Raw genomic sequence first — 56178 nt, forward strand, 5'->3', positions numbered from 1 at the left:
CGTTCGGCCGCTACATCCGGCCAACTACCTACTTGCCGGCGAGTGGTCTCCCGCCGACTCGGAAGGAGTGCGGATAGATTTCCCGTTCCCGATCGTCATCGGTTGGCGGGAACTCGAGTACTGATGACCGAGGGCCGAATTGCGTCTTACGCATAACTCGGGTCGTTGTCCTCACGGAATCCTTGAACGGTCGCGTCGATGAGGCGTTGGAGGTGGTTCTGGATGATGGATGTGTCGGCGGGGTCCGCGCGGAGGTCGTGTTTGGTGTGGCGGACGAGGTAGCGACCGTCCGAGTAGTCCATGATGTGGAAGTCGCGGGCGGGGGTGGGGCGGCGGTCCCAGGCGGGGCCGGGGCAAACGGCCACGTGGAGGACGGTGCTGCGGGGGCGTTCGAAGAAGCGGGCGGCTTCGTCGCGTGGTGAGCGGGGGGCGTCGTCGTGGAATGCGATGTAGGGGCGGTCGTCGTCGGTGAGGTCGGCGCGGTTGACCTGTAGGGCAGGGCGGGTGCCTCGGGGATGGCCGGGGATGGCGGCGAGCAGGTGGCGGGTGAGGTTTTCGGCGCGCAGGAGCGACATCCGCACGGTCCCACCGGATTCCGGGTCGGACGAGGGTTGCTGGATGACCAGGACCGCCTGCCGGTAGTGCACGGCCGCGTGGATGCGGACGCGCTGACGCGGATCGCCCATCTGCTCGAGATCGCCCGAACCGTTCGACGCGGCGGCGAATCCGGCGATCTCGATCCGCGATTCCGGGCCGTGGAGAATGCGCACCGCGGCTTCGGCGTTGTCGTCGATACGGCCGGCGAGGTCGGCGGCTTCGGATTTCCACTGGGCTTCCAGCTCGTCCGAGGTCTCGGCGGTGGAGCGGAACTGCAAGGGATACGGCAGGACGTCGTGTCCGGCGGCACGCCACAGGACGGTGAAGCCGAGCGCGCTGAAAGTCCAACCTGCCATGGGCTATTCACCCAAGACCGGCGGGACGGTCTTCTGTCGCTGCTCCTCGGAGAGGCCGGTCAGTTCGTCACCGTTGTCCCGCGACACCAGCTCCTCGCTGATCTTGGACTTGTGGGTCTTCTCGTCCTCTTTCTTCGACTTGGCGCCGGGTGGCATCATGCCGGGCATACCGTTCATCCCGGCGGCGCCCTTGCCCACACCGGCAGCCAACCCGCGAGCTGTCCCCTGCCCCGGGGCACCCGAACCGGGCACCGACGACCCGCGACCGGCCGAATTGCCCGACCCGCCGTAGGTTCCGGTGACGCCGGGTCCACCCGATCCGTACGGGAGCCCGGTGCGCGGATCGATTCCGCCAGGTGTCACCGAAGAAGGGGTGGTCTGCGCCCCCGCCGCCGACGGATCCCATCCAGCCGGGGTAGCGCTCGCCGAGGTGGTATACGCGGGATTCTGGGTCGAGTTACTCAGTGTCGACGAGTCGACAGGGCTCGGCGTGGTGCCATCGCCGGGACCTTGATCAGGACTCGGCGGTTTGGGTTGATTGGTATCGCCGGGTCCGTGGCCATCGTCGGGGCCTTTCGAGGGTGGGCCCACCGCCGGAACTCCCGGCGGCTTCCATTCCGTGTTGTCGTCCGGCGTATTCACGGGATTGTACGGTCGAGGCGCCAAGGGCACCTGTGTGTCACTCTCGCGCACGGCCGGGTAGAACACATTGTTGATCAAATGTTCGTTCGCCGCGTTGGCCTGAGTTTTGCGGTGGTCGTTGAGCTTCCACGTCGGCCCCGGCACCCAGCCGGCGAGATCGCTGGTCCAACTCGTGTGCGGGGTCGGCTGCGCGGCAGGTTTGGTGATCTCGACCGCCGAGCGCACCAACTTCACCTTCTCGCTGACCAACTGGGCGGAGCTCACCAGATCTTTCTCTTTGTCGGTGAAGCTCTTGATGCCCTCGGCGGTCTTCTGAGCCGCGGCCCCCTGCCACTTCTCCTGAATGGCCTTCTGGATCTGCGGCCCGAAAGTGTTGTGCCCGTTCTCGATTTTGTTCCGCAGCCCCTCCCAGAAGTTGTGCAACGTCACGACGGTGCTCGGCTGCATCTTCTGAATGCGGTCGTACAGATTGTCGATATTTTGCGGATTCTTGTACGCGTCCTGCGCGACCTGCGGGTTCTGGTATTGCCCTCCGAATCCGCCGTTCACGATCTGATTGATCCGGTTGCGCGCGGCGGTCGCATCGGGACTCTGATCGCCCTGCGCATTCGAGAAAGAGTCGGGCGGACCTCCCTTGTGCTGCTCCCAGAGGGCAGCAACCAGCGGGACGAGTGGAAGTACCATGTGCTCCCCCGGGTCAGTGGTTCTCGGAGCCGGCGATGGTGCCGGCGTTCTGCTGGTCGTGGTCGACGAGGCGGTCGACGGAGTGCTTGATGGTGTCGCGGATGAGTTGGAGCACCTCGATGTGGTCGCGGAAGGCCGCGTCGAAGTCGCCCTCACCTCCGATAGCCTTGGCGCCCAACATCTTTGCGAGTTGGTCGGCTGCGGGGAAATCACCCAGGCCGGTAACCGTCTTCATGTCCTGCAACATGCCGCGACACTCGCGATACACATTCAGTTGGTCCTCGCACGCCTTGAGGCAGTCTTGGGCGACCGAGGGGTCCAGGTTCAAACGCCCCGCTTTGGATTCCTCGGCTAAGTGCTGCCACAGGGTCACATCATCACTGTGAGCCATAGTCGTTCCCCTCCCTGCAGATCAACGCGGCAAAGCACCCACGACAGCGGTCGCGGCCGCGGTCGCGCGGTCGCAAGGGGCCTCAGGGCTGCTGGGATCTTGCCGCAGGACGCTCACAATGAATGAGCCGTGATCGCCCGGGAACTGGACGAAACACTGGTCACCCGACGAATCGTCCATCGGTTCGTACTTCACGCCGCTTCGCCCGCCGATGGTCACCGGCCGGAAATCGGCGCCCGCCTCCTTTTTCCGGTAGTCATCGACGGTGTAGACCGTCGACCACACGTTCATCGAATAGGTCCACGGGTTGTCGTGCCATGTGCACTTTTTGAAGCCTTCGACGCTCGACTGCCCGGCGATGTCGGACTTGCGAGTGGATGGGTCGACCTTCATCTGCGCCACTGCGGCTGAGTCCAACGTGCACGGGTCCCACAACGCCGCGGTCGCCCCCTTCGGATCACTCGTCTCCGGCGACGCCGTCCCCGAAGTCGACGAGGAACACCCGGTCCCCACCACCAACACCACCGCAGCCGCCAGCACAGCGGTAGCCGCCTTACGTATCACCGATGCCTCCCGTTGGTCCCCGCGCACACATCCTCCTGGAGTCTAGGACGCACGCGACGGCCACTCGGTTCCCCTTATCGATCATCACAAGAGTCAGGGAAGTCCGGTGCAGGCCCAGCCGGATAGCAGAAGACCGCCCCCGTTGACCCCGATTAGTTTTGATGCAAAACTGATCAGTCATGAGGATCGTGATCGTCGGCGCCGGTATCGGCGGCCTCGCCGCGGCCCTGAGCCTGCATGCGGCCGGGTTCCGGGATATCGCCGTGTACGAGCGCGCCGACGTGTTGCGGCCGCTCGGCGTCGGGATCAATCTGCTTCCGCATGCCGTGCGTGAGCTGACCGAACTCGGGCTCGGCGATCGGGTCGCCGCATTGGGCGTGGCGCCGCGAAATCTGGCCTACTACAACAGGTTCGGCCAGGAGATCTGGCGCGAGCCTCGCGGCCTCGATGCCGGATACCACTGGCCGCAACTGTCGGTGCACCGCGGCAGTTTGCAGATGGAGTTGCTCGACGCCGTGCGCGAAAGGCTGGGCGCGCACACCGTTCGCACCGGACATCGCCTCCTTGCCGCGACCCCCGACGGCCGAGCCCACTTCGCCACGGCGACAGGAGAATTGACCGCAGACGCCGATCTGATCATCGGCGCCGACGGTATCCATTCGGCCCTGCGCCACCAGCACCGGCCGGACGAGGGCCCACCAGTATGGAACGGGCTGACGCTGTGGCGCGGGACGGCCAAGCTGCCCGGCTTCCTCGACGGCCGCACGATGATCATGGCCGGTGACGCCGAGCAGAAGTTCGTCGCATATCCGATCCGCGACGCCATCAATTTCATCGCCGAGCGCCGAACCGTCGGATTCGGTGGGCAAAACGCCGACTGGAACCGCGCGGTCGCACCGGCGCAGATCGTGGAGCTGTTCCGCGAGTGGCGGTTCCCGTGGCTCGATGTTCCCGAATTGCTCGGTGCCGCAGAAGAAATTCTCGAATATCCGATGGTCGACCGCGACCCGCTCGAGCGGTGGACCTACGGACGAACCACCCTGCTCGGCGACGCGGCGCATCCGATGTATCCGAACGGTTCGAACGGGGCCTCGCAAGCCATCCTCGATGCTCGCACCCTCGCGTTCCACCTCGCCACCGCCCGCACCCCGGACGAGGCTCTCGCGGCCTACGAGCAGGATCGACGCCCCGCCACGACAGCCCTGGTGCACAGCAACCGCAAGCAGGGCCCCGAGCAGGTCATGGTTCTGGCCCACGAACGGGCGCCGAACGGATTCACGCACATCCACGACGTGATCTCGTCCGAGGAGCTCGCCGCCATCGCGACCGGGTACAAGAAGGCCGCCGGATTCCATCCCGACACCCTCAACACCCGGCCGTCACTGACCCCACCGTCCAGCGAGGGGAATATCTCGTGACCGATCTCGATCCCGCACGCCTGGCATCGGTCATCTCACCGCTGCGCCGAAGCCTGCTCTCCGCAGCCCGTGCCGCCGAACGTCTTCCGGAGATCCCGGACGCGCAGATCGAAATCGTCCGCGCCCTGCCGCCGGGCACCGTCAGCACCTCGAGCGAAGTGGCCGAACGACTCGGGCTGAGCCGCCCTACGGTCAGCAACCTGCTCACCGTGATGGAGGCGAACGGCTTGATCGAACGCCGCCCCCGGCCCGGCGACCGCCGCCATGTCGAGATCGCGACCACCGCCCGGGCCCACGATCTGTTCGCCCGCTTCGACCAGGCCAGCGGCGCCCTCATCACCGCCGCGGTGGCAACTCTCGCTCCCGAGGACCGGGCCGCGCTGGCCACTGCGCTCCCCGCGCTCGAACGCCTGCGCGAGGCTCTCCACCGACTCCAGACCTCGGAGGAAACCGAATGAGCACGCCCCGCCAGCGCCTTTCGCGGTGGATCCAAGCGCGAATCATCAAGGGACTCGTCCCCGGCCCGCACGACATCGCCATCCGAAAGAACCTGCGCGTCCCGATGGACGACGGTGTCGAGTTGCTCGCCGACCTGATCACACCGATCGGCGACACGGATCCGCGGCTGCCCACGATCGTGATCCGCGGCCCGTACGGACGCAGCGGCCCCGTCGCGGGCCATGCTCGCGCCCTGGCCCGCGAGGGCTTTCCGGTGCTGTTCCAGAGCTGCCGCGGAACCTGGGGATCCCGCGGTGTGTTCACCCCGCAGATCGATGAGCAGCGCGACGGTATCGCCACCCACCGCTGGGTTCGCGAACAAGACTGGTGCACAGGGCAAGTGGTCACTTTCGGCCCCAGCTATATGGGCTTCACACAGTGGGCGGTGGCCGGCAAGCTGCAGAAGGAAGACCCGGGCATCGCGCCCGATGCGTTGTGCCTGATCGTGACGATGCCCGATTTCGGCGCCATCACCTGGGACAACGCGGCGTTCGCGCTGCGCAACGCACTCGGCTGGACGCAGATGATGGACCGGATGATCCACCGGCAGCTGCTCGCCCTGGTGCTCGGCCAGCTGCGTCCGGATCGCAAGCTGCGCAAGGCATTCGACGTACTCCCCCTGTCGGGCGGCGATGTGGCCGCGAACGGTCGCCGGGTGCACTGGTACCAGGACTGGGTCGCTCACGAACGGCTCACCGACGACTATTGGACCCAGCAGTCACATACCGCCTCGGTTGCCGATGTCACCGCGCCGGTGTACATGATCACCGGCTGGTACGACATCTTCCTGCCCTGGCAGCTGCGCAACTACGCGCAGCTCGCCGAAGCCGGACGGCCCCCTCGCCTCACCGTCGGCCCCTGGGGACATCTCACCCGAGATATGGGCGCGCCGACGATTCGCGAGACCGTCGAGTTCCTGAAGGAGTATTTCGCCGATGCTCCGAGCAAGCGGGTCGCACCCGTGCGCGCGTATCTCACCGGCGCCGAACAATGGCACGACCTGCACAGCTGGCCACCGCCCGGCACGACGAGCGAGACGCTGTATCTGCACGCGCCGCGCAAACTCGGCCCGGCTCTCCCGGAGGGCGGCATCACCGGCTACGTCTACGACCCCGCCGATCCCACGCCCGCTGTCGGCGGCCCCAGCCTGGGTCCCACCTCAGCCCCGGTCGACAACGCCGCACACGAGCGCCGCCCCGACGTCACCGTATTCCGTGGCGAGCCACTCACCACCCCGGTCACGGTCGCCGGAGAATCGGTGGCGCACATCAGCTTTCGCTCGTCACAGCCCAGCGCCGACATCTTCGTCCGGATCTGCGATCTCCACCCCGACGGACGATCGATGACGGTCTGTGACGGCATTCGCCGCATCGGCAGTATCGCCACGGCCGACACGGACCCGGCCCCGGACGCCGACGGTTTCCGGGATATCGAGGTGCGGCTGTGGCCTACCTTCCATCGGTTCGCGGCCGGCCACCGCATCAGCGTGCAGATCAGCTCCGGCGCCCACCCGCGGTACGCCCGCAATCCCGGATCCGGCGAGCCGGCCGCCACCGCGGCGACCATTCACGTTGCGAAGCAGGAGATTTCGCACGCCCCGGCGTCTGCGTCGCGGATCGAACTGCCGGTGTGGTCGTCGTGAGCGCCCCGGCGGTTCCCGGACTGGAGGCGGCGTTCCAGGTGGAGGCACGCCTCGGCCCGCCGGAAGACCACGGCACGACCCGCGCCGGACACCGCCGCGTCGTGCCGATCATCGGCGGCCGGGTCAGCGGCCTGTTCGACGCCGACATCCTGCCCGGCGGCGCGGACTGGCAGCTGATCCGCCCCGACGGCGCCATCGAGATCGACACCCGCTACTCGGCGCGCACCGCGCACGGCACGCACATCTACCTCCGGACCTCCGGCATCCGCAGCGGAGCACCGGAGGTCCTGGAGGCCTTGTTGCGGGGAGATCCGGTTGATCCGTCCGAGTACTACTTCCGCCTCGTCGTGCGCCTGGAGACATCCGATCCTCTGCTCACCGAGCTGCAGCAGTCCATCTTCGTGGCGTCGGCGATCCGGGAAGCGAACAAGGTCCGCTACACCGCCTACCGCCTCACCTGATCAGGAAATCAGGTTCAGCCGAGGCGCCGGAGGAAAGACGACCGGCAGCGCTGCCATCGCACGATGGAAAGGTCCGGGGCGCCAACGGATCTCGCTCGGATCGACGGCGAGGCGGATCTCCGGCAGCGCATCGAGCAGCTGGTCGATCGCGTCCTGCACCACCAGATACGCCACCGACCGCGCCGGACACGCGTGCGGGCCAGCACCCCAGGACAGATGCGATCGATTCCCGGTGCGGTCCCCGCCTGCGATGTCCGGATCGTTGTTGCAGGCGGCCAGACTGATCACCACCGGCTGATGAGCCGGCAGCCAGGTGTTGTCGATCAGAATCGGCTGGCGCGGATAGCTCATGCAGAAGTTGGCCAGCGGCGGATCGGTGAACAGCACTTCGTCCAGCGCATCGCGAGTCGACAGGCTGCCGCCGAGGATGTCGCCGCCGAAACGCTCGTCGGTGATCATCAGCAACAGCGTGTTGGAGATCAGATTCTGCTGCGGCTCGATACCCCCGCCGTAGAAGACGATCAGGTTGCGGAGCATCTCCTCGTCGGTGAGCTTGGCCGGATGATGGGCCAGATGCGAGGTGACATCGTCGCCGGGTGCGTTGCGGCGCAGCTGGACCTGTTCCATCAGCGCCTGAGCCATATGGTCCATCCCCCACGCCGCGTTGATCGTGTCGAATATCGCCGCCATCCCGGTGGCCACGCGCCGGCCCAAATCAGCCGAACAGCCCACCATGCGGTTCAGCACCTCGAAAGCCAGCGGGAAGGCGTATTGCGAGACCAGATCCGCCGAACCGGCTTCGCAGAATTCGTTGATCAGCGGGATGGCGATCTTCTCGACGGTGGTGTGCAACTCGTGCAGGTCGACCCTGTCGAACGCGGCCGTGAACGCCTGCCGATACCGCGCATGAGCACTGCCCGCGCTGCGAATCACGTTCGGATACCAGCGCATGATCGGCAGCACCGGGCAATCCTCGGGAATGGTTCTCTCCCACGCCCGCGGGTCCGCCGGGAAATGGTCGGGATCGTTGAGGATCTGCAACGCGGTGTGATAGCCGATGACCAGCGTCGCCGGCACGCCGGGCGCCAGCTCGATCGGCACCATGGAGCCATAGCGACGGCGCATCGCTTCATAGGCGCGATGGGGGTCGGCGACGAATTCCGGTGTGTCCAGCACGATTCGGGGGCCGTCGGTGTCGAACGGGGTGCCGGCCTGATGAACAGGGCAGCCCGGGGCCGCAGGCAGGTCGGAAGGTGGGGTTGACAAAGGGGGTGACTCCAGAGAATGAACCAACAAGCGCGGCAGGGGATTCGCCGTCAGCCGACAGCGTCACCTCGTGCTTGGTGAGAATAGGGGCTGTGGCAGCCCTCCAGCTAGCGTTTTCGCAAAAGGGACAGGCGTCTTGTGAGCAGAAGGCCCGCACCCTGCGGCAGCGCTATTCCATTGGTCTATTGACCACTTCGCGCGTGGCGGCAGCCACCTGGCTACACCCAGCGGGTCGGCCCCGCCGTGCGGCATCCCGCCGCAGCGACGGGTGCACCTACAAGCGAACGCCGTGGTCCGAATTTTTCGTGCAAACTCGGCCCGATGTGCGAGTTTTCCGCATAAGCGGCGGAGGTTTGCACGAATAGTTCGGCCACATCAGTCCACCTCGTCCAGCGCCGACAGTGCTGCGGTCGCCGCGAGCCCGGCCAGGCAGCCGGGGAAGCAATCCCGGTGGATCTCCCACAATCGGCGCGCACAGTCTCGTTCGAGGTGGGTGGGCTCCCAGGTGCAGTCGTTCACCGGTGGCGGCTCTACGACATACGGTTGCGTCATTCCACGCACCCACAACCGAGGTGGTGCGACGGTGGCCAAATCGAAGTCGGCGGTCACGCGTTCGGGCAGATCGTCGATGTGGGCCAGGTCGAACACGAGGATGGCCGCCGCGCCCATCCCCGCCGCGATCGCGAGGATGTCGCCGATCGGGTCGCGCATCCCCTCGGGTGGGCGCAATGTGCACAGCCAGCGAAATCCGAGTCGATGAGCGAAACATTGGATTTCGAGGTCGTGCGCCGCTGCGTCGGGACCCGAGATCTCTGTACGTACCAGCCCGACAGCTTTGCTGCGCGCGACGGACATCACTGCCAGCGCACCGGCGACCTTCCGCAGCGCCGCCAGCGATTCCGCCTCTTCACCGGTTGCGCTCCAGCCCGTCATGTCCCGGTCCTTCGCGATCGACGTTCGAACAGCAGCCCGTCCGACACGGCCGGGAAGGCGCCGGCGAGGACCCTCGTCCGGTGCGGATCTCGCGCCGTGATCAGGCGAGCATGCGGCGACTTCGGATGCAGCGCCTCGCATCGGGTTCGCATCTTTCACCGAAGGTTCTCCCCTCCTGTCACCGGTGCGCAGCCGGCCGAGGCGGCTATGTCTACCCAGTAATCACGCTTGACGTTGTCCCACAATTGATTCCACTTCGGATACAGTTCACGCGCCTGAGCGAGGTCCGTACCGGGCGCGAACGTCGCAACCTGCCGCGGTCGCGCGTCCGCATCGAGCACGGCCGTTATCTCGATGCGGCCGAGAGGATTTCGCGTCGATCGCCATACCGCACGCAATCCGTCGGCCTCGGTGATACGCTCGCCAACTGCCGCGTGATCTCGTCCGTGTGTGCGTGCCAACGAATCCTCCAACTCGGGCCGTTCCACTCGATCTGCTGTCATCACTGCGATGCCTCGGTTCGATGGGAGGGGCCGACGGCTGTGCAGCAGGCTCGGCCCCAAATGCGTTCCCAGCACAGTGAATTGACGGCGAGCCCACAAGCAACGATGGATATTCCGCTCCGATTCATCAGAAGTCCAAGCTCGTCGTCCCAGAACCCCGCGGCGCCCATCCACAACCCCGGATCGCCGCATCCAAAGGAGGCAGCTCGTCATGGTGGATATCAGTTCGACGCTCCCCCGCCGTCAGCTCGGACGGTATCTGCGGGAGCTCCGTCAGGAATCCGGACTGACGATCGCGGAACTCGCGCGCCGCATCGAACGCGGCGCCACGACGGTCCAGCGGCTCGAGACCGGCACCGCCGACCGGATCCGGTTGTGGGACGTCGACGCGATCTGCCAAGTCTGCGGCGCCGACGAGACGACAACCGAGGCGCTCAAAGGGCTTGCCCAGCAGGGGAACAGCAAGAGCTGGTGGCATCAGTACGGAGATCTGATACCGGTCAGCTTCGACGTCTACATGGGCCTGGAAGCAGCTGCCGCGAAGCTGATTTCATTCCAAGAACTCATACCTGGGCTGCTTCAGACACCCGACTACGCGCGAACCGTCACCCGGCAGGCGCATCCGTCGGAATCGGACGGCGAAATCGCCCGTCGGGTCGAGATGCGGGTGCGTCGCCAAGTTTTGCTGACCAAGAAGTCGGATCCCGTACCGGCCGACATCATCCTCGACGAGTCGGCGCTGCACAGGGTCATCGGGAACCGGCGAATCATGGATGCACAACTGCGCTACCTCGCCGATGCCGGAACTCGACCCAATATCCGAATCCGAGTTCTGCCCTTCGCCGCCGGCCTCCCGCTGGGTGACTTGACCGGTCCTTTCACGATCCTGAGCTTCGGAGAGTCCGGTGACGGCCGCCCGGTCGAACCTCCCGTCGTATATGCCGAGGGTTATACGGGAGCGATGTACTTCGACGATACAGATCTCGTGCAGCGGTATCGCACTGCGCACGCGGCCCTTGGACAGGTAGCGTTGAACGAGCAGGACAGCAGAAAATTGCTGCGGGACAAGGCAAGGGAGTTCGCGAAGTGAGCGCTGATCTATCCACGGCTCGCTGGTTCAAGAGCAGCCACAGCGGCGGCAGCCAGGACTGCGTCGAGGTCGCCTTCCTCGCCGACGGCATGATCGGTGTGCGCGACTCCAAGAATCCGACAGGACCCGCACTCGCCTTCGCGCCAGCGGACTGGGATGCCTTCACCGCCGCCGTAGAACACGGCAGGCTCACCGATCCGACTGCCTAGCGGCCCCGCCGCGCATATTCGCAATCCCGTCACCGGCCACCGATTGTCACGCGTCTCGTAGGTCACGACCCCATGAGACGCGTGCCGATCGACACCGGAGATGCGAAACGCTCCCGAATCCGCGCTGCGCGCAAACCAACACCGGGACACCGAGCGTTCTCAGGCGGCTTCTTCGTGAAGCTGTAGCCGGAACAGCCCTCGCGAAATGCTCTCTACGCCCGGGTTCCAACTCGCTTACACGCTCATCCCCGAAGTGAAGCCTCCGGACCCCGGCATCACCGTGCTGCACTGCGCCAACTACGTCCTGGCCGGTGCCTGGTCCCCCACCGACGCCGGTGCGGCGACCGTCAATCACCCGTTCCCGATCAATATCCCCTGGTCCGACCTGGAGTTCTGAGCCGATTGCGGCCGCGGGGACCTGACTACCCCTCGGGATAGAAGAGGAACAGGGTGCACCCCGTCTCGCTCGCCGGAACATGCCAGCTTCCCGCCGGGGCGTGGATGAAGGTGCCTGCCGGATAGTCGCGCGCGCCGTCGTTGAAGGTGCCGGTCAGGACGTAGACCTCCTCGGGTCCGGGTCCGTGCACGTCGCGGCGGGGCCAGGAGGTGCCGGGGTCCATTTCCAGGACGTGGGCGTGGGCGCCGTTGTCGCCTTTCCACAGTTGGCGTTGCCGGATGCCCGGGAAGAGTTCGCGGCTGGGGGCTTCGGCGAGGTTTGACCAGGTGTAGCCGGGTTGGGCCAGGATCTCGGGGTTCATAGCTGCCACGGTGCCGGATGCCGATGGGTCCTCGACAGTGTCTGACATGACGTTGAGGGGTACATTCTTGCCATGCATCGTGTGGTGGCGTTGGTGCGGCCGGTGCAGTCGACGTTCGAACTCGGTTGTGCCGTGGAGGTTTTCGGTACCCCCAGAGAAGGGGTGCCGCAGCACTACGGGTTCGAGGTGTGCACGGAGGCGCCGGGTGCGGTGCCTACGACTGCGGGCTATGCGATATCGGTGACTCGGGGGCTGGCGGCGCTGGACTCGGCGGATACCGTGATCATTCCGGGATGGTTGCCGGTGGAGACGCCCCTGTCGGGTGCGGTGCGGCGGGCGCTGGTTCGCGCGCATGGCCGTGGGGCGCGGCTGGTGACGATCTGTTCCGGGGTGTTCGCGTTGGCGCGGACCGGACTGTTGGACGGGCGTTCGGCGACGACGCACTGGGCGCGGGCCGGGCAATTGGCGCGGGAGTTTCCGCGGGTTCGGGTGGAGCCGGACCGGCTGTATGTGGACCATGGCGATGTGGCCACGAGTGCGGGGGCGGGTGCGGGAATCGACCTGTGCCTGCACCTGGTTCGCACGGATCATGGCGCCGCGCATGCCGCACTGATCGCGCGGCACATGGTCATGCCGCCACATCGCGATGGCGGTCAGGTTCAGTACGCGCCGCCGTCGCCGGTCGAGGACGGATTCGACGGCTTGTTGCAATGGGCGGAGGCGCGGCTCGAGACTTCGCTGTCGGTGGCCGATATGGCCGCGCATATCAACGTGTCCCCGCGGACGCTGGCGCGCCGGTTCGCCGATCAGCTCGGTGCCAGTCCGGGTGGGTGGTTGCTGGAACGCCGGGTGGCGCGGGCGCGAGTTCTGTTGGAGGACACGGACTTACCGGTCGATGCCATCGCCGTCCGGGTAGGGCTGGGCTCGGCGGTCAATCTGCGCCGCCGATTCCGCGACCAGGTCGGCACCACCCCGGGCGCGTATCGGCGCGCGTTCCGCACACCGACCGCCGGCACCGCGTAGATATCGCCTCTCGCACAGGCAGTCTCCGGCGGTACGTCAGCACCCGGCAGGCTTACGCCAGTTCGCGCAGCGTCTGCAGGACTCCGGCCGGCCGGTTTCGACTGCCCGCGGCCATCTTTCGATCGGCTGCGATCAGAATTCGTGCGCCGTCCGGTGAACCGGAATTTCGCGATGCCCATTGGTGACGATGCTCGGAATCGGCCGCAGCTCAGCAGGATCCATCGCGAGTTCCATATCGGGGAACTGCGTGAACAGAGCAGGGAGCGCTATCGTCGCCTCGAGCCGCGCCAGCGGCGCCCCCAGGCAATGATGCACCCCGTACCCGAATGCGAGGTGTTCTTTCGACGGCCGCCCGGCATCGAACGCATCGGCGTTGTCGCCGTGCAGTTTCCGATCACGCCCCGCACCGGCCAGGGACGCGATGATCACATCTCCCCGGTTGATCCGCACGCCGCCGGGATCACCGGCGATGTCGATGTCTTCCACCGCGAATCGCATCGGCATATGCGCCAGCGGCGCATTCCATCGAAGCCCTTCTTCGACCACCTCCGCCCACGGAATCTGTTCGGCGAGAGCGGCCTTCCGCTGTTCCGGATGGGTGAGCAGGCCGATAATGCTGTGGTCCAGTAGATTCGCGGTGGTTTCGTGGCCGGCGGTGATGATCAGCAGCAGCGTGTCACGCAACTCCTGTTCGTCGAGCCGTGATCCGTCCGCGTCGTCGTGGGCGTTCATCAGAACCGTCGTGAGGTCGTCGCCCGGGTTCTCACGCTTGTGCCGCAACAGTTCCTCCATGAGGACGAACAGTGCCCCGAAGTGCGCACCGACCTCGGCGGGGTCGAGGCTGGTATCGAGAATTCCGTCCGCGTGGATGCGCAGTTGATCATCCATCCCGGCCGGAACGCCCATCAGTTCGCCGATGACGCGAATCGGCAACGCGGTGGCGAAACCCGCACGCAGATCAACGATTTCGCCGTCGGTGACAGCGGACAATTCGTCGAGCAGTTCGGTGACGAACGCTTCGATCCGCGGCCTGAGTGCCTGGGTGCGTTTGTTCGTGAACGCCGGTGCCACGAGTTTGCGCAGCCGCTGATGCTGCTCGCCGTAGGTGGTGAGCATATTTCTCGCCGCCACCCACGGAAACATCACCCAGTCCGGGCCGATCTCACCGTCGATGAACCGCGGCCAGTGCTGATGTGCGTCCTTGGAGACACGCGAATCGGTGAGCAGCTGCCTGAGCACGGTGGCGTCGGTGACCGACCAGGCCGGCACGCCGCCGGGCAGCACCACCTGGGCGACCGGGCCGCGAGCGCGAATACGGGCCAGCTCGCCCTGGATGTCGGCGGCGCTGGGATCCAGCACCAGCGGCTGCGTATCTGTCATCGGACCCTCCATCAGGTGAGACGCATCGGCGGGCATGCGGGAAACACCACCGGCAGGGCTGCCAAGGCGCGGTGAAACTGCCCGGTCCTCCAACTTAGTTGCTGCGCAGGAACTTCCGGGCGAATATCCGGAAGCGCATCGAGTAGCAGGTCGACGGCATGCCGCGCGATCGTCTGCGCGAGCTGCTGCGCCGGGCACGAGTGCGGGCCGACTCCCCACGCCAGGTGAGACCGGTTTCCGCGCCGGTCACCGCCGACGATACGCGGATCGGTGTTGCATGCCGCCAAGCTGACGACCACCGGCTGATCGGCGGGCAACCACACGTCGCCGATGAGTTGCGGCTGTCTGGGATACGTCATGCAGAAATTGGCCAGCGGCGGGTCCGCGAACAGCACCTCGTCGATGGCATCGCGGGTGTCCATGGCGCCGCTGAGCACGTTGCCGCCGTACTCTTCGTCGGCCATCAACAGCAGCAGGGTGTTCAGGATCAGATTGCAGGTCGGTTCCGTGCCCGCCGAGAACAACAACGCGGCCTGGTTCACCATCTCCATGGGGTCGAGGCCCTCGGGGTGGGTCAGCAGTCGCGAGGTCAGGTCGTCGCCGGGGCGCTCGCGCTTCTGCTCGACCACCGCGAGCAGCGCCTCGATGAACCGCTGCTGACCTTCTTCGGCGCCGACCCCGTCCAGCATCGCGGCCATCCCCTGGTAGGCCGCCGATGCGGCGTCTTCGGGGAAGCCCATCAGCTCACTGAGAACCCGGAAGGTCAGCGGGAAGGCGTAATCCATCCGCAGATCGGCGGTGCCGCGCTCGCAGAAGGAGTTGACGAGAGCGTCGGCCGCGCGTGCGACCGCGCCGTGCACCTTGTGCAGGTTGACGGTGTCCAGCGCGTCGGTGATCGTGCGCCGGTAGCGGGCATGTTCCGCGCCCGCGGTGCGCAGGGCGTTCTGGCGATAGCCGAGCATCGGGGTCACCGGGCAGTCCGGCGGAGCGTTCTTCTCCCACCGGCGCGGATCGGCGGGAAAGCGAGCCTCGTCGTTCAAAATTTGCAGCGCTGCTTGATATTCGATCACCAGTGTGGCCGGCACACCGGGCGCCAACTCGATCGGCACCAGCGGCCCACGGCTGCGCATGGATTCGTAGGCGCGGTGCGGGTCGGCCGCGAATTCGGTGGTGTCCAACCGGATCTGTGGTTCGGCGGAATGCGCCGGAGAACCGTGATCGGCCGGCCGGGCGCTGCTACGTACCGCGTCTGCGTCGTTCAGCATGCGTCCCCCGCGCGAGATGTTGCGTGTCCTGTCCGATGTCCTGCGAGATTGCCTGCCATTCGTTGTATGGGCACGGCCGACACCCTAGCGGAAACCGTTGTAATTCAATGTTTTTGACAAAACAGACAGCACGGTAGTTTGTTGCGTGCAGGTTGCTGCGGCGAGCTCCCGTCACTTCCCCTCGTCCGGCTCCCGCATCAGCTCGGCGAGCCGATCCCACGCCGGGGACGTCGCGCCCGGCTGCGACCGGACCGCCAGCTGGGCAATGGTCGCATCGTGGTCCGGGACGACGGTCGTCGCATTGTCCCTGCGCACGAACCACTCTCGCGTCCGCGCCGCCAGCTCGGGCAGGCGCGGGTCCGCCGGGGAACAATCGTAGACCGCGTCGTAGTCGAGATAGATGGCGCGGAATTCGGCATCGTCGAGCAGTCTGCGCTTTTCGGCGATCCATGCGGCGGCCGCGGTGGGCGATGCGGTCTGCATGAGGATCCAACCATCGCGTTCGAGTTGGATCTGGCGTTCGCTGACGCCGAGTTCGCGCAATTCATCGAGGTGGTCGGCGACGTCCGCGGACACATAGAGGCGGTCCCCGCCGCGCAGCTGGGTGAGTTGCTCCCGGGTTCGCCGCAGCTGCTCGATGCGTTGTTCGAGGTCGTGGTCGATCTCGGTGAGGGCCGCCGCGAGGGCGCCGGGGTCGGCGTCGAGCAGATCCTTGACGCGGGCCAGCGGCACCCCGGCGTGGGCCAGTGTTCTGATCTTGACCAGGTCGATGGCGTGCTGCGCGGTGTAGCGGCGGTAGCCGGAGGCGTCGCGGTCGGGTTCGGCGAGCAGGCCGCGCTGGTGATAGTGGCGCACGGCCTTGACGGTCACCCCCGCATAGTCCGCGAGCTGTCCGATCGTGAGCATAGGAGACATCCTTCCGCGCGCCGGGACGATCAGGAACGCCGGGTCAGGCGGCCGCCGGCATTGCGGAAGCGGGCGCGACCGTCGCGAATGTCGTGGTAGGAGACGAGCAGCAACCGCAGGTAGCCGTCGAAGATCTCCGGCGGATAGCCCGCGGGGGCGAACAGACCGGGCCGGACCGGGACGTAGCGTTGCGGCGGCGCCGAGGTCGCGCCACCGGCGAACGCGGTGAAGATGCGTTCCTGCGTCGCGTCGTCGGGTTCGTAGGTCACGCGCTCCTCGAGCTGCCCGTCGACGATGTCGACCTCGACGCGGAGCTGACCGGACCGGTAGGTGCCCGCATAGGGGGTGAGGTCGACGTCGGTGTCGAATGCATCGACGAGCGTGGGGATTTCGATGCCGAGATGCTCGGTCAGCAGCCACCGCAGCAGCCGATCGTGCAGCACGATCGCTCCCGAGGTGTTGCCGAAGGCGGTGAAGACCAGGTCGTGTTCGGGGACGACGCACAGGATGGACACCCCGCCCGGCGACGCGCCCGACATCGCCAGCACCGTGGTGGCGCCGAACGGGTATCGCACCCACCCCAGTCCCATCGGCGGGACGTTCGGGGTGTTCATATCGTGGGTCACTCGTTGCATCGTCGCGGTCGACTCCGCGGACAGGATCCGGGCGCCGGTCGGCGCGACGCCACCGGCGAGGTGCGTGCGTCCGAACGCCAGCAGGTCGGCGACCGTGCCGATCGGGGTGCCGCCGGCCGGCCCCCAGGTGTCGGGAAGCATGAACATGCCGGTCGGCTCGACGCCCCCGGTTTCCGGATCGATGAAATGCCCGACCGCCGTGCTGCGCAGAATCGCTTGTCGCGCAGAGGTACTCGAGTTCGTCATGCCGACCGGTCCGAACAGCTCCCGCTGGAGCAGATCCGGATAGGACGTGCCGGTCACCACTTCGAGCAGTCGCCCGGCGACGATCATGCCGCCGTTGGAGTAGCTGAGCTGCTCGCCGGGTTCGAACAGGGTGGCGCACCTCGCGAGGCCCGCGACGTAGTGTTTCAGGGCATCGCGGCCCTCCGCATCGGGGAAGAACAAGTCCGCATCGATGCCGTTGGTATGTGAGATCAAATGCCGGACAAGGATTTTGCCGGCGGCGCAAGGATCACCGAGCGCGAATTCGGGCAGGTAGTCCACGACCGGCGCATCGAGTGTCAGCAGCCCGCGTTCGACCTGCTGCAGCACGAGCGTGGTGGTGAGCACCTTGGTGACGGAACCGAAGAGAAAGCCGGTGTCGTCACGCGTCGGAGCGCCGGTCGCGAGGTTCGCGGTCCCGTGCGAGACGACGACCTGCTCGCCCGCGTGATAGACCCCGGCGACGTAGCCGGGAACCTGGTCCGACTCACAGAAGGCGGCCACCTGCGGACGGATCCGGTCGGCGACGGTGTGCAGTGCGTTGTTGTTCATGCGAACCATCGTCGAACCCTGCCCCAGGGTCAAGGTCAAGCCGAAGACGGAACTTTTCCGTTCAGGGGATGTGGTAGACGCATCCGCCCATGCCGAGATAGTCACGGAACTGGCAGATCAGATTGCTCAGCGCATCGGCCGAACCCGAGGACGAACCCGTGGCGGTCGTCGCCGCGGATGCGGACGGTGCGGTGGCTGCGAGCGGCAGTGCCAGCGCGGCAGCAGTCAGGACGGTGACGGCGAATCGCTTGCTCATGGGACTTCTCCAATTCAATAGGTGTTAGGGCCGACTCCGGCCCTGGTAACACCTCGAAGCGTAGGAAGCCCTCGAACACCGAAACAGCCCCGAGTTTCCAGGTCTCGCGATCAGGGTGATTCGGGTCGCAGCGCGCGCCGGGCGGCCGGGATAGCCTGGCCCGAAGGGAGGGCAGCATGATGATCGAATTCGTTCCGGACAAGAGTCTGTACCCGTTCGAATCGCACTGGTTCGACTCGTCGGCCGGACGCGTGCACTACATCGACGAAGGTTCCGGGCCGGCGATCCTGTTCTGCCACGGGTCTCCGACGTGGAGTTTTCTCTACCGCCACATCGTGACGGGGCTGCGGGATCGGTATCGATGTGTCGCGGTGGACTATCCGGGGTTCGGATTGTCCGAGCGGCCCTCCGGTTTCGGTTATACGGTCGCGGAGCACACCGCCGTGCTCGGCGAGTTGATCGATCATCTGCGGCTCGACGATTTCATCGTTATGGGACAGGATTGGGGCGGGCCCATCGGGTTGGGCGCGGCGGTGGTGCGTACCGATCGGGTACGGGGAATCGTGTTGGGTAACACGGTGCTCTGGCCGATCGAAGCAATGGCGAACAAGGCGTTCAGCGCGATTATGAGCAGCCGTCCGATGCAGCGCCGGATACTCGAGCAGAATTTTCTCATCGAGCGCGTGCTGCTCTCGGAATTGGGCCGCACGCTCAGCGCGGCCGAAGCCGAGCACTATCGCGCGGTGCAGCCCTCCGCCGAGGCGCGGTGCGGGCTCGCGGTGATGCCCGGAGAAATTCGTGCTGCGGCCCCGCTGCTGGCGCAGCTTTCCCGAGATGTTCCCGCGCTCCTCGGAAACAAGCCGGCGCTGGCGGTGTGGGGGATGCGCGACATGGTGTTCCGGCCGAAAGCATGTCTGCCTCGCCTCCGAGCCGCTTTCGGCGATCTGGAAATCGTCGAATTGCCAGATGCTCGGCACTTCATCCAGGAACAGGCGCCGGATGCGATCGCGACGGCCATCGCGAATCGCTTCCCGTGAGGGGGCGCGTCCCAGGAAGACGCTGTTCACCATCGGATTGCCGACGCGCCGTCCGACACACCGCGCGGCGAACCGAACCGCACAAAGACCTGCGTGGCTGTAGGTCGAACGGCTTATTGTGGACGCCGCCCAGCCCGGCGATAATCGGTAGCCGTTCTGCGGCAAGTCGGCTGACCACTCGAACCTGATGAGACCGTGAGGGTTTCGGAAAGCGTGCGATGAACAGGCGTGCACTTCTTTCACCGTTCGTCACGATGTCGATCTGCTTGCTGACGATGGGCGTTGTCGGGTGCGGTGGTTCGGCCGGCGAGACGGTCGGCGACGGCCAGCCAGTATCCGATGGTCGGAGCGTCGGGACGGTTTCGCCCGCAAGCACTTCGGTTGCGTTGTCCAATATGGCCGTGCCCGGCACAGCGGTGGCCGATGCCCGCACGTACTTCGCCAACTCCGGCGGGATCGACGGCTATTACTTCACCACTCCGACCGGGCGGTGGCATTGCGCGATCATCGTCGGCGGTGAACCGCACATGGCCGGGTGTCAGCCCTCGACGAACACCGGAGCGGGGATCGGGGTGAAAGGTGCTCCGACGGTCGAGAGCAACTACTCCCACAAGCAGGTTCCGCCCGACACGATTCTGATCGAGCGGGGCGGCGAACCACGTTTCGCCGTGCTGAGGCAAGCGGTGTTCCGGCTGTCATCCGAGCAGGCAAAAGTCCTGCCCTACAACACATCCCTGTCGGCCGACGGCTTCACCTGTACGGCCCGAGATTCCGGTGTGTCGTGCGCAGACGATGCCTCCCGAAAGGGCTTCACCTTCTCCACCGAAGGTTTTTCGATGAATTGACGCGAACCGGTTCAGTCCTCGGCGACGAAGCCACGCAACGCGACCACCTGCCGGCCGTCGACCTCCAGCTCCGCGATACCCCGTTCGGCCGGGGTGCGCACGCTGACGGTCACGAACCGGCCCGCCGCGATCGTTTTGCCGACCTCGAGCCCGCGTACCCGCTTCACGAATTCGGCGTGCCCCACATCGGAACCGGTCGGCCATTCCACCACCGCGCGCGGGCTGAGTACCGCGCGCACACCGGCGACATCGCCGCGACCGGCCGCTTCCAGCAACCCGGTGGCGGCACGCTTTCCCGCCGCGCCGACGCGGACGAAACCGCGGGTGAAGCCCAATGCACCACCGACGCCTTGGTTTCCGAGCAGCTGCGGGGCGAGTTTCGCGGCCGCGCCGAGCCCGCGACCGCCGGCGGCCAGGAGTTGGCCGACCATGACCGGTAGCTCCCAGTGGGCGTAGAGGCGGCCGATCTTCCATTCGCCGCCGACCTCGGTCAGGTCGTAGCGCAGGTGCATCGGCACGTCCAGCGTCACACCGGTGGACATGGTGGTCGCGAGGGCGAGGTCGCGAAAGACCGTGGTACCGCGCACGACGTCGTGGTCGACGTGGAAGACGATGTCGTTGGGACCGATGAAGGTGTCGTAGAACCGTTCGATCGCCGCGCGGCCGGTGTGCGGGCGCGAGCCGACCGGATCCTCGACCCGGCCGTCGGGTGCGAACAGATCCACCCAGGCCGCGCGATCGTGCACCGCGACCGCCTGCGGGGATCGTTCCACCGTGGCGAGCAGCTCCGCCGCCGACGCATTCGCGGACATCGTTCCTCCAGACTCTCGACTCCCTCCAATCTATAACCTGTTCCAGTTTTGCACGGACTAACCAGCGAACCACCGGCAAGTGCGCGTGACGGATCTCGCGATGATCACGTCCCGGCCCGGGCGTACGGTGACCGGTATGCAGGTCGGGCAACCCAGCACAACCGCGATGGCCACCGCGCAGGCACGGGCCTATCACCAACTCGCCGACGAACCACGGATCTTCACCGATCCACTGGCGGTGCGGCTCGTGGGCGAGGACGCGGCCCGCAACAATCCGTTCGACAAGGGCGTGGATCCCGAACTGGCCCGGCGACGCCGGCTGTTCCTGGCCACGCGCAGTCGCTTCGCCGACGACACCGTCGCGGAGGCCGTCGCCGACGGGACCCGCCAGGTGGTCGTGCTCGGTGCGGGCATGGACACCGCCGCCTACCGCAATCCCCATCCGGATGTGCGCTTCTTCGAAGTCGACCATCCCGACACCCAGGCGTGGAAGCGAAATCGCCTGGCGGAAGCGGGAATCGAGGTGCCGGACTCGATGACGTTCGCCCCGGTGGACTTCCACCGCGACAACCTCGCCGACGCGCTGGCACAGGCCGGACTGGATCGCGCCCGCAGCGCGGTGTACGTCTGGCTCGGCGTGGTGGTCTACCTCGAACACGCTGCCATCGCCGAGACGTTGCGCTATATCGCCGGCCAGGGCGGCGGTGCGGTCGTGGTGTTCGACTACTCCTACCCGCCCGACGAGGGGCAGCAGGCACGCGGGAAACGCGTTGCGGCCGTAGGCGAACCGTGGATCAGCTTCTTCACCGAGGAGCAGATGCGGAGCGAACTGGAGTCGGCCGGATTCACCGACATCGAGGATCACCCGGGGATCGCATTGGTTCGGTCCTACGCCGACCTCCCCGGCACCGGACCGGCACTGCCGGGCCCGCATCTCATTCGCGCGCGGACCTGATCCGAGCTCACGCACCGCCGTCCCCGGAACAATCACCGGCAGACGACGGTTGCCCGAGAGAAACACGACTGCGAACTCGGGAGGTGCGATGCTGGCGATCGGATTCGAGAAGCCGGGTGGTCCGGAGGTACTGCGACCGGTCGAGGTGCCCGAACCGCACGCCGGCGCGGGTGAGGTGCGGATCCGGGTGGCCGCGGCGGCCGTGAACCCCTCCGACACCGTGACCCGGTCCGGCATGGCCCACGATCGCTACCGCGAGGTGACGCCGCCGTACGTTCCGGGATGGGACGCTGCGGGAATCGTCGACGAGGCCGACCCCGAGACCGGCTGGCACAGTGGCGACCGGGTCGTCGCGATCACATTGCCGGTGCTCGCCGGTGGCGGCGCCTATGCCGAAAAGATCGTGGTACCCGCGACGCAGGTGGCGACCCTGCCCGAGGGAAGCGACTTCGTCTCCGCCGCAACGCTTCCGATGAACGGTCTCACCGCCTGGTTCGCCTTGGACGCGCTCGACCCGCGAGCGGGTCGCACGATCGCGGTGACCGGGGCCGCGGGCGCGGTCGGCGGGTACGTGATCCAGCTGGCGAAAACGCGCGGCTACACCGTGATCGCCGATGCGAAACCGGCCGATGAGCAGGTGGTCCGCGACTTCGGCGCCGACGTCGTCCTGCCGCGCGGCGACGACCTCGCCTCGCGCATCCGGGCGCACGCTCCCAACGGGGTCGACGCGCTGATCGACACCGCACTGCAAGGCGATGCGGTACTCCCGGCGGTGCGCGACGGCGGCGCGTTCGTCATCCTGCGGCCCGCGGCGCTGGGCGGCGGGGCCACACCGGAGCGCGGTATCTCGGTCCACCTCGTGATGGTCGGCGATCACCTGGACGAACCCCATGCGCTCAGCGAATTGAGCCGCCTCGCCTCCGAGGGCGCGCTGACCCTGCGGGTGGCCCGAACCTTCCCCGCCGAACAAGCCGAGCACGCTCACGAACTCCTCGAAGCGGGCGGCGTCCGGGGTCGCATCGTCCTCGAATTCTGAAGGGCGCGTTATTCCTTCCGCGGCGGCAGGGGCGGCAGCTCGAGGTTGTCGCGGAAGGTCTCGCCCACGTGGTCCGAGCCGACGATGCCGCGGCGGCGAAGTTCGGGGAGCAGGCCCGCGAGCAGGAAGTCGCGGTTGCGCGGGTCGTCGAGCCCGCCGAGGCCGATCACGTCCAGAACGCCGGCGTCGTAGCGTTCCTGGATCGCGTCGGCGAGTTGACCGGGTGTGCCGGCCGCTGCCCAGTGGCCGGTGTCCTTGGCGGCGATGATCAACTCGCGCAGCGTTTTTCCGGATCGAGCCAGGGCGGTGAAGATCTCCACGCGGCCGCGACGCCGGTTCACCGCGTGCGCATCGGGCAGCAGCGAGTCCGGAATCGGCCGGTCCAGCGGCAGTTCGGACAGGTCGATCGCGCCGCCGAGCATATCGGCCAGCGCATGGCGGCCCGCCTCGAAATCGGTGGCCTCGGCCCGTTCCCGAACCAGCCGCCGCGCTTCCTCCTCGGTGGCGCCGTAGGTGGCGTGCAGAGAGCTGAAAATGTACGGCAGTCCGTCGGCGCGGCCCAATTCCGCTGCGCGCGTGCGAATCTTTTTCGTGTAGGTGAGCGCGTCGTCGAGCGTCGCCAGTGAGGTGAACACCACCTCGGCGAACCGGGCGCCCAGTTCCACGCCGCCCTCGGACTGCCCGGCCTGGAACTGCACCGGTCGCCGTTGCGGCAGCGGCGGAATGTTCAAGGGACCGCGAACGGTGAAATAGCGTCCGGCGTAGTCGATCGGACGTACCCGCGCGGCATCCAGGACCGCGCCGCCGTTCCCGTCCGGCGTCAGCGCGCCCGGCTGCCAGCTGTCGAACAGCGCGTTCGTGACTTCGAGGACTTCGCTTGCGCGGGCGTAACGTTCCTCGGGGCTCGGCAGGTCCGCGGCGCCGTAGTTCTCCTCCCCCAGAGACGAGGTCACCGCATTCCACGCGGCACGCCCGTTGCTGATGTGGTCGAGCGTCCCGAACAGTCGCGCCAGGTTGTAGGGGTGGTGGAACGTCGTGGTGACCGTGGCGATCAGGCCCACACGGCGGGTGACCGCGCTCAGCGCGGAGAGGAAGATCAGCGGTTCCTGCGCCCCGATGGCGCCCTGCGCGCCGAAACTCAGCAGATCCGCGGCGAACAGGGCGTCGAAACGGTGTTCCTCGGCGAGTTTCGCGACACCCAGCGCCTCGTCGAGCGTCGAGCGCCGCGGATCGATCGCGGCATCGTAGATTGTCGGTGAACCACTGACCCCGGTCACGATCTTCAGCGGCCGGCGTCGCGCACTGCTACCCATCCCCCGACGGTATCGATAGCCGTTCTCGTCGCCACCGGTTGCATTCAGCCGGATCATTTCGGACCGACCGGGAATTACGTTGCGAGCCACGTTGTTTCATGAATCCGCGCAAGAGCCGTTCACACCCGGCGAGCGATGTCGGCCGTCGCAGACCGGGTCACGGTGCCGAGGGTCGCGGCGCCGGGCCGGGCGGAAGTTCCGGGCCCACCGCCGTGAGACTGCCCGGCCGGCGCCCCTTCCCCCAGCCGATCTCGCGCCGGTACGCGCCGATGTGCTCCCGCGGCAGCTCGTGTTGCGACGGCAGCGGCGTGGACTGCGGGTCCACGTACAGTGCGTCGGTCGGGCAGTACGCCTCACACATGAAGCACGTCTGGCAGTCCGATTGCCGTGCGATGACGGGGATTCCGTCGCTGCCACGATCGAAGACGTTCGTCGGGCAGACGTCGACGCATTTGTCGCAGGCGATGCAGGCCGGGGCGTGAACCAGTTCGATCATCAGGCCACCGCCGCGACCGCGGAGACGTCGGCCGACCGCAACGCCGCCGCCACCGTCCACACCTCGTCGAGGCCGCCGCTGAGGATGTGGTGGTGCTGCGCGGGATCCAGCGCCGGATGGTCGGCCCACTTGCTCATGCCACGAGATTCCGTGCGTGCCAACGCCGATCGGTACATAAGCCGCCCGACCGCGGTGATCGCGGCGGCCTGGCGCGCCCGCACCCGCTCGGCGCCGGTGGCCCGCAGCCCCGCGGCGGCCTCCGCCCACACGGCGTCCAGGGCGACCAGTGCCGGACGGACCCGATCGCCGTGGCGCAGATAGTTCTTCTCGACCGGCAGCAGTTCGGCGCGTGCCGCGGCGAGCACCTCGTCCGCACCGATGCGTCCGGATCCCGTGGGCCGCAACCCGGTTCGCCCTGCGCGGGTCAGACCGTCCGGACGGCCACCTCGCTGCGCGAAACGCGCCGCACCCCGCCCGGCCCAGCTGCCCGACGACATCGCCCATGCCGCATTGTGACTGCCGCCCCCGGTGAATCCGCCACAGATGCGTTCGCGGGTGGCCGCGTCGCCCGCGGCATACAGCCCGCTCACCGAGGTCGCGCACTCGTCGCCGATCACCTCGATCCCGCCGGTTCCCCGTACCGTTCCCTCGGCCAGCAGATCCACCTCGAAGCGCTGGGTGAACGGGTCGATCCCGTGGCGGTCGAATTGGAGGAAAAAGTTCGGCTGTCCGCGCCGCATCTGCTCCCGCGTGGTTGGGTCCGCTCGATCCAGTTGCGCGAATACCCTCTCCTGCAACAGAGTTCGCGCGATGACCGACCGTCCCTGCACCGATCCGGCGCCCTCCAGAATGCTGCCGTCCTCGTGGAAGAAGGTGGCGTATCGGTAATAGGCGGTCTTGGTGACGGTCGCGCCCTTCGCGGCGATGCCGTAGGCGTTGGAGAACTCCATCCCGGAGAATCGTGCGCCCACCTCCGCGGCCATCAGCGCGCCGTCACCGGTGTCGACGTTGGTGCCCAGCGCGCGCGAGAGGAAGGCGCAGCCGCCGGTGGCCAGGACCACCGCGCCGGCGTGCACGCGGTAGTCCCGATGCTCGCGCAGCAGGTAACCCGCCGCGCCGCGGACCGTGCCTTCCCGGTCGACCAGTAGTTCCAGGGCCGGGGCGTGGTCGACGATCCGCACGCCCAGCCGCCGCACCCAGGCCCGCATGCGGCGCATGTATTCCGGGCCCTGCACGCCGGTGCGAATCGGGTTGCCGGTGTGCGGGTCGACCGGGAACGGGTACCGGCCTTCCTCGCCCAACCGATGCATATTCGCGTAGGTCTGATCGAGCACGCGGTCCATCCAGTGGTGGTCGGCGAGGAAGCCGCCCAATTCCTCGCGACTGGCCTTGGCCGCCGCCCGGGCCGCCGGATCCGGCGCCACGTACCAGACACCGGTCCCCGCGGGTGCGGTCGCGCCGCTGGTGCCGCAGTACCCCTTGTCGACCAGCACCACCTCGGCTCCCGCCTCACGGGCGTGGATCGCGGCCCAGCAGGCGGCCGGTCCGCCGCCGATCACCAGCACATCGGCATCGATCTGCCATGCCTCGCTCATCGTCGTACTCCTTCGAAAACGGGGCCGAAACCGTTGCCGACACATGCCCGACAGAAATCTTCGCCGGTGCCCCGGCCACGGAGAATCCTTACGATCAGCAGGATTCTGTGGAGCGGCCGCGGACGTCGGCCGAGTTCGAATCACGCGTCGCACAAACCGTTTACGCGACCGCAGGCGTTTGGTTGACTGCCGTCGCCCGGTCCGGAGACCGGGATCATCGCGACTATCGGACGGGTGTGCTCGTATGAGTGAACGGCAACTGCATCTGAACGCCTTCATCTATCCCGCGGGCCATCACGAGGCCGCGTGGCGGCATCCCGACAGCCGCCCCGATCGCATCTACGACGTGACCTACTACCAGGAGATCGGCCGCACCGCCGAGGCCGCCACGCTCGATGCGGTGTTCTTCGCCGACGGGCCCGCGCTGCGTACCGACGTGCGCTACAACGCCGCGCCCGGCCTGGAACCGATCACGCTGCTCACCGCGATCGCCTCGGCCACCACCCACCTGGGCCTGATCGCGACCGCGTCGACGACGTATTACGAGCCCTACAATCTGGCGCGGCTGTTCTCCTCGCTGGATCACATCTCGGGCGGGCGCGCCGGATGGAATATCGTCACCACCGGAACCGATCTCGCCGCCGCCAATTTCGGCCTGGACCGCCACCCCGATCACACCGAACGTTACGCGCGGGCACGCGAATTCGTCGACGCGGTCGTCGGATTGTGGAACAGCTGGGACGACGACGCGGTGCTGCTCGACCGGGCCGCCGGCATCTACGCCGATCCCGGCAAGATCCATCGCATCGATTTCCGCGGCGACTATCTGCGCGTACGCGGACCCTTCAACGCCGCGCGCACTCCGCAGGGCCATCCGGTGCTGGTGCAGGCCGGCGCCTCCAACGACGGACGAGCCTTCGCGGCCCGCTACGCCGAGGCCATTTTCACCGCCCACCAGCGACTCGAGGACGCCCAGACGTTCTACGCCGACATCAAACGCCGGGCGCGCGAGTTCGGCCGCGACCCCGAGCATGTGAAGATCCTGCCGGGTATCAGCCCGTTCATCGCCGATACCGAAGCGCAGGCGAAACAGCTGCAACGCGAATTCAACGAGCTGACCGTGCCCGAATACGGCCTCGGGCAGTTGGAAAGCCTGGCCGGGCAATCGCTGCGGAATCTGGCTCTCGACGAACCGGTGCCCGTCGAATTGTTCGCCGGCGCGGGCGATGTCACCGACAACGCGGCCAGCCGCCGGCAGGTGATCGCGGGCATCGTCACCCGCGATCGGCCCACACTGCGCGGACTGTTGCACCGGCTCGCGGGCGCACGCGGGCACCGCGTCTTCGCGGGCACGCCCGAACAGGTCGCCGACACCATCGAGGACTGGTTCCGCCACGGCGCCGCCGACGGATTCAACGTCATGCCGCCCTACTATCCGGGCGGACTCGAGGTGTTCACCGGCACGGTGGTGCCGATTCTGCGCAGCCGCGGGCTGTTTCGCACCGAATACACCGGCACTACGCTGCGCGACCACTTCGGGCTGCCGCGCCCCGGATCGCCCGCGGCGAACTGACGCCGAAACTGTTGCGCTGCTTCGTTTTTCAGCGCGCCGGGCATTCGTTCGGCGCGGGCAGGCCGCGCAGTCGCTGGTCGAGCCAGTCGATCGCGCCCGGGAATCCGGCCATCAGGGTGATGGAATGCTCGCCCAGCACGTTGCGGAATACGGCGGGCACGCCACGAGCGCACTGCGCGCGGAACAGATCGGTCGACTCGACCTCGGGAATCCAGATGTCGAGTATGCCGTGGTAGATGTACAGCGGCGCAGCGGATTTCCGGTCGCGCAGGTCGGTGGCGGCGAACAGGGCGCGGGCCGCGTCGGTGTCGAGCGGATGGGCGGTGTCGGTCGCCAGCTCGATCGGCACACCGGTCACGCCGAGCGGTCCGTTGCTGTCGCCGCAGGTGTCCTTCACCGGGGAGGTGGCCAGCCACTCCCCCAGATGGTTCAGCTGATCCAGCAGTTCCGGATGCTCACGAGCGAAGGCCAGCGCGACGACCATCAGAATGCCCGACGCGATATTGCCGTTGAAGTGACGGGCCACCTCGCTGTAGTCGGTCGCCAGGCCGCCGACCGACACCCCGACGATCGACCCCGCCAACTCGGGCGCGTACTCGCCGAGCAGCATATCCGCCGCATAGGCCGCGATCGCGCCGCCGGAGTAACCGCCGATCGCGAACTTGCTGTCCCCCAGCGTCTTCGGTTCGACCGTCCGCACCGCGCGCATCGCGTCGAGGATCACGTGACCCGCGACATGCGGTTCGGCATAGGCCATCCACGGACCCTCGTGGTCGGGAACGAGCACTCCGTAGCCGTGCGAGAGGGCCCACCACGTGGTCGGCGGGAAGAGATCACCCGCACTGAATTTGGGATGCAATCCGTGCGCCAGGGCATACCCGGGGGTGCAGCGCAGCCCGAGCGAATTGATCGGGATGGCGTTCACCAGCAGCGGTCGCTGTCCGGGACCGGTCCAGTTCGCGGCGGGAATCAGCAGGGTCGCCGTGCCGAACGAGGGCGCACCGGTTGCGCCGGTGGAGCGGAATTTCAGCTGCAGTGCGCGGGCGATCGGCACCACGGCCAGCGGCGCGGCCGTGGCCGTCACATCGCGCACCTCGATCGGATCGCCGGGACGCATGGCGTCGAGCCCGGCCGGCCACTGATCGAACAGCGGATCGCCGGCCGGCGGCGACAACACCGCCCGCCACAGTGCGGCGAGTTCGGGCCGCAGCTGGGCATTGGGCGGCGACGGCGCGGGTGGCAGGTTCGGCGCCGGAATCGAACGATCGATCCACTGCTGCCATTCGGTCGAGTCCGTGGGCGCCGGGCCGTCGTCCGCGCGACTCGCCGGCAGGCGAACCGTCATCGACACCAGCAGGGCACATGCCGCGAGCACGACGAGCAGCAGCGTCCGGGCTCGTTTCACAGCAACCTCCACAACAGATCGACCAGCCCCGTTCCGGGGCGGTAGTGACTGGAGCCGAGATCGGGTTCGAGATACCCGCTGGGCACCACGATATCCCCGGCTGACGGCACCTGCGCGCAACTCACCGACGTGCCGCCGACAGCGTCGGCCACGACGATGCCGGCGCCGAGTACGACCGCCTGGACAATCCGCCGGAAAGGTCTCCGTCTCACGCCGAAAATCACTGTGCCCCTTTATGAACGACCGCCCCGACGCACGCACACCATACGGTCGGCCGCGACGGCGCAGCGCGCCTCCGGACGCGGTCGTTGATAACTCACGAAACCGGGCCGTCGATACCGGTGCCCGGCACAACGATTCGAGAAGCGAAAAGGTCGCGTTTCATCAAATGTGCATGATGCACCTCATATGTATTATGCAAACGTCGGCTCGTGACATTCGAGGAGTAGGGCGTGGAGAAAGCACAAACCGCCGGGCGTTCCGGCGCGATACTGGCGGTGCTGGCATTCGCCGGCATCGTCGTCTCGCTGACGCAGACGGTGGTCGTGCCGTTACTCGGCCAGCTGCCGCAGATCCTGCACACCAGCCCGGCCAATGCGACCTGGGTGGTCACCGTGAGCCTGCTGGCCTCCGCGGTCACCACACCGGTGTCGGGACGGCTGGGCGACCTCTACGGCAAACGCCTGGTGCTGCTCGGCTCCACCGTGCCGCTGCTGATCGGGTCGGTGATCTGCGCGGTGTCCTCCTCGCTGTGGCCGATGATCGTCGGGCGCGGCCTGCAGGGTATGAGCGCCGGCATCGTGCCCGTCGGTATCGCCGCGCTGCGCGATCTGCTGCCGCGCGAGCGCCTCGGATCGGGTATCGCGCTCATCAGCTCCTCACTCGGTATCGGCGGCGCGCTGGGTCTGCCGATGGCGGCCGCGGTCATCCAGTACTCCGACTGGCGAGTGCTGTTCTGGACGATGGCCGCGCTCGCGGCGGTGATCGGCGTCCTGATCTTCACCCTGATCCCCGCCGCCCCACCGAGTTCCGCCACGACCGGACGGTTCGACGTGCTCGGCGCCCTCGGCCTCGGCGTGGGCCTGGTGTGTTTGCTGCTCGCGGTGTCCAAGGGGTCGAGCTGGGGCTGGGGCAGCGGCCTGACCATCGGCTTGTTCGTCGCCGCCGTCGTCGTCCTGCTGCTGTGGGGCTGGTGGGAGCTGGCCGCGCGCAACCCCCTCGTCGACCTCCGGGTCACCGCGCGGCCGCAGGTGCTGCTGACCAATGCGTCCTCGATGGTCGTCGGCATGGCGATGTACGCCCAGTCGCTGGTGGTGCCGCAGCTGCTGCAGCTGCCCAAGGCCACCGGATACGGCCTCGGGCAATCGATGATGGCCATGGGCCTGTGGATGGCACCGGCCGGACTCATGATGATGCTGGTCTCCCCCATCGGCGCCAAACTCTCCGCCCGCAGCGGGCCCAAGATCACCCTGATCGTCGGCTGCGTCATCATCGCCGCCGGATACGGGTCCTCGATGGCGTTGATGGGCAGCGCCTGGGGCCTGCTGATCGTGACGCTGATCATCAACACCGGCGTGGGATTCGCCTACGGCGCCATGCCGGCCCTGGTGATGGCCGCGGTGCCGCAGTCGGAAACGGCCGCCGCCAACAGCTTCAACACGCTGGTGCGCGCGATCGGCACCTCGGTCGCTGCGGCCGTGGTCGGCGCGGTCCTGGCGCAGATGACGATCTCGCTCGGCGGGCATGCCGTGGCCAGCGAAAACGGATTCCGGGTCTCGCTGCTGATCGGATGCGGTGTGGCCGTGGCCGGCGCACTGGTGGCGACGTTCATTCCGGGGCACCGGACGGCCGCGATCGCCGCCACCGCCGCCGTGGATATGGATGCCGAGCACAGCTCGCACCCGGCCGCGCACGTCGACGAGCCCGCGTCCGCGATCGGCGCGAACGCGGTGCAGCGCAACGACATCGGGCAGACCCTGCGCGAACCGGCGGTGTCCGGACCGGTCGCCTACGGTCGCGTCCACGACTCCCGCGGTGTGGCGCTGCCGAATGCGGTCCTGACCCTGATCTCGATGTCCGGCCGCCAGATCGGCCGGTCGCTGACGGATGCCGCGGGCTACTTCGAACTCACCGCCCCCGAACCCGGCTCCTTTGTATTGATCGCCTCGATCGACGGCCGCCGTCCGGACGCCTCCACCGTGCAGCTCGCGCACCATCCGGTGCCGTGCGATGTGGTGCTCACCGCGATGGCCGGACTGACCGGCACCGTCTCGCGCGATGACGACGGCACCGCCATTCCGGGTGCCCGGGTGTCGGCCCTCGACGCGCGCGGTGAGGTACTCGCCTCCGCGGCCACCGCCGACGACGGCGCGTTCGGCCTCGCGGAACTGCCCGAAGGCGATTTCACGATCGCGGTGAGCGCCAACGGCTTTCACCCGGCCGCCCTCCCGGTGCGAGCCGGTGGCAGCGAGACGCCGCGCCTCGACGTGTCGCTGCGCCCCTGCGCCCGCCTGCACGGCGTGGTGCGCGGACGCGACGGCCGCCCCCTGCCCGATGCCCTGGTCACCCTCACCGACTGGGACGGCACCGTGGTCGACACCATGGTCACCGGCCCCGACGGCGCCTACACCTTCGCCGACCTGCACGACGGCACCTACACGGTGGTGGCGAGCGGTTACGCACCCGTGCACACTCCCGTGGTGGTCGGCGCCGACACCGAGGAGCTGAACGTCGAACTGGGGCACGGCAATTCGAGCGAACACGGATCCGCCGACCAGCTGGCAAGCCGGTATTCGGGCAATTAGTTCCCGTCCCCCGTTCTGTCGAACGGCCTCGGGCACGCGTCAGGGAAGAGTCGCGGTTCCACCGGGCACCGACCAGCTGGCCAGCATGCGCAGCGCCTGCTGCGACGGGCTGCCCGGCTCGGTCGTGTACAGGTACAGCGTCTGGTCGGAATCGCCAGGGAGCGTGAGAGTTTCGTACTCCACCGTGAGCTCGCCCGCCACCGGGTGACGCAGCCGCTTGGAGCCGTGCGTCCGCTGCAGCACCCGGTGCTCGGCCCACCATTGCCGAAATTCACCGGCGGCGGCGCTCAGCTCCTCGACCAGGGCGAGCCCGGCGCGATCCTCGGGGTTGTTGCCGACATCGAGGCGCAGGCTCTCGACCGCCGCACGGGCCTGCGTTTCCCAGTCGAGGAACAGCGCGCGCGGCTCGCTGCCCAGAAACATCCAGCGCACGTAGTTGCGCTCCCTGGCGGGCAGGGCGGCGAAGTCGGTGAACAGGGCGTGCGCCATCCAGTTGCTCGCCAGCACGTCGGCCCGGCGGCCGAGGACGAGAGCGGGCACCGCGTCGAGGGAGTCGAGCAGCTGGTACAGGCCGGGGCGAACGCGCTGCACCGGCACGCTGCGCCGGGCGATACCGCTCGGACGGCCGATCAGCTGCCCGAGGTATTCGCGCCCCGCGGCGTCGAGGTCGAGCGCGCGGGCGATGGCGTCCACCACGCCGACCGACGGTGTGATCCGCCGGCCCTGCTCGAGCCGGGTGTAGTAGTCGGCGGACACGCCCGCGAGCCGCGCGACCTCCTCGCGGCGCAAGCCGGGGACCCGGCGCACGCGGTTGTCGGCGGGGAGCCCGGCGCGGGCGGGATCGATCTGGGCGCGGGCGCGGCGCAGGAAGTCGGCCAGCTCCCGATTGGGCTCGCTCATACGTCCAGTGTCGCCGGAACCCGCCCGCGCTGCCTGGGTCGCCGCGTCCTACGTTCCGCCGTCCCAGGCCGAAGCGGGCCGGTTATACCGCCTCGACCAGCGGATACGGCGGCCAGACTGGGATCACCGGACCTCGGAGGGAGGTCCGCGAAACCCGAAGGAACGCAACGATGACCGCACCCGCAACCTGGTTCGTGACCGGCGCCTCCCGCGGCCTGGGCCTGGAACTGGTGAAGCAGTTGCTCGCCCGCGGCGAGAACGTCGCCGCCACCACCCGCTCGGCCGAGCGGCTGCTCGCCGCACTCGACGGCATCGACATCGCCCGACTGCTCCCGCTCACCGTCGACCTCGCCGACGAGAGCCAGGTGAGCGCCGCCGGGCGGCACACGCTGGACCGCTTCGGCAGTGTCGATGTCGTGGTGAACAATGCCGGCTACGGCTACCTCTCCGCAGTCGAGGAAGTGTCCGACGCCGACGCCCGGCGCATGTTCGACATCCAGGTCTTCGGCGTCTGGAACGTGCTGCGGGCACTGCTGCCGCACCTGCGCACCCGCGCTCGGGGACACGTCGTGAACATCTCCTCGGTGCTGGGCATCACCACGGTGCCGGGCTGGGGCCTCTATTCGGCCGGCAAGTTCGCGCTGGAGGGACTGACCGAAGCCCTGGCGGGCGAGGTCGCCGAGCACGGCATCCGGGTCACTCTGGTGGAGCCGGGCTACTTCCGTACCGATTTCCTCACCACCGATTCGCTGGCCCTGCCCGCTGCCACCACCGACGGCTACGAGTCCATCCGGCGGATGACCAGCGAGCACCTCGCGATGCAGGGCACCCAGCTCGGTGATCCGGTGCGCGGCGCAGCCGCGATCCTCGCGCTCGTCGACCGCGGCGACGGACCGCTGCGGCAACTGCTCGGCTCCGATGCCCGCGCCTACGCGACGGCGAAGGTGGAGGCGCTGCGCGCGGATATCGAAGCAGGCGCGGAGCTGGCGCTCAGCACCGATACCCGATAGTCGGACCCCTAGCTGCGCAGCGCGGTGTGCAGCCGGGCCGTGGCGACGGCTCGGCGGCCGTCGCCGGTGGGTAGCAATTCCAGTGCGCGCTCGTGGATTTCGATATCGTCCGGCATGCGTTCGCCCAACGCCAGCGCATGGCCGGCATCGCCACCGGCCAGGACCGCCGTGCGGACAGCGACGTCGAGATGTTCCCGCCATTCCACGATGCCGGGCGTCTCCGAATCCGGAAGCAGCGGACCGCGATACAGCCGCAGCGCCGCATCGGTATCTCCGGCGTCCAGCGCGGTGAGCAGATCGGCCGCGTCGCAGCGAATCGGCGCGGTCAGCCGGTAGACGCGGTTGGCGATGGCCGCGTCGGTGGCGCGGCGCAGATGTGAGACGTCCGCCTCGAGGGTACTCGACACCACTGGGCGGTCGCCGTAGATCGCGTAGTGCAGGCGTTCCGGGGTGAAGCCGCCGGGTTCGAGGGCGAGCAAGGTGAGGATTTCGATCTGCCTGGGGCGCAGGCGAATCGGAGTGCCGTCCCGGGTGGCGCGTGCGGCGCCGAGACAGCTCAGCCGCAGGCCGGTCGCGGGCGGGGCGAGGGTGCGCAGACGATTCTCGATCGCGGTCACCAGCGATTGCACGGTCGCCATCGCCAGCGGATGGGTGCGATCCCAGGTCGAGGACAGATCCAGGGAACCGAGCCGGCGGCCGTCGGCGCCGTGCACGGGCGCGCAGTAGCAGACCCAGCCGTGCAGTGCGGCCACCAGATGTTCGGCGGAGAACACGCGGTGGGGCGCCGGGGCTGGGCCTGTGCATCGCCGAACCGCTGGCCGAGGGCTGGCTGCTGCGTCCCACGACCGGCGACACCAGCATCCGCATGACCCTCGACCTGTCCGGCGCACCGGTGGTCCGCAGCACCGGCGGCGAATCCGATTGGTACACACCCCTTTCCCAGCGGCACGCGGAGATCCTGCTGCTCCTGCACCGGCACGGCCGCCGCGGCATGTCGGTCACCGAACTCAGCACGGCGGTCCACGGCGACCCCGACCACGCGGTGGCGATCCGCGCGGAACTGTCGCGGCTGCGCCGCATTCTCGGTTCGGTGATCGAAAGCCGGCCCTACCGGATCTCGGCGGCGGTGGAATTCACTCTCGAACTGGGCGATTGCGACACGCTCGCCGACTACGCGGTCCTCCGCGAGGAGAGTGCGCCGCCCGAAAATGACGAGTTTCGGAGGCGCCCCCACGGGTAAGGTCCGAGTATGCGCAGGACGCACTCGTCCGCGGCTGCCGATCACCGCGCGGGCCCGGCTGCCGGGGTGAGAGCACTCGAATGCGATTCGCCATGAGTACCGTTCCGCCCATCTGCTGGGAGCCGACGGAAATCGATCGCTGTGTGGTGCTCGACCCCGATATCACGCTCGACGCGGTGACGTACCGCCGATTCACCGACGACCTCGTGAAGTTCGTCGTCGAACAGCCCCGCGCGGTCATCGTCCGCGTCGACCGCATGACCATCGCCACCGAAACCGCCCTCACCGCGTTCACCAGCGCCCGGCTGCGCACCGCGAACTGGCCGGGCGTGCCGATTCTCCTCGTCGCCGAGGACACCGAACTACGCCGCCGGCTCGGACGCAGCGCGATCCGCCGGTTCCTCGCGGTGCAGCCGAGCGTCGCCGCCGCCGTCGCCGCCTCGGGCGAACCGCCGATCCGCCGCCGGGCCGCCATGACCATGACGCTCTCCCCGGTCACCGGGCATCGAGCGCGCCGGCTCATCGACGACATCTGCGCCGAATGGGACATCGCCGAGATCAGCGAGGCCGCGCAGATCATCGCCACCGAATTCATCGACAACGCCGATCTGCACGGCCACTTCACCGGCGTGCCCGATATCGACGTGCGGCTGGAATATCGCGAAGATCTGTTCACCATCGCGGTCGCCGACCCCGACCCCCGCGAAGCGGTGCTCCGCGAACCGGGACCAGGTTCCGTCGGGCGCCGACTGCACGGCCTGCACATCGTGGCGGAGCTGGCCTCGGCCTGGGGATGCGCGCCGCGGTGGCCGACCGGCAAGGTGGTGTGGGCGACGCTGGCGACCGCGCGGAACCGGCAGGTCAGCTGACCGCGGCCCCGAGCCCGGTTGCGGCTCCCTTGGCTCGGAAACGTCTCTCCTGCAAGCGGATTCGAATACGGCCCCGTTCGCCACGCTATCCCTGCACCTGAAGCGGACCGACCTTCCTTTTCAACAGAGAACCGGTCCCGGGTGGTCGTCCGAGCAGCTGAGTGAGGGCCTCGACGACGCCTGTTCACCGCATACCCGGCGAGTGCGAATCGAACCTTTTCCCACCGGCCGCGCCGGAATACCTCGCCGCCCGCGGGGTAGGGCGTCCAGTGACCGGCCCAGCGCCCGCCACGAACACCACATCCGACCCCGCTATCGAGGAGTGAACGTGAAAGCAGTTGTCTGGCACGGTGTCGGCGATATCCGTCTCGACGTCGTCGACGATCCGAAGATCCAAGAGCCCACCGACGCCATCGTGCAGATCACCTCGTCCGCGATCTGCGGTACCGATCTGCATCTGGTGCGCGGCACGATGCCCGGCATGGTGCCCGGCACCGTCCTCGGCCACGAGGCCGTCGGCACGGTCGTCGACACCGGTGCGGCGGTACGCGGATTCGCGCCGGGCGATCGCGTGGTCGTGTGCTCCACGGTGTCGTGCGGGCACTGTGCCTACTGCCGCAGCGGCTATACCGCCCAATGCGATACGGCCAATCCGAACGGCCCCCTGGCCGGCACCAGCTTCTTCGGCGGACCGGAGACCACGGGACCGGTCGACGGCCTGCAGGCCGAGTACGCACGCATCCCGTATGCGAACAACACCCTGGTCAAGGTGCCCGAGGGCGTCTCCGACGACCAGGCGATCATGGTCTCCGACGTGTTGCCGACCGGCTGGTTCGGCGCCCGGCTCGCTCAGGTCAGCGAGGGCGACACCGTTCTGGTCCTCGGCGCGGGTGTCGTCGGGCAGTGCGCGATCGCCTCGGCCTTTCGCCAGGGCGCGGGCCGGGTGCTCGTCGTCGACGGGATCGCCGACCGGCTCGAAACCGCACGCGCCCAGAACGCCGAACCGATCGACTTCCACCGGGAGGATCCGGTCGAGGTGACGCGCGAGCTGACCGGCGGGATCGGCGCCGATCGCGTCATCGACGCGGTCGGAGTAGACGCCCAACGGCCCGAGCAGGGACCGGCGGCAGACCACCTGCCGGTCGAGACCGACGTCTTCGAGGAAGAACGCCGCCTCGCCGCACCCGAAGGCAATATCGATTCCGGTCAGTGGCTGGTCGGCGACGCACCGAGCCTGGCGGGGCGCTGGGCGGTGCAGGCGGTCGCGAAGGCCGGGTCGGTCGGTGTGATCGGCGTGTATCCGCCCACCTTCGACCGGTTCCCCCTCGGGGTCGTCGTGAACCGCAATCTGACCGTGCAGGGCGGAAATTGCAACCACCACCGTTACGTGCCCGGTCTGCTCGACAAGGTGGGACGTGGCGATCTCGATCCCACCCGGTTCATCACCCAGCACGCCGAACCGCAGTCGATGATCGATGCCTACGAGGCCTTCGATCTCCGGCGGACCGGCTGGCTGAAAACCGTGGTGCCGATGTAGGTCTGTCCGCCTGATCATCTCCGGCTGCCCCCGCGCCGGCGCGAAGCGCGGGTGGCTAATGTACGGACAGCTCGTGAGAACCCCCGGTTCACCAACCGAGAGGGCACGGGCGATATCAGGCATCGAGAAAGAAGAATCATGCGTCACGTCATTCGCGCAGCCGCGATCGCGGTTCTCGCCACATCCGCCACGGTCGGCGTCGCCGCTCCGGCCTTCGCTGAGTCTGGGTCGCCCGCGACCGCCACGGTCGCGGGCGACCAGGGCACACCGGCCGATCCCGCCGCCCCCGCCGGAACACCGGTCGATCCGACCACGGAATATCTGAACGCGTTCGACACCATCGCCGGTGCGTGGGCCAACGACTCCACGGTCGGCCAGGTCGTGGGCACGGCGGCGGGCCTGGCGGTCGGCTGCCCGCTCGGCGCGATCACCGGCGGCACGCTGACCATTCCGGTGCCGGTGCTGACTCCGATCGGCATCGTGGGCGGATGCATTCTCGGCGCGGGCACGCTCGGATTCCTCGGTGGCATGGCCGGCGGCATCGCCACCGGCGGCCCGAGCTTGGCGAACGCGGTGGGTGACCAGTACAACTCGCTCCATTCCAAAGGCCTGATCGCACAGTCGATGCCGGCCGAGAGCAACGCGCGGTAATCGACACTCCCCACCGATCAGAGCGGAAGAATTCATGAAGACCACCACCCGGACCATCGCCGTGTCCACCTTGCTCGCCACCGCCGTTGTCGCGGCGGCCGGGGCCGCCCAGGCCGATGTCGTCGCTCCGGCACCCTCCACCCCCGCACCCGTTGCCCCGCAATCGGAGTGGACCAGCACCGACCTGGGCCCCGGCATCCGCTATCAGGACGACACGACCACCGGAACCGCGGCCCTGCAGACTCCGCTCGGCGCGGTGGCGGTGCGCCCCGGACAGTTCGACATTCGCGACGGTGCGGGCAGGACACTGCTCGGAACTCCGATCGAGGTTCCCGCGGCCGCCGATCCCGCTCGCCCGACGGCGCCGTCCCAGCCCGTCGCCGGCGCCGTGGAATCGACTGCGGCACAGCCCGGCTCGGTCGCCGATACCCAAATGTCGGATCTCAACCAGGCCGTCGCCGCGGCGGCACCGCACATGGGTCTGGCGATGGCGGTCGGCGGGATGGCCGGTTCGGTGATCGGCGCGGCCGTCGGCTGCCCCCTGGGGATCGCCACCGGCGGCACCCTCGTCTCCGTCGCCACCGCCGGCACCATGACCGTGCCCGCGATGGCCGCGGCCTGCCTGGTCGGCGTGGTCGCGGTGGGTGGCCTCGGCGCGAGCGTCGGCGGTGTCGCGGTCGCCCTTCCGGTCGGAATCGCCGCGGGCACACAGAAGTACAACCAGCTGCAGGCCGAGCACGCGCAGAACGCGCACTGAGCCACCGCCGTGCCCGGCCCTCCGCGCAGGCGGCCGGGCACGGCGCCGGACGGCAGGCGACGGCGTGTCGGCGTGACCGGGAGTGGTGCGCGGCGGACAGTGTGCACGACGTCGAGCGGCAGCAGATCGAGCGGAAGAAGTAAGCACCGATGAGTTTGTCCACCCTGGCCCTGGTGCTGGCGCTCGGGCTGGCGGGACCGCTGCTGGCGTGGCGCGAAGCCTGGCACATACCGGTGATCGTCGGCGAGCTGCTGGCCGGAATCGTCTGCGGCGTCACCGGATTCGGGGTGCTCGATGCCTCGGATCCGGTATTCGCCTTCCTGGCCGATATGGGTTTCGCGCTGGTGATGTTCGTCGCCGGCACCCATGTCCCGATTCGCGATCCGCGGATCCGCTCGGCACTGGGGATCGGTGCCCTCCGAGCCGTGCTGGTCGGGTCGGCCGCGGCCGTGATCGGCTATCTGCTCGCCGGCTTCTTCGATACCGGGCACGGCGCGATCTATGCGGTGCTGCTCGCCTCCTCCTCGGCCGCGCTGGTGCTGCCGATCATCGATTCCCAAGGGCTGCAGGGCAGATCGGTGCTCGAACTGACGGCACAGGTCGCCATCGCCGACACCGCGTCGATCGTCGCGCTACCGCTGGTGATCGACGCGGGTAACGCCGGACGCGCCGCGCTGGGTGCGCTGGCGGTGATCGGCACCGCGGTGCTGCTGTTCTTGCTGCTGCGGTGGCTGGAACGCTCCGGGCTGCGCCGGCGTGCGCACCGAGTCTCCGAACGCCGCAAATTCGCCCTCGAACTGCGGGTCAGTTTGGCCCTCGTATTCGGGATGGCCGCCATCGCCACCCGCACGCACGTGTCGATCATGCTGGCCGGCTTCACGGCCGGACTGGCCGTCGCGGCAGTCGGCGAACCGCGCCGGGTGGCACGGCAATTGTTCGCCGCGACCGACGGATTCCTCGCTCCCCTGTTCTTCGTCTGGCTGGGCGCTCGGTTGAACCTGCGGGAATTCGCCGATCGCCCGCGGTTGATCCTGCTGGGGCTCGCGCTCGGAGCCGGCGCACTGCTGGTGCATCTGCTCATGCGTCTGCTGGGCCAGCCGGTCACATTCGGCGCGCTGGCCGCCGCTCAGATCGGTGTACCGGTGGCCGCCGTCACCGTCGGCACCCAGCTGCATGTGCTGCACCCGGCCGAGGCGGCGGCGATGATGCTGGGCGCGCTGGTGACGATCGTCGCGGCGGCGGTGGCTGCCGCACTCGCGGCGCGACGGCCGCCGGTGGCGGATCCCGTCGCGCCGTGAACGAGGGTCAGGGTTTGTGCGCCACCACCGCGAACATGGTCACCGAGAAGTGATAGTCGCCGGTCTCGGCACCGCGCCGGATTTCGGTCAGAACGTAGTCGCGCTGGGCAGCGGTGATCAGCCCGTCGGCCACACCCCGGTCGGTGACCGCCGTGAACATCGGGAGGATCGACTCGGGTTCCCAGATCACGGCCTCGGAACCGATGTCGTCGATCAGCAGGCCGGCGTCGACCAGCCGTCCCCGTAAATGCCTGCCGGAGTTGCGATTCGGACTGTTGGTTTCCATCCGCTGCTGCAACGCCGCGACGACCTCGGGATCACCGGGATGGAAGATCGCCGTCGACCAGTCGCTGTCGATCAGCACCACCCGTCCGCCCGGTCGCAGCACCCGCGCGATCTCCGCGGTGGCCTTCGCCGGATCGTCGAGGTGCTGATAGACCCGCTCACAGCGCACCGCGTCGACGGATGCGTCCGGCAGCGGCAGATCGTAGGCCGATCCCTCGATGAATTCGGCCGATACGTCCGCGGCGCGCTCGCGCGCCACCGCGAGCATCGACGGATTCGGATCGATACCGATGGCCCGCCCGGCCGGACCGACCAGAGCGGCCAGCTCCACCACTTCGGTGCCGGTGCCGGAGCCCACATCGAGGGCGGTTTCGCCGGGTCGCAGCGCCAGCGCGGCGCGCGCCCACTCGCGCATCCGCACCACGCCGGGTAAGGCGGCCTGATTGTCGAGTATCCGGACGATCAGCTCCTGCTCCGGGTGGTCGACCTGGTCGATGTGGAAGGAAGGAACGCCTCGTTGATCGCTCACCCCGCCAGTATGCCCGCGCGATCAGTCGAACAGCAGGCGTGCGGCGTGGGCGAGCACATCCGATCTGCTCTCGCCGGGATGCTCGGCCTTGATCAGGCGATTGGCGATGACCATCGAAAAAGACAGCAGCGCAACGGCTTCCACATCCTCGGGTGCGACGCCGGAGTTCCGCAGCAGCGTGCGCAGATAGTCCATTCTGGCGTTGTCCACTTTCCGCAGCCGCGCCTCCACCGCCGGGTCACGCCGAGCCCATGCCCGGATGGCCAGATCCAGCGGCGTCAGATCCTCGGCGAAGGTCAGCGTGCCCGCCCGCCGGATCTTGCGCTTCGGATCGCCGCCCTCGCGCTCGACCTGTTCGCGCACATCGTCGACGGCGCGCCGTTCCCAGTCGTCGAGCATCGCCTCGAGTAGTTCGTCGCGGGAGCGGAACTGCCGGTAGAAGCCGCCGCGGGTCACGCCGAGTTGCGCCGCCAGCGCCTCCACCCGGACCGCATCGGGGCCGTGGTGCTCCAGCACGGAGAGCCCGGCATCGATCCACGCCTGCCGCGGAGTTCGCACCGGTGGCGCCATCACGTCCTCCTTCTCGACCGGCTCGATATGCCCTTGATTAGATCACCCTTCAATAGATACAGTACTGTTCTGTATCTATTGTGCAGTACCGAAACCAGAAGGTTCTCGTCATGTCCGTGCACACCTCCCCCACCGTCCGCCAATGCGGAATCACCGCCGACCTGCTCGCCCTCACCACCCTGGACGACGTCGTCTACATCGACAGCCACGTGCTGGAAACCCCGGCTGCCACCGCCCGGACCGCCGAGCAGTGGGCCCGCGCGATCATGGAGGACGTTCCCGAGGACGTTCGTAGGCGATTGCGGGCGGCGTGGGCCGGTATCGAACTCGGCCTCACCCCCGGCGCGCCGGACACCGTCGCCGGTTGGCGCATCACCTTCTCCGCACCGGAATGCCTTCTGCTGCGGGCCGATTCGAGTCTCGGATTCCACGGCGAACTGGCGCTCGAGATCCGTGACGGCGTCGTCGCGCTGGCCACCTTCGTGGCCATGCGCGGGACACGCGCGCCGGATGTGTGGTTCGGCGTGGTCCCCGGCCATCTGGCGTTCGTGCGCTCACTTCTCGAACGAGCCGGCAGTGCGGAGCCGGCGGCGAGGTGATCGAGCGGTCGGTACCTCGCGACGCGGCTCAGTACCTCCACCTGCAGGCGTCGGCGATCTGCTCGGGCGTGGCATCGGCGAACAGCGCGATCTCACCGCGCCGCACGCTGCCGATGGTGTCGGCGAGGTCGTCGCCGAATGCCGCGCACAGCGCCTCGTCGGCTTCGAAGGCCACCACCGCGTCGGCGAGTGTGGTGGGCAACGGGATGATCCCGCGCGCGGACCGGGTGGCGGAGTCGAGTCGCGCCGGATCGCCGGCGACCGGCTCGGGCAGGGTCGTGCCCGCCTGCAAGCCCGCTCGGCCCGCCGCCAGCAGGCCCGCCAACGCCAGGTGTACCGCGTGTGGCCGCGCTTCGACGAGATGCGCATCGAGCTGGCGGTGGGACAGTTCGGCGATCTGCTCAACGACGTCCGCACGGAACCGGATTTCGGGCAGGTATTGGCGCTGGCACGTGCGAAATCCGGCAACTACACCGTGCGCCGGCCGCTCGAACTCGGCGCGGCGATGGCCGGATGCGACGAGTCGACCCTGTCGGCGCTGAGCCGGTACGGACGCGCATGAACGAGTCGAACTCGGTCCGGTAGAGCTGGGTCAGCCACGCGCGCAGTCGCCGGTATCCGGCCGCCTGCCCGGCTCCGGCGAACTCGGTGATCGCCGCGGCCATGCGTTCGGCGTCGCTGTGAACCTCGAGCTGACGCCCGTCGGCGAAATGGGCCCGGTAGGCCGGATCCACCGGCACCAGCGACAGGCGGTCGTCCATCTGCTCGCCGACCGTCCTGGATCATCGCGAAGGCATGGACAAGTTCCAGCGCGGCGGCGGCTCGCAGTGCGGCGGCGTCGGGGGCCTCGCCGCACAGCCAGCCGATGTACATGAATGTCGATCGCAGGCATTTGCCGCCTGCCACGTATCGGCGAGCGATGTCGTCGACGGCGATTTCCTGGACGGCGCCTATGCGGTTCTCGCGCAGGAACGCGTCCAGTTCGGTCAGGACTCGATCCCGTACCGCGGTACGCCACCGCACGACACCGTCCACGGTATTCACCGGGTGATCGGCCAGAATTGTTGCAGGGGAACACAATCGGCGGTCCCGGTCCTTTCGGAATCGGTGCGGAGGGGGAGCACTTCGCCGCGGGAATCCTGGACCGCCTGCCCGCGCTACTGACCGTCGGCTGCCCGGCCGTGGCAAGCTACCTGCGCTTGCAGCCCAGTCACTGGGCGGGTGTCTTCCGATGCTGGGGATTGGAGAACCGGGAGGCCGCCCTGCGCTACATCACCGGAAGCGAAGGTGAGCGCGACCGCGCGGCCAATATCGAGATCAAGACGTTCGACGCCGCCGCCAACCCGTACCGTCGGCGAGGCATTCCAGATGCGCGACGACCTGCTGGGAGTATTCGGAACCCCCGATGCCACAGGCAAACCCGGTGACGGAGATCTGACTCAGCACAAGGCGACCACCGTGGTGATCGCCGCCCGCCAGCTCGCCGACCCCGCCGCCCGCCGCGAACTCGACACGCTGCTGTCCGCACCCGTCGCCGGGCATTCGCCGGTTCCGATGTGCGTCGGCGAAGGCGACATGCCCCGTGGGCGCGCCGCGGCGTAGCTCCGACTCGTCCATCACATCGTCGGGGCGAATTTCGACTCGCCGCTCTCGGCGCTGCGTCCTTCGCTGGCCCGACTGGCGGCGATGGGAGGATTCCGCCGCTGGGACCGTGCGGTCGCACAACACATCGACGATCCGGAACTGCGGCGGCTGTTCACCTTTCAATCCCTGTATGCCGGCGTCGCGCCCAGGAGGGCGATAGCGGCATACGCGGTGATCGCCTATATGGACACGATCGCCGGCGTCTGGTTCCCGCGCGGCGGGATGCGAGCGCTACCCGACGCGCTCGCCGCGGCGGCGCAGGACGCCGGCGTCGAGATCCGCTACGACACCGCCGTGGCGAGCCTGGACCGCACCGGATCCCGGATCCGCACAGTCGTCACCGATACCGGCGAGCGCATCCCGTGCGATGCGGTCGTGCTCACCACCGAGTTGTCCGACACCTACCGGCTGACGGGCCATTCCCCGCGCCGCCCGCTGCGTCCCACGGCGGCACCGTCCGCGGTCGTGCTGCACGTCGGCTGCGAGGCGATGCCCCGAGCGGCGCACCACCATCTGCTCTTCGGCCGCGCCTGGGACGAAGCCTTCGACGACATCATCGCTCGCGGCAGCGTCATGACAGATCCGTCACTGCTGGTCACCAGGCCCACCGCGGGTGACCCGAGCCTGGCCCCACCCGGACGCGACCTGCTCTACATCCTCGCTCCGGTACCGAATCTCGTTCGCGGACCGATCAATTGGGACCGCTTCGGCCCCGCCTACGCCGAGGAGATTCTGACCACCGTCCAGGATCGCTTGCCGATCCCACTGACCGATCCCCGGTTGCTCCACATCACCACTCCTGCCGACTGGGCGCGGCGCGGCATGCTGGCCGGAAGCCCCTTCGCGTTGGCCCACACCGTCACCCAAACCGGCCCCTTCCGCCCGGCCAATATGATCCGCGGACTCGAGAACGTGGTGCTGGCGGGCGGCAGCACCGTCCCCGGTGTCGGCATACCGCCCGTGCTGATTTCCGGCCGGCTCGCCGCGGACCGCGTCACCGGACCGACGCCTTCTGCACTGCCCGCACGCCGACGCGCGTCCGCCCTGTCCACTTCGACCGCCGCCATCATCCGCTGATCGGAAACTCATGTCCCCCATCGCCTTTCTCGACAACGGCCGCGCCGATACCCAACTGCAGCAGTCCTATCGCGCCTGCCGGACGCTCAACGCCCGCCACGGCAAGACCTTCTTCCTCGCCACCCGGTTACTCGCCCCCGACCAGCGTCCGGCGATCCACGCGCTCTACGGCTTCGCCCGCCGCGCCGACGACATCCTCGACGACATCGACCCGAGCCGTCCGGTCACCGAGCGAGCGGCACGACTGGACGCGCTGGCCGCGCAGTTCACCAGCGAGGACGCCGACGCCGACGCCGTCCTCCCGGCCGTACTGCACACGGCGCACTCCTACCGCATCGCTCCGGCGCTGTTCGACTCGTTCCTGGAGTCGATGCGCATGGATCTCACCGTCACCGACTATCCGGATCGGCGTGCGCTGGACCGCTACGTCTACGGTTCCGCCGAAGTCATCGGGTTACAGGTCTTGCCGGTGCTGGGCACGGTGTGCCCGGTGGACGAGGCCGCTCCCTACGCCGCCGCGCTCGGAAAAGCCTTCCAGCTAACCAACTTTCTGCGCGACGTGGACGAGGACCTGGTCCGAGACCGGGTGTATCTGCCGGCAGACGAACTGGCCGCCTACGGCGTCGACCGTGACCTGCTGCTGTGGTGTCAGGCGCACCGCCGCACCGACCCGCGCGTCCGGCGCGCTCTGGTCGCCCAGCATGCGCACACTCGCGACATCTACGACTACGCCCGCGCCGGTATCGCCTTGCTCGCGCCACGGTCGCGGCCGTGCGTCACCACCGCGCTCACCCTCTATTCGGAAATTCTGGATCGCATCGAGAGTCTGGATTTCGACATCTTCGTTCATCGTGCCCGCGTCGGTATCCCACGGCGTGCCGCGGTGGGCAGCCGCGGTCTCGCCCGCGCGCTCCGGTCCAGGCAGGCGCAGCCGGGGCTATGAAACCGGCTGCGCCGCAGCCTCTTCGGCCGCGCCCGTGATGTTGCGGGTCATCCCGCCGAAGATGAGCGCATGGAAGGGAACGATGGCCTTCCAGTACAGATGACCGGCCAGACCGTGCGGGTCGAATACGGCCCGCTGCCGGTAGACCGTGCCGCGCGCGTCCGTGTCCACGCTCAGCTCCAGCCATGCCCGCCCGGGCACCCGCATCTCCGCGCGCAACACCAGAGTGTGCGGTCGCTCGATGCGTTCCACACGCCACCAGTCCAGCGCCTCGCCGGCGTGCAGCCGATGCGGATCCCGCCTGCCCCGCCGCAAACCGACGCCGCCGGCCAGTCGATCGATCCAGCCGCGCAACGACCACGCCAGCGGAAACGAATACCAGCCGTATTCGCCACCGATGGATTCGATCACCGACCACAGCGTCGCCGGATCGGCCCGGGTGTGGCGTTCTCGTACATCGACGTAGAGGGAACCGCCCGACCACGCGGGATCGGTGGGCAGCGGGGACGACGGTTCACTACCGAGCTGATCGGCATCCGACCAGCGGGTGGGGACATCGAGGTCGCGGATACGCGTCAACGCCAATTCGACCGCCGTGCGGTAGTCGATCAATCCCCGCGCCGGATCGGGGATGTGCTCGGCGATCGCGTGATCTTCGCAGACCACGTCGTTGACCAGCGATTCCATCAGCGGTACCGCGATAGCCTTGGGCACCGGGGTCACGAGATTGACCCATTGTGCCGAGAGCCACGGTGTGAGAACCGGGACCGGGACGATCACGCGCCGCGGCAGCCGCGCCACTTCCGCGTAATCGCGCATCATCTGTTCGTAGGTGAGCACATCCGGACCGCCGATGTCGAAAGCACCGCGCACATCCGGCGGCAGTTCGGCCGCCCGCGTCAGGTAGTACAGCACATCGCGCACCGCGATCGGCTGGATGCGGTTGCGGACCCATCGCGGCGTGACCATCACCGGGAGCCGTTCGGTGAGATAGCGCAGCATTTCGAAACTGGCCGAACCGGATCCGATGATCACGGCGGCCTGCATCGCAATCGCCGGAACCGATCCCGCGAGCAGGATGCGACCGACCTCGGCGCGGGAGGACAGATGCCGCGACAGTCGCTGGCCGGGCGGGACGATGCCGCCCAGGTACACGATCCGGCGTACCCCCGCTCGGGCGGCCTGCTCTGCCACCAGTGTCGCCGCGCGGCGGTCGACCTCGTCGAAATCCGTTCGCGTCAGCGAATGCACCAGGTAGTAGAGCACATCCGCGTCGGTGCACACCGCGGCCACGTCCTCGGCGCTGAGCACGTCACCGCGCAGGACTTCCACGCTGTCGCGCCACGCGGCGTCGTCGAGTTTGGCGGGTGTGCGGGCCAGCACCCGCACCTCGTGCCCCGCGGCCAGTAGCTCGGGCACCAGGCGGCCGCCGATGTAGCCGGTCGCACCGAACACCACACATCGCATACCGTCTCCTGATCACCGAATCGACTACATGCCGGGCACTTCCACAATCGGCGCCGGATAGGTCGCGTCATCGACATCCTCGCGCCACGGCCGGTGCACCGCCGCACCGGACAGGTGGGCGAGTTCGGGCAACCAGCGCCGTACGTACGCACCCTCGGGGTCGAAACGGTTCGCTTGCCGCAGCGGATTGAGTGTGCGATTGGGGCGGGTGTCGGTTCCGGTGCCCGCGACCCATTGCCAGTTCATCTGGTTGTTCGCCACATCACCGTCGACCAGCCAGTACCGGAAATGGGCCGCGCCGATCCGCCAATCCAACCGTAGCGTTTTGGCCAGGAACGATGCGGTGATCAGCCGCGCGCGGCCCGGCATCCATCCTTCGTCACGCAGCTGGCGCATCGGCGCGTCGACGATCGGGAAACCGGTACGACCGTGCGTCCACGCCTCGAACGCCTGCTGGTCCTGACGGACCTCGACCGGCCCCGGGCGGTAGTCGGACCACGCCGCCGCGGGCCGGGCCGCCAGTACCTGATGATGAAAATCGCGCCAGGCCAATTGCCGGGCGAAACTGTGCGCACCCGGATCCGACAGGTCCAGGCGCGACACCACCTCCGCGGCGGACAGGCATCCGAAGTGCAGATACGGCGAGAGATGCGAGGTGGCGTCGGCCGCGAGATCGTCGTTGGTATCCGCGTACGCGGTGACCGCATCGGACAGCCAGCGGCGCAACATCTTTCGCCCCGTCGTCTCGCCTCCGACCCGCAGGTTGGGCGAAGCCCGCGCGGCGCGGAGCTTGTCGAGGCCGGGTTGTTTCCCGTCCAACGACGGCACGGTGAGATCTTTCGGCGGTGGCAGCGGACTGCGGTGGCGAGCGGTTTCCCAGCGCCGGAAGTACGGCGTGAACACCGCGAAATGATCGCGTCCGGTGCTCGGCTCGATCGCATCGATGTCCACGCTGGTCACCGTCGCGGGGTGCGTCTGCACGCGGCAACCGTGAGATTCGAGCCTGTCGCGCAGAGCCGATTCGCGGCGCTTGCCGTAGTGGCTGACCTCGGCGGCGAGATGCACCGACTCCGCCTGTGACTGGGCGACGATCCGCTCCACCTCGTCGACGACCTTGCCGCGCCGCAGCACGAGATGCCCGCCGCGCGCTCGTAATTCGCCGTCGAGCTCGTCCAGCGCGGCGGCGAGGAATCGCACCCGGTTGGGCGCGGCCTCCGAGCCGGTGACCAACGATTCGTCGAGGACGAACAGCGGGACAACCGCATCGCCTGCACGCTGCGCCGCGGTCAGCATCGGATTGTCGTGCACCCGCAGGTCACGGGTGAACAAAGCTATCGCCACACCCATCGCCACTCACCTCCACTCACCGGACTCGCCAGGCTGATAGGTCGCATCGAGCCGAGCTCAGATCCGGCACAGCGGGGTGATGTCGTCTCGCCCACCGGTCACCGGCGAGGTCAGGTACAGGCACGGCTGCTCACCGGCGGCGACGATCGCCGCGACGATCTGATTCCACTGGTCCGCGTCCAGTGCGGGCGTGCGAGACAGCACGAATCCGGAGATCCGGAAGGGGTCGGTGACGAGAGCCCAGGAGTAGTCCGGCCCGAGAGCGGTCACGATGTAGTTGGGCGGGCCGTCCAGGCTTTCCTGTGTCGGCACCCCGGGGAACGCGACGCGCAACTGTGCCCCGGTCACCGGATCGACCACGCGCGCCGCACCCTGAATGTCGTTGGGCGCACCCGACCACGTGGTGCACGAATTGTGAACGGACACATCACCGTTCGGAAGGGCGGCGTACTCGGCGCGCGTATCGCGAGCACAGACGAGATTGAAAAACTGCGGAACCGCGGCGAGCTGATACCACGTTCCCAGGTAACGGTTCAGATCGAGCGAGGGAACGGGAGCCGGTCCCGCCGCGGGCGTCGGGCTCGCCCCCGCCGGTGCCGCGACGCCACCGAACACGACCGCCGCCAGGACGGCGACACCGGCCAGCCGCGCCGGGCGCATCGCTGTCGCAGCGAAGAGGACCAGCCGACGGGCACCACCGGCCAGCATTCTCACCACCTTCCCGTCGATACCTCCGGGGCGGTCTACCTGCGAGCGATGTTCGAGCACCTGCGACTCCTCTGTTCGATGAGCATGGGTTCGACAACACTGCCGATCCTACAGCAATCGATGCGGAATCGATGCATAATGGGAGTGTCGTCCCCACGCCGCTCCGTCGTCGCCTACCGCCGTCCCCTACCGCCGCCCACTACCGCGCGGGCACCGCAGCACTGCGACCTCGAGCACTGCGACCTTGCGGCGCCCATGCCCGTGAAAGGCAGAATGATCGTCATGTCCGATGCCTTGCCCCCCGACAACGACGCAGAACCGCGACGCTGCGCAGTTGGAATCAGCGCTACGGCATCGGCCCCTCCCAGCATCGGCGCGGGCGCCACCGCCTGTACTCCGAAGCCGATATCGCCCGGCTCGAGCGCATGGTCGTGCTCGTCCGAGGCGGATCGAGCCCGGCGCGAGCGGCCGAATCCGTGCGCGCGCCACTGCCGGTCGCCGGAGACCACGCATCACTTCTCGATGCCGCCTTCGCCTCCGACCCGACCACACTGCAGGCGTTGCTCTTCGCCCACATTCGCGCGTTCGGCGTGGCCGACACCTGGGACCGGCTGTGCCGCCCGGCCTTCGCCGAGATCGTCCAGCGGCAAGGAGCGGGCATCGGATGCATCGACGTCGAACACCTTCTGTCCTGGTGCATTACGGCCGCACTGCACCGTGCGGTCCCGCCCCCGGCCGACGCGTCCGCGGCCCCCGTACTGCTCGCCTGCACCAGCGGCGAAGCCCACTGCCTGCCACTCGAGGTCCTGCGCGCCGCACTCGCCGAACTCGACGTCCCGGCCAATATGCTGGGCCCCAACGTCCCCACTCCAGCCCTCGGCGATGCCCTCGATCGCAGCGCGTCGAGCTCGGTAGCGGTGCTGTGGTCACAGCAGGAATCGACCGCGCTCCTCTCGGCCGTGCGCACCTGCGCCGACCGCGGCACGCGCGTCCTGCTGGCGGGCCCCGGCTGGCAGCACGTACCCGCCCCGGACACCGCCGATATCGTCGACGACCTCCGGTCCGCGCTGAAAGAGCTGACCGGCGCCCACCCGGCGGAGGTGTAGCCGCAACGAGGCTGATCGGCGGTCACCCGCCGGCCGGCGCGGCAGCAGAACTCCGCGCCCGGACAGCTCGGCAAGAGCCCGAGGGGCCTTGTCCCACCGCACGCGTAATGCTAATTTTCGTAGAAGAGAATAACATTCTCATTCTCGCCGACACCACCGGCAGCTCGAAAGGTCGATCACGTGCGCGTCATTCAATGGACCACCGGGAAGGTCGGAAAGCTCAGTCTGCGCGGGATTCTCGACGATCCGCGGCTCGAGTTGGCCGGTGTCTACGCCTATTCCGACGACAAGGTCGGGGTGGATGCGGGCAGGCTGTGCGGCCGGCCGGATACGGGGGTGCTCGCCACCGCCGATATCGATGCGCTGCTCGCGCTGGAGGCGGATACCGTCCTCTATACGCCGTTCATGGCCGACCTCGACCATGCGACGCGGCTGCTCGAAAGCGGCCTCGACGTCATCAGCACCAACTTGTTTCTCAACGTCGGCGGGATTCGGGGCGAGACGGAGCAGAAGCTTGCCGCCGCCTGCGAACGCGGGAACAGCTCGCTGCACATCACCGGCATCAATCCGGGCTGGATCAACGCCGTGACCACCGCGTTGACCGCGGTGTGCCGTGACGTCCGGTCGATTTCGATCTCCGAATCGGCCGATGTCTCCGTCTACGAATCCGCGGAAACGTGGCAGGCCCTGGGTATTTCACGTCCCGAGGCCACCCCGGAACTGATCGAGATCGCGAAACTGTGGATGAGTACGTTCCGCGATTCCGTCCAGCGCATGGGCGTAGCCCTCGGCTACGAATTCGACGATATGGACTTCGCCATCGAGTACGCGACTGCCGCCGAAACGGTCGATCTGGGATGGATCCGCATCGAGAAGGACACCATCGCCGCGGTGCGTGGCGGATGGGCCGGAAAGGTCGGCGAGAAATCCGTCGTTCGCTCGAACGTCGCGTGGTACCTCACCGACAAGCTCAATGAGAGCTGGGAATTCGACGACGACCACTACCACATCGTCATCGACGGAGAGCCCGAGGTACGGACCCGGATCAGATTCGTCCCGCCGGACAGCTGGGGAAATCACGAGTGGGACACCATGACCGCGATGCCCGCGGTGAATTCCGTTTTCGACGTCGCCCGAGCGCCCGCCGGTATCTCGACGTTGAAAGAGGTGGGATTGCCCTGCGCGCCCGCCGATCTGTGGCTGTCGCGGTGACGCCATGGGATATGCCGACGAACTGTTCGATCTGACCGGCAAGGTGGTTCTGGTCACCGGCGGCAGCCGCGGGCTGGGACGAGAGATGGCCTTCGCCGCCGCGCACTGCGGTGCCGATGTGATCATCGCCAGTCGCAACTACGACAATTGCGTGGCGACCGCCGGGGAGATCGCGGAGAAGACCGGCCGCGCCGCCATGCCCTACGGCGTGCACATCGGTCGCTGGGATCAACTCGACGGGCTGGTCGACGCCTGCTACGACCGGTTCGGCCGGGTCGATGTCCTCATCAACAATGCCGGAATGCAACCGGTGTACGACGATCTGCCCTCGGTGAGCGAGAAACTGTTCGACGCCATCATCGCCCTGAATCTCAAAGGGCCGTTTCGATTGTCGGCACTCGTCGGCGAGCGCATGGTCGCGGCGGGCCGCGGATCCATCGTCAACGTCAGCTCCACCGGTTCCATCCGGCCGCGCCCGTCGATCGTGCCCTATGCCGCCGCCAAGGCAGGACTCAATGCCATGACCGAGGGTTTGGCCCTGGCCTTCGGCCCGGCCGTCCGAGTCAACACCCTGATGGCAGGGCCCTACAGCACCGATGCCACGGCCGGATGGGATCTCGACAACCTCGCCCCGGACGACAACCCGTTCGCCGCCCACGCCCTCCAACGCATCGGCCGGCCCAGCGAAATCGTCGGAGCCGCACTGTTTCTCGCCTCCGACGCCTCCAGTTACACCACCGGATCGATCCTCCGCTCCGACGGCGGCATGCCGTAGAGCCCCGTTCAGCGGCTCTGTTCCGACGTCGACGCGCTCGCGGCGACCGACGGCGCCGACGGTCCGGAATCGGCCGGCGCCTCTCGGATCCAGCGCCCCGGCCACCAGATTCCCGGACCGATCAGCGCGAACAACGCGGGTATCACCAGGGTTCGAATGACGAAGGTGTCGAGCAGGATTCCGACGCCGACCACGATGCCCAGCTGGGTCAGCGTGATCAGGGGCAGGACGCCGAGGACAGCGAACACCGCGGCCAGCACGATTCCGGCGCTGGTGATCACCCCGCCCGTGGAGCCGACCGCGCGGACGATGCCGCCGGTCACGCCGTGGCCCGGTGTCTCCTCGCGGGCACGGGTGACCAGGAAGATCGTGTAGTCGACGCCCAGCGCCACCAGGAACAGGAAGGCGAACAGCGGCACGTTGGTGTCCAATGCCGGAAAGCCGAACACGTAGGTGCTGAGCAGGCTTCCGATGCCCAGTGCGGCCAGGGCGCTGAGCACGGTGACCGCGACCAGCAGGAACGCGGCCGGCACTGCCCGCAACAGCACCAGAAGTACCAGCAGGACGACCACCAGAACGAGCGGCATGATCACGAGCTGATCGCGCCGGGCCGCGTCCCGGGTGTCCAGGGCGACGGCATCGGAGCCGCCGACCAGCGCCTCGGCGCCGGGCACCGAGGACAGTGCGGTGCGCAGGCGACTGACATCGGCGAATGCCGCCTCGGAGGCGGGTGGCGCGTCCAGGGTCACCGACCAGCGCGTCAACCCGTTGTCCGAGACGCCGGTCGGTATCGCGCGCACGACGCCGGGAGTGCTGTCGAGGGCCGACTGCACGGCCGGCGCGGCGTCGGTGCGCGCCAGCACGACCGCGGGATCGCTTGCGCCGGAGGAGAAATGCTCGCTCACCGCACGCAGGCCGTCGACCGATTCCGCCTGCACGCGGAACTGCTCGGACTGTGCGAGCCCGACATGGGCGAACGGAAGCGCGGCAGCACATGCGGCCGCGACGAGCAGAAAGACGCCGGCCACCACGCCGGGCCGCCGTACCACCTTCTCCGCGACGGTGTGCCAGGCGCCGGAGGTCGCGGTGTCATGGCCGTCGACACGAGGAACGAACGGCCAGAACACCTTTCGACCGCACAGCGCCAGCGCCGGAGGCAGCGCGACGAGGACGAAGACCGCCGCGATCAGAAGCCCCACCGCCCCGAAGGCGCCCAGTCCGCGAGTGTTGGGCAGCAACGCGAGCAGCAGTATCAGCAGGGCCAGCACAACCGTCAGATTGCTGGCGAGCACCGCGGGCCCGGCTCGCCGAACGGCGATCCGCAGCGCCGCCCGATGGTCCTCGGTCCGATACAACTCGTCGCGGTAGCGCGACACCAGCAGCAACGCATAATTCGTGCCGGCCCCGAAGACCAGGACGCTGGTGATTCCCGCGGTCGAACCGTCGAACGTCAGACCGCTCACCTGGGCGAGGGCATTACCCGCCGCCGATGCGACGCGGTCGGCGACCGCCACCACCGACAGCGGAATCAGCCACAGCACCGGCGAGCGATAGGTCGCTATCAGCAGCACCATCACCACGGCGGCGGTAACCGCGAGCAGCAGAGTGTTGGCGCCGGAGAAGGAATCGGCGATATCCGCGCCGAAGGCCGGGCCGCCGGTGATGCGCACCTGCAGGTCGGCGGGTGCGTCCGCACGCGCGGCCGTGCGCAACTCGTCGATCCGGTCGGTCAAGGCGAAGCCGTTCAGCTCGGCCGGGATCGGCGTCTGGCCGAGTGCGGCGCGCTGGTCCGGCGACATCACGATCCCCGGCCCGCTCGCACCGGAACGTATCCGGGTCAGGGCCGCATCGGCCTGCGCTCGATCTTCCGGGGTGAGGACTGCCCCGTCGGCGCGCGTGACGATCAGGACCGCTGCCGCCGAATCCCCACCGGGGAACTGCCGCAACAAACGCTGTACCTGCGCGGATTCGGCGTCGTCGGGCAGCGAATTCGGCGCCGAGCCACCCGATTCGCCGCCACCGGACAAGCCGAGCACCGCGACGGCGGCGACCACCATGGCTACCAGGACGAGCCACCCTTTACGCCCGGAGACGATCTGCGCATATCGATCCCATCCGCCCATGCGCAAACTATTTCAGAAACTGAAATAATTTGCAAAGGGTCGGGCTCCGAGCCGATACGCTGTGTGCACTGCGCGCAGGAACGAGAAGGGAGACAGAGGTGACCGAGAGTTCGATCGATGCGTCACCCACCGATCGCGACGAACTCGAGACGGCGATCGCCCGCGACATCCGCGCGCTCACCGCCGTCTCGGATCGGATCTCGCATCTCTTCGCACATTCGAACGAATTGCGCCCCAACGACTTCCGCGCGCTCATGCATATCGCCACCGCCGACGCGGAAGGAACGCCGCTCACCGCCGGAAGGCTCGGAACGCTGCTGGGCGTCTCTCCCGGCGCGATCACCTACCTGATCGAGCGCATGATCGAGTCGGGCCATATCGAACGCGAACCCGACGACACCGACAAACGCCGGGTGCTGCTGCACTACAGCGATCACGGCATGAGCGTGGCCGCGGGATTCTTCACCCCGATCGGCATGCGCACCCGGACCGCACTCGCCGGCCTGCCGGACGCCGACCTGCAAGCCACCCATCGCGTCCTGACCGCCATAGTCGGCGCCCTCCGCGACCACAGCGCGGCGATCACGTCCGAATCCGAGAAGCCGAACCGATAGGCGTTCCGGCCCGGTCACAGCACCGCGTCGCGTAGGTCGTCCGACAGCCGCCCGGTAACAGTGCGCAGGTCGAGGCCATCGGGCGACCGGCCGGTTGCGTCTGCGCGCCCACGCTGGACGTACTGTGACCGACGTGGCGCCCGTAGCAACCCCGGAACCCCTGCCCGACTCCGCGGAGTTGGCGAGGGCGTGCGGGAGCGACATCGACCAGCTCACCGCCCGGCTCATGGCGGCCGTGTTCACCGACGATCCGGAGTGGACGGACTATTCGGCGGTGAGCCGAGCGGATCTGCGGGACGGATGCCGGCGGTTCCTGACACGGGTGCTGGAACTGCTCGCGGCGAAAGGGGCCGGCGCCGAACGAGACGATGTGGCCGCCGCGATCGGCCGGCAGCGCGCCGCGCAGGGCGTTCCGCTCGAGGCGATGCAGCGCACCTTCCGCCTGGGCGGGCGCATCGTGTGGGAAGCCCTGATGGATCGCGGCGGAGCGATGTCACCTGCCGATTTCCGCGAAATCGGGACTGCCATGTGGGCGGTGGTCGACGGGATGTCCTCGGCGCTGGTGACCTCCTATCGCGGTGCCGAACTCGATCGCGTTCGACGCGACGAACGCCGCCGCCACGCTCTGATCGAAGACGTCCTCTCCGGGCGCGGCCGCGATGCCGTCTTCGCCGCGCATGCGGCACGCGAACTCGACATCCCCGCCGGCGGCGACTACCTGGTGCTCGTGGCTCGCGGTGAACCGCAGCCGCT

Annotated in this window: 58 protein-coding genes and 5 pseudogenes (1 of these 63 only partly in view); 34 read left to right on the forward strand and 29 right to left on the reverse strand. The window is 68.0% G+C overall.

The genetic code is table 11. The features are described from left to right. Positions 1 to 146: 146 nt before the first annotated feature. The 4 genes from NN2_RS06150 to NN2_RS06165 are packed head-to-tail and all read right to left on the reverse strand — an operon-like array spanning position 147 to position 3261. Complete coding sequence (locus tag NN2_RS06150; protein ID WP_063011202.1) at positions 147 to 953, reverse strand: ESX secretion-associated protein EspG; 807 nt, start codon at positions 951 to 953, stop codon at positions 147 to 149. 3 nt (positions 954 to 956) lie between these two features. Next, the gene (locus NN2_RS06155) at positions 957 to 2279 is read right to left on the reverse strand and encodes a hypothetical protein (protein ID WP_063011204.1); all 1323 of its coding nucleotides are present in this window, start codon (positions 2277 to 2279) and stop codon (positions 957 to 959) included. Positions 2280 to 2292: 13 nt separating this feature from the next. Further along, positions 2293 to 2652, reverse strand: a complete 360-nt coding sequence (locus tag NN2_RS06160) for a hypothetical protein (RefSeq protein WP_104362897.1) — start codon at positions 2650 to 2652, stop codon at positions 2293 to 2295. A gap of 39 nt (positions 2653 to 2691) precedes the next feature. Next, entirely contained in the window at positions 2692 to 3261 is a 570-nt protein-coding gene (locus NN2_RS06165) for a DUF3558 domain-containing protein (protein WP_082856765.1), read from the reverse strand. A 152-nt stretch (positions 3262 to 3413) separates the two neighbouring features. Here NN2_RS06165 and NN2_RS06170 point away from each other — a divergent pair, with 152 nt between their 5' ends. From NN2_RS06170 to NN2_RS06185, 4 genes are read left to right on the forward strand one after another with little or no spacing between them, the layout of a single operon-like run. Continuing rightward, the gene (locus NN2_RS06170) at positions 3414 to 4652 is read left to right on the forward strand and encodes a flavin-dependent oxidoreductase (RefSeq protein ID WP_063011210.1); all 1239 of its coding nucleotides are present in this window, start codon (positions 3414 to 3416) and stop codon (positions 4650 to 4652) included. Further along, a complete protein-coding gene (locus NN2_RS36940; protein WP_063011212.1) occupies positions 4649 to 5110 on the forward strand; it encodes a MarR family winged helix-turn-helix transcriptional regulator in 462 nt (153 codons plus the stop codon). The genes NN2_RS06170 and NN2_RS36940 overlap by 4 nt, the downstream gene beginning before the upstream one ends. Beyond that, on the forward strand, positions 5107 to 6792 hold the full coding sequence (locus NN2_RS06180) for a CocE/NonD family hydrolase (RefSeq protein ID WP_063011214.1): 1686 nt from the start codon (positions 5107 to 5109) through the stop codon (positions 6790 to 6792). The genes NN2_RS36940 and NN2_RS06180 overlap by 4 nt, the downstream gene beginning before the upstream one ends. Continuing rightward, positions 6789 to 7253 carry a DUF3237 domain-containing protein gene (locus tag NN2_RS06185; RefSeq protein ID WP_063011332.1) on the forward strand — a complete coding sequence of 155 codons (465 nt, stop codon included), beginning with the start codon at positions 6789 to 6791 and terminating at the stop codon, positions 7251 to 7253. Before NN2_RS06180 ends, NN2_RS06185 begins: the two co-directional genes overlap by 4 nt. On the opposite strand, the gene NN2_RS06190 is transcribed toward NN2_RS06185, so the two are convergent. The 3 genes from NN2_RS06190 to NN2_RS06200 form a co-directional block, all read right to left on the reverse strand. Then, complete coding sequence (locus NN2_RS06190; protein ID WP_245921606.1) at positions 7254 to 8429, reverse strand: cytochrome P450; 1176 nt, start codon at positions 8427 to 8429, stop codon at positions 7254 to 7256. It abuts the gene before it with no gap. A gap of 465 nt (positions 8430 to 8894) precedes the next feature. Continuing rightward, positions 8895 to 9452 carry a hypothetical protein gene (locus NN2_RS06195; protein ID WP_063011218.1) on the reverse strand — a complete coding sequence of 186 codons (558 nt, stop codon included), beginning with the start codon at positions 9450 to 9452 and terminating at the stop codon, positions 8895 to 8897. A gap of 155 nt (positions 9453 to 9607) precedes the next feature. Next, positions 9608 to 9940, reverse strand: a complete 333-nt coding sequence (locus NN2_RS06200) for a hypothetical protein (RefSeq protein WP_063011220.1) — start codon at positions 9938 to 9940, stop codon at positions 9608 to 9610. A gap of 226 nt (positions 9941 to 10166) precedes the next feature. Here NN2_RS06200 and NN2_RS06205 point away from each other — a divergent pair, with 226 nt between their 5' ends. The 3 genes from NN2_RS06205 (at position 10167) to NN2_RS36945 (ending at position 11651) form a co-directional block, all read left to right on the forward strand. Next, positions 10167 to 11045, forward strand: coding sequence for a helix-turn-helix domain-containing protein (locus NN2_RS06205; protein WP_063011222.1), 879 nt, complete (start codon positions 10167 to 10169; stop codon positions 11043 to 11045). Further along, positions 11042 to 11254, forward strand: a complete 213-nt coding sequence (locus tag NN2_RS06210; protein ID WP_063011224.1) for a DUF397 domain-containing protein — start codon at positions 11042 to 11044, stop codon at positions 11252 to 11254. Before NN2_RS06205 ends, NN2_RS06210 begins: the two co-directional genes overlap by 4 nt. Positions 11255 to 11507: 253 nt before the next feature. After that, positions 11508 to 11651: a hypothetical protein gene (locus NN2_RS36945; RefSeq protein WP_156511228.1), complete on the forward strand. Its 144-nt coding sequence runs from the start codon at positions 11508 to 11510 to the stop codon at positions 11649 to 11651. Between the two features lie 25 nt (positions 11652 to 11676). Here the strand turns inward: NN2_RS36945 and NN2_RS06215 are convergent, their stop codons facing one another. After that, positions 11677 to 12060 (reverse strand): cupin domain-containing protein, encoded by a 384-nt coding sequence (locus NN2_RS06215; protein ID WP_439955843.1) that lies wholly within the window; start codon positions 12058 to 12060, stop codon positions 11677 to 11679. A gap of 24 nt (positions 12061 to 12084) precedes the next feature. Here NN2_RS06215 and NN2_RS06220 point away from each other — a divergent pair, with 24 nt between their 5' ends. Further along, positions 12085 to 13035: a GlxA family transcriptional regulator gene (locus tag NN2_RS06220; RefSeq protein ID WP_063011228.1), complete on the forward strand. Its 951-nt coding sequence runs from the start codon at positions 12085 to 12087 to the stop codon at positions 13033 to 13035. A gap of 132 nt (positions 13036 to 13167) precedes the next feature. On the opposite strand, the gene NN2_RS06225 is transcribed toward NN2_RS06220, so the two are convergent. From NN2_RS06225 to NN2_RS06245, 5 genes are all read right to left on the reverse strand, one after another. Next, positions 13168 to 14415, reverse strand: coding sequence for a cytochrome P450 family protein (locus NN2_RS06225; RefSeq protein WP_063011334.1), 1248 nt, complete (start codon positions 14413 to 14415; stop codon positions 13168 to 13170). Positions 14416 to 14426: 11 nt separating this feature from the next. Continuing rightward, positions 14427 to 15680, reverse strand: a complete 1254-nt coding sequence (locus NN2_RS06230) for a cytochrome P450 family protein (protein ID WP_063011230.1) — start codon at positions 15678 to 15680, stop codon at positions 14427 to 14429. A gap of 171 nt (positions 15681 to 15851) precedes the next feature. Further along, positions 15852 to 16586, reverse strand: a complete 735-nt coding sequence (locus tag NN2_RS06235) for a MerR family transcriptional regulator (RefSeq protein WP_063011232.1) — start codon at positions 16584 to 16586, stop codon at positions 15852 to 15854. A gap of 29 nt (positions 16587 to 16615) precedes the next feature. Next, a complete protein-coding gene (locus NN2_RS06240; protein WP_218021999.1) occupies positions 16616 to 18037 on the reverse strand; it encodes a serine hydrolase domain-containing protein in 1422 nt (473 codons plus the stop codon). 61 nt (positions 18038 to 18098) lie between these two features. Further along, positions 18099 to 18293 carry a hypothetical protein gene (locus NN2_RS06245; RefSeq protein WP_063011236.1) on the reverse strand — a complete coding sequence of 65 codons (195 nt, stop codon included), beginning with the start codon at positions 18291 to 18293 and terminating at the stop codon, positions 18099 to 18101. Positions 18294 to 18469: 176 nt separating this feature from the next. On the opposite strand from NN2_RS06245, the gene NN2_RS06250 reads away from it, so the two are divergent. Further along, positions 18470 to 19330, forward strand: coding sequence for a haloalkane dehalogenase (locus NN2_RS06250; protein ID WP_063011238.1), 861 nt, complete (start codon positions 18470 to 18472; stop codon positions 19328 to 19330). Positions 19331 to 19746: 416 nt separating this feature from the next. Beyond that, entirely contained in the window at positions 19747 to 20175 is a 429-nt protein-coding gene (locus NN2_RS06255) for a hypothetical protein (protein ID WP_156511229.1), read from the forward strand. Positions 20176 to 20186: 11 nt separating this feature from the next. Here NN2_RS06255 and NN2_RS06260 read toward each other — a convergent pair whose 3' ends face one another. Then, positions 20187 to 20987 (reverse strand): nuclear transport factor 2 family protein, encoded by an 801-nt coding sequence (locus tag NN2_RS06260; protein ID WP_063011242.1) that lies wholly within the window; start codon positions 20985 to 20987, stop codon positions 20187 to 20189. 100 nt (positions 20988 to 21087) lie between these two features. Between NN2_RS06260 and NN2_RS06265 the strand changes: the two genes are divergently transcribed. Together NN2_RS06265 and NN2_RS06270 are read left to right on the forward strand one after the other, a co-directional pair. Next, positions 21088 to 21942 (forward strand): class I SAM-dependent methyltransferase, encoded by an 855-nt coding sequence (locus tag NN2_RS06265; RefSeq protein ID WP_156511230.1) that lies wholly within the window; start codon positions 21088 to 21090, stop codon positions 21940 to 21942. 88 nt (positions 21943 to 22030) lie between these two features. Beyond that, on the forward strand, positions 22031 to 22978 hold the full coding sequence (locus tag NN2_RS06270; RefSeq protein ID WP_063011244.1) for an NADP-dependent oxidoreductase: 948 nt from the start codon (positions 22031 to 22033) through the stop codon (positions 22976 to 22978). An 8-nt stretch (positions 22979 to 22986) separates the two neighbouring features. On the opposite strand, the gene NN2_RS06275 is transcribed toward NN2_RS06270, so the two are convergent. From NN2_RS06275 to NN2_RS06285, 3 genes are all read right to left on the reverse strand, one after another. Further along, a complete protein-coding gene (locus NN2_RS06275; protein ID WP_063011338.1) occupies positions 22987 to 24291 on the reverse strand; it encodes an NtaA/DmoA family FMN-dependent monooxygenase in 1305 nt (434 codons plus the stop codon). Positions 24292 to 24448: 157 nt separating this feature from the next. Then, the gene (locus tag NN2_RS06280; protein ID WP_063011340.1) at positions 24449 to 24787 is read right to left on the reverse strand and encodes a 4Fe-4S dicluster domain-containing protein; all 339 of its coding nucleotides are present in this window, start codon (positions 24785 to 24787) and stop codon (positions 24449 to 24451) included. After that, the gene (locus NN2_RS06285) at positions 24787 to 26382 is read right to left on the reverse strand and encodes an FAD-dependent oxidoreductase (protein ID WP_063011246.1); all 1596 of its coding nucleotides are present in this window, start codon (positions 26380 to 26382) and stop codon (positions 24787 to 24789) included. Before NN2_RS06285 ends, NN2_RS06280 begins: the two co-directional genes overlap by 1 nt. Before the next feature lie 244 nt (positions 26383 to 26626). Between NN2_RS06285 and NN2_RS06290 the strand changes: the two genes are divergently transcribed. Beyond that, positions 26627 to 27955: an LLM class flavin-dependent oxidoreductase gene (locus NN2_RS06290; RefSeq protein ID WP_063011248.1), complete on the forward strand. Its 1329-nt coding sequence runs from the start codon at positions 26627 to 26629 to the stop codon at positions 27953 to 27955. 28 nt (positions 27956 to 27983) lie between these two features. On the opposite strand, the gene NN2_RS06295 is transcribed toward NN2_RS06290, so the two are convergent. Next, the gene (locus NN2_RS06295; RefSeq protein ID WP_231509199.1) at positions 27984 to 29360 is read right to left on the reverse strand and encodes a lipase family protein; all 1377 of its coding nucleotides are present in this window, start codon (positions 29358 to 29360) and stop codon (positions 27984 to 27986) included. After that, entirely contained in the window at positions 29357 to 29572 is a 216-nt protein-coding gene (locus NN2_RS06300) for a hypothetical protein (RefSeq protein WP_156511231.1), read from the reverse strand. Before NN2_RS06300 ends, NN2_RS06295 begins: the two co-directional genes overlap by 4 nt. Positions 29573 to 29812: 240 nt before the next feature. Between NN2_RS06300 and NN2_RS38420 the strand changes: the two are divergent. Both NN2_RS38420 and NN2_RS38425 read left to right on the forward strand, forming a co-directional pair. Beyond that, positions 29813 to 31219: pseudogene (locus tag NN2_RS38420) on the forward strand (MFS transporter); the annotation flags it as partial. A gap of 18 nt (positions 31220 to 31237) precedes the next feature. Next, positions 31238 to 32164, forward strand: a complete 927-nt coding sequence (locus tag NN2_RS38425; RefSeq protein WP_227462816.1) for an MSCRAMM family protein — start codon at positions 31238 to 31240, stop codon at positions 32162 to 32164. Between the two features lie 39 nt (positions 32165 to 32203). On the opposite strand, the gene NN2_RS06310 is transcribed toward NN2_RS38425, so the two are convergent. Next, positions 32204 to 33064, reverse strand: coding sequence for a helix-turn-helix transcriptional regulator (locus NN2_RS06310; RefSeq protein ID WP_063011254.1), 861 nt, complete (start codon positions 33062 to 33064; stop codon positions 32204 to 32206). Between the two features lie 170 nt (positions 33065 to 33234). Between NN2_RS06310 and NN2_RS06315 the strand changes: the two genes are divergently transcribed. After that, positions 33235 to 34074 (forward strand): SDR family NAD(P)-dependent oxidoreductase, encoded by an 840-nt coding sequence (locus NN2_RS06315; RefSeq protein WP_063011256.1) that lies wholly within the window; start codon positions 33235 to 33237, stop codon positions 34072 to 34074. Between the two features lie 8 nt (positions 34075 to 34082). Here the strand turns inward: NN2_RS06315 and NN2_RS06320 are convergent, their stop codons facing one another. Next, entirely contained in the window at positions 34083 to 34826 is a 744-nt protein-coding gene (locus NN2_RS06320) for an AfsR/SARP family transcriptional regulator (RefSeq protein ID WP_174554948.1), read from the reverse strand. Here NN2_RS06320 and NN2_RS06325 point away from each other — a divergent pair. From NN2_RS06325 to NN2_RS06350, 6 genes are all read left to right on the forward strand, one after another. Next, complete coding sequence (locus NN2_RS06325; RefSeq protein ID WP_169812379.1) at positions 34817 to 35314, forward strand: hypothetical protein; 498 nt, start codon at positions 34817 to 34819, stop codon at positions 35312 to 35314. The two genes, NN2_RS06320 and NN2_RS06325, sit on opposite strands and share 10 nt — an antisense overlap. A 92-nt stretch (positions 35315 to 35406) precedes the next feature. Further along, complete coding sequence (locus NN2_RS06330; RefSeq protein ID WP_063011259.1) at positions 35407 to 36183, forward strand: ATP-binding protein; 777 nt, start codon at positions 35407 to 35409, stop codon at positions 36181 to 36183. A gap of 328 nt (positions 36184 to 36511) precedes the next feature. Then, positions 36512 to 37720 (forward strand): alcohol dehydrogenase catalytic domain-containing protein, encoded by a 1209-nt coding sequence (locus NN2_RS06335; protein ID WP_063011342.1) that lies wholly within the window; start codon positions 36512 to 36514, stop codon positions 37718 to 37720. Positions 37721 to 37858: 138 nt separating this feature from the next. Continuing rightward, positions 37859 to 38371, forward strand: coding sequence for a hypothetical protein (locus NN2_RS06340; protein ID WP_063011261.1), 513 nt, complete (start codon positions 37859 to 37861; stop codon positions 38369 to 38371). A 34-nt stretch (positions 38372 to 38405) separates the two neighbouring features. Beyond that, on the forward strand, positions 38406 to 39128 hold the full coding sequence (locus NN2_RS06345) for a hypothetical protein (RefSeq protein ID WP_063011263.1): 723 nt from the start codon (positions 38406 to 38408) through the stop codon (positions 39126 to 39128). Between the two features lie 149 nt (positions 39129 to 39277). Then, complete coding sequence (locus NN2_RS06350; protein ID WP_063011265.1) at positions 39278 to 40426, forward strand: cation:proton antiporter; 1149 nt, start codon at positions 39278 to 39280, stop codon at positions 40424 to 40426. A gap of 7 nt (positions 40427 to 40433) precedes the next feature. Here NN2_RS06350 and NN2_RS06355 read toward each other — a convergent pair whose 3' ends face one another. Then, the gene (locus NN2_RS06355) at positions 40434 to 41240 is read right to left on the reverse strand and encodes a methyltransferase domain-containing protein (protein WP_063011267.1); all 807 of its coding nucleotides are present in this window, start codon (positions 41238 to 41240) and stop codon (positions 40434 to 40436) included. A 21-nt stretch (positions 41241 to 41261) separates the two neighbouring features. Next, a complete protein-coding gene (locus NN2_RS06360) occupies positions 41262 to 41810 on the reverse strand; it encodes a TetR/AcrR family transcriptional regulator (protein ID WP_063011269.1) in 549 nt (182 codons plus the stop codon). A gap of 110 nt (positions 41811 to 41920) precedes the next feature. Between NN2_RS06360 and NN2_RS06365 the strand changes: the two genes are divergently transcribed. Continuing rightward, positions 41921 to 42409 (forward strand): hypothetical protein, encoded by a 489-nt coding sequence (locus NN2_RS06365; protein WP_063011271.1) that lies wholly within the window; start codon positions 41921 to 41923, stop codon positions 42407 to 42409. Positions 42410 to 42437: 28 nt separating this feature from the next. Here NN2_RS06365 and NN2_RS06370 read toward each other — a convergent pair whose 3' ends face one another. After that, complete coding sequence (locus tag NN2_RS06370; protein WP_063011273.1) at positions 42438 to 42734, reverse strand: hypothetical protein; 297 nt, start codon at positions 42732 to 42734, stop codon at positions 42438 to 42440. Here NN2_RS06370 and NN2_RS36950 point away from each other — a divergent pair. Continuing rightward, positions 42735 to 42968 (forward strand): annotated as a pseudogene (locus NN2_RS36950) (polyprenyl synthetase family protein); the annotation flags it as partial. It abuts the gene before it with no gap. Here the strand turns inward: NN2_RS36950 and NN2_RS38430 are convergent. Then, positions 42967 to 43161: pseudogene (locus tag NN2_RS38430) on the reverse strand (phytoene desaturase); the annotation flags it as partial. The pseudogenes NN2_RS36950 and NN2_RS38430 sit on opposite strands and share 2 nt — an antisense overlap. Positions 43162 to 43204: 43 nt before the next feature. Between NN2_RS38430 and NN2_RS38910 the strand changes: the two are divergent. The 5 genes and pseudogenes from NN2_RS38910 (at position 43205) to NN2_RS06395 (ending at position 46073) form a co-directional block, all read left to right on the forward strand. Next, complete coding sequence (locus NN2_RS38910) at positions 43205 to 43573, forward strand: hypothetical protein (protein ID WP_063011277.1); 369 nt, start codon at positions 43205 to 43207, stop codon at positions 43571 to 43573. Next, the gene (locus tag NN2_RS39180; protein WP_439955844.1) at positions 43474 to 43836 is read left to right on the forward strand and encodes a hypothetical protein; all 363 of its coding nucleotides are present in this window, start codon (positions 43474 to 43476) and stop codon (positions 43834 to 43836) included. Before NN2_RS38910 ends, NN2_RS39180 begins: the two co-directional genes overlap by 100 nt. Then, positions 43760 to 43939 (forward strand): annotated as a pseudogene (locus NN2_RS38445) (polyprenyl synthetase family protein); the annotation flags it as partial. The gene NN2_RS39180 and the pseudogene NN2_RS38445, both read left to right, overlap by 77 nt. 93 nt (positions 43940 to 44032) lie before the next feature. Then, positions 44033 to 45130: pseudogene (crtI, locus tag NN2_RS06390) on the forward strand (phytoene desaturase family protein); the annotation flags it as partial. A gap of 10 nt (positions 45131 to 45140) precedes the next feature. Beyond that, complete coding sequence (locus tag NN2_RS06395) at positions 45141 to 46073, forward strand: phytoene/squalene synthase family protein (RefSeq protein ID WP_063011281.1); 933 nt, start codon at positions 45141 to 45143, stop codon at positions 46071 to 46073. Here the strand turns inward: NN2_RS06395 and NN2_RS06400 are convergent. Genes NN2_RS06400 through NN2_RS06410 form a run of 3 tightly spaced genes read right to left on the reverse strand, consistent with a single transcriptional unit; the run spans position 46068 to position 49655 of the window. Further along, a complete protein-coding gene (locus tag NN2_RS06400; RefSeq protein WP_063011283.1) occupies positions 46068 to 47540 on the reverse strand; it encodes an SDR family oxidoreductase in 1473 nt (490 codons plus the stop codon). The genes NN2_RS06395 and NN2_RS06400 overlap by 6 nt on opposite strands. A 24-nt stretch (positions 47541 to 47564) precedes the next feature. After that, on the reverse strand, positions 47565 to 48887 hold the full coding sequence (locus tag NN2_RS06405; protein ID WP_063011284.1) for a cryptochrome/photolyase family protein: 1323 nt from the start codon (positions 48885 to 48887) through the stop codon (positions 47565 to 47567). 57 nt (positions 48888 to 48944) lie between these two features. Continuing rightward, positions 48945 to 49655 (reverse strand): lipocalin family protein, encoded by a 711-nt coding sequence (locus NN2_RS06410; RefSeq protein ID WP_369817495.1) that lies wholly within the window; start codon positions 49653 to 49655, stop codon positions 48945 to 48947. 266 nt (positions 49656 to 49921) lie between these two features. Here NN2_RS06410 and NN2_RS06415 point away from each other — a divergent pair, with 266 nt between their 5' ends. The 3 genes from NN2_RS06415 to NN2_RS06425 all read left to right on the forward strand — a co-directional run bounded on the left by NN2_RS06415 (position 49922) and on the right by NN2_RS06425 (position 52688). Further along, a complete protein-coding gene (locus tag NN2_RS06415) occupies positions 49922 to 50701 on the forward strand; it encodes a MerR family transcriptional regulator (protein ID WP_439955845.1) in 780 nt (259 codons plus the stop codon). A gap of 180 nt (positions 50702 to 50881) precedes the next feature. Then, entirely contained in the window at positions 50882 to 51913 is a 1032-nt protein-coding gene (locus NN2_RS06420) for an NAD(P)H-dependent amine dehydrogenase family protein (RefSeq protein WP_063011286.1), read from the forward strand. Positions 51914 to 51917: 4 nt separating this feature from the next. After that, a complete protein-coding gene (locus tag NN2_RS06425; protein WP_063011288.1) occupies positions 51918 to 52688 on the forward strand; it encodes an SDR family NAD(P)-dependent oxidoreductase in 771 nt (256 codons plus the stop codon). An 8-nt stretch (positions 52689 to 52696) separates the two neighbouring features. Here NN2_RS06425 and NN2_RS06430 read toward each other — a convergent pair whose 3' ends face one another. Continuing rightward, entirely contained in the window at positions 52697 to 54811 is a 2115-nt protein-coding gene (locus tag NN2_RS06430) for an MMPL family transporter (RefSeq protein ID WP_063011290.1), read from the reverse strand. 98 nt (positions 54812 to 54909) lie between these two features. Between NN2_RS06430 and NN2_RS06435 the strand changes: the two genes are divergently transcribed. Together NN2_RS06435 and NN2_RS06440 are read left to right on the forward strand one after the other, a co-directional pair. Next, positions 54910 to 55425 (forward strand): MarR family winged helix-turn-helix transcriptional regulator, encoded by a 516-nt coding sequence (locus NN2_RS06435; RefSeq protein ID WP_063011292.1) that lies wholly within the window; start codon positions 54910 to 54912, stop codon positions 55423 to 55425. A gap of 133 nt (positions 55426 to 55558) precedes the next feature. Beyond that, a protein-coding gene (locus tag NN2_RS06440) for a PucR family transcriptional regulator (RefSeq protein WP_063011347.1) crosses the window boundary here: on the forward strand, positions 55559 to 56178 show its 5' portion. Its footprint extends 580 nt past the window's final position; 620 of the gene's 1200 nt are visible here — the first part of the coding sequence; it begins with the start codon at positions 55559 to 55561; the stop codon falls past the right edge of the window.

The sequence above is a fragment of the Nocardia nova NBRC 15556 genome, from assembly GCF_001613005.1.
Classification (GTDB): domain Bacteria; phylum Actinomycetota; class Actinomycetes; order Mycobacteriales; family Mycobacteriaceae; genus Nocardia; species Nocardia nova.

Coding starts and splice junctions, on each gene's coding strand:
- NN2_RS06405 (WP_063011284.1), bottom strand. CDS start 48,887: ATGGGTGTGGCGATAGCTTTGTTCACCCGTGACCTGCGGGTGCACGAC.
- NN2_RS06330 (WP_063011259.1), top strand. CDS start 35,407: ATGAGTACCGTTCCGCCCATCTGCTGGGAGCCGACGGAAATCGATCGC.
- NN2_RS06365 (WP_063011271.1), top strand. CDS start 41,921: ATGTCCGTGCACACCTCCCCCACCGTCCGCCAATGCGGAATCACCGCC.
- NN2_RS06250 (WP_063011238.1), top strand. CDS start 18,470: ATGATGATCGAATTCGTTCCGGACAAGAGTCTGTACCCGTTCGAATCG.
- NN2_RS06225 (WP_063011334.1), bottom strand. CDS start 14,415: ATGACAGATACGCAGCCGCTGGTGCTGGATCCCAGCGCCGCCGACATC.
- NN2_RS06345 (WP_063011263.1), top strand. CDS start 38,406: ATGAAGACCACCACCCGGACCATCGCCGTGTCCACCTTGCTCGCCACC.
- NN2_RS06265 (WP_156511230.1), top strand. CDS start 21,088: ATGATCACGTCCCGGCCCGGGCGTACGGTGACCGGTATGCAGGTCGGG.
- NN2_RS06395 (WP_063011281.1), top strand. CDS start 45,141: ATGTCCCCCATCGCCTTTCTCGACAACGGCCGCGCCGATACCCAACTG.
- NN2_RS06230 (WP_063011230.1), bottom strand. CDS start 15,680: ATGCTGAACGACGCAGACGCGGTACGTAGCAGCGCCCGGCCGGCCGAT.
- NN2_RS06260 (WP_063011242.1), bottom strand. CDS start 20,987: ATGTCCGCGAATGCGTCGGCGGCGGAGCTGCTCGCCACGGTGGAACGA.
- NN2_RS06285 (WP_063011246.1), bottom strand. CDS start 26,382: ATGAGCGAGGCATGGCAGATCGATGCCGATGTGCTGGTGATCGGCGGC.
- NN2_RS06215 (WP_439955843.1), bottom strand. CDS start 12,060: ATGTCAGACACTGTCGAGGACCCATCGGCATCCGGCACCGTGGCAGCT.
- NN2_RS06425 (WP_063011288.1), top strand. CDS start 51,918: ATGGGATATGCCGACGAACTGTTCGATCTGACCGGCAAGGTGGTTCTG.
- NN2_RS06155 (WP_063011204.1), bottom strand. CDS start 2,279: ATGGTACTTCCACTCGTCCCGCTGGTTGCTGCCCTCTGGGAGCAGCAC.
- NN2_RS06400 (WP_063011283.1), bottom strand. CDS start 47,540: ATGCGATGTGTGGTGTTCGGTGCGACCGGCTACATCGGCGGCCGCCTG.
- NN2_RS06340 (WP_063011261.1), top strand. CDS start 37,859: ATGCGTCACGTCATTCGCGCAGCCGCGATCGCGGTTCTCGCCACATCC.
- NN2_RS06150 (WP_063011202.1), bottom strand. CDS start 953: ATGGCAGGTTGGACTTTCAGCGCGCTCGGCTTCACCGTCCTGTGGCGT.
- NN2_RS06180 (WP_063011214.1), top strand. CDS start 5,107: ATGAGCACGCCCCGCCAGCGCCTTTCGCGGTGGATCCAAGCGCGAATC.
- NN2_RS06235 (WP_063011232.1), bottom strand. CDS start 16,586: ATGCTCACGATCGGACAGCTCGCGGACTATGCGGGGGTGACCGTCAAG.
- NN2_RS06275 (WP_063011338.1), bottom strand. CDS start 24,291: ATGGGTAGCAGTGCGCGACGCCGGCCGCTGAAGATCGTGACCGGGGTC.
- NN2_RS06170 (WP_063011210.1), top strand. CDS start 3,414: ATGAGGATCGTGATCGTCGGCGCCGGTATCGGCGGCCTCGCCGCGGCC.
- NN2_RS06430 (WP_063011290.1), bottom strand. CDS start 54,811: ATGGGCGGATGGGATCGATATGCGCAGATCGTCTCCGGGCGTAAAGGG.
- NN2_RS06195 (WP_063011218.1), bottom strand. CDS start 9,452: ATGACGGGCTGGAGCGCAACCGGTGAAGAGGCGGAATCGCTGGCGGCG.
- NN2_RS38910 (WP_063011277.1), top strand. CDS start 43,205: ATGGACAAGTTCCAGCGCGGCGGCGGCTCGCAGTGCGGCGGCGTCGGG.
- NN2_RS06245 (WP_063011236.1), bottom strand. CDS start 18,293: ATGAGCAAGCGATTCGCCGTCACCGTCCTGACTGCTGCCGCGCTGGCA.
- NN2_RS06360 (WP_063011269.1), bottom strand. CDS start 41,810: ATGGCGCCACCGGTGCGAACTCCGCGGCAGGCGTGGATCGATGCCGGG.
- NN2_RS06290 (WP_063011248.1), top strand. CDS start 26,627: ATGAGTGAACGGCAACTGCATCTGAACGCCTTCATCTATCCCGCGGGC.
- NN2_RS06315 (WP_063011256.1), top strand. CDS start 33,235: ATGACCGCACCCGCAACCTGGTTCGTGACCGGCGCCTCCCGCGGCCTG.
- NN2_RS06350 (WP_063011265.1), top strand. CDS start 39,278: ATGAGTTTGTCCACCCTGGCCCTGGTGCTGGCGCTCGGGCTGGCGGGA.
- NN2_RS06280 (WP_063011340.1), bottom strand. CDS start 24,787: ATGATCGAACTGGTTCACGCCCCGGCCTGCATCGCCTGCGACAAATGC.
- NN2_RS06205 (WP_063011222.1), top strand. CDS start 10,167: ATGGTGGATATCAGTTCGACGCTCCCCCGCCGTCAGCTCGGACGGTAT.
- NN2_RS38425 (WP_227462816.1), top strand. CDS start 31,238: ATGGATGCCGAGCACAGCTCGCACCCGGCCGCGCACGTCGACGAGCCC.
- NN2_RS06270 (WP_063011244.1), top strand. CDS start 22,031: ATGCTGGCGATCGGATTCGAGAAGCCGGGTGGTCCGGAGGTACTGCGA.
- NN2_RS06220 (WP_063011228.1), top strand. CDS start 12,085: ATGCATCGTGTGGTGGCGTTGGTGCGGCCGGTGCAGTCGACGTTCGAA.
- NN2_RS06240 (WP_218021999.1), bottom strand. CDS start 18,037: ATGAACAACAACGCACTGCACACCGTCGCCGACCGGATCCGTCCGCAG.
- NN2_RS06310 (WP_063011254.1), bottom strand. CDS start 33,064: ATGAGCGAGCCCAATCGGGAGCTGGCCGACTTCCTGCGCCGCGCCCGC.